Source organism: Serratia silvae, from assembly GCF_023282985.1.
Taxonomy (GTDB): domain Bacteria; phylum Pseudomonadota; class Gammaproteobacteria; order Enterobacterales; family Enterobacteriaceae; genus Chania; species Chania silvae.
Map to the genome: position 1 here is coordinate 1 of NZ_JAGQDC010000011.1, position 57,129 is coordinate 57,129.

Sequence of the window (57,129 nt, forward strand, 5' to 3'; positions counted from 1 at the left end):
GAAGTGAAACGCCGTAGCGCCGATGGTAGTGTGGGGTCTCCCCATGCGAGAGTAGGACACTGCCAGGCATCAATTAAGTAGAAAGCCTCATGCGAAAGCATGGGGCTTTTTGCTATGGGTCGGAAATGGAAATCCCCCTTATCCCCACCCTCTCCCAGAGTACCAACCGAGAACATCCTAAACACCCGTGCGGGGGAGAGGGAGCAGCCCGGCGTTGTGGGTGAGCCTGTGCTGCTTCGGGAAATGACGAGTAAGAAGAGAGATGAAGTATTACGCAGAGAAATCAGCGGACTCGATCGGTTCCCTCTCCTGGATGAGAGGGTTAGGATGAGGGGGCATTACTCGATCTGGCTTAAATTAACTGACCCTCAACGCGCTAGATGATAAATACTGTACCCTGTCGCAGCCCCTGCCACATCCCAGGCAAAATCCTTCCAGCTCCAGCCTGTACCGCCTTCCCGGCTGTCATACAGCTCTTTCGCAGCGCCCAAGCCAATCGAAAATAGCAGGCCAAAACTGCGGCTACGTGCCTCATTCCAGTTCTGGTGATCGCCATAGGCCGCGCCAGCGGCCGCAAATGCAGCGGAAGCGACAAAGTGTTGAGCCTTGTCTTTGCCGGTCCAGCTATCATTGGCCATGTGGGTACAGCCACTGGAGAATAACAGTACCGGAAGGAGGATAAGCGGGCGGAGTGGGCGCATAGTGAAAACATCCTGTCTCAATATGTACAAAAAAGCCCGGCATTGCCGGGCTGTGGTGCAGTTAATTATAGCGAGTTTACAATATACGGCTAATCAAGCGATCGATACGGATCCGACGCAGACGGCGGATCAGTTTGCGCACCTTGACCGGATATTGCTGGATACTTTGCAACTCGAGATAGTGGCCCACCACCGTGGTATGTGTGCGAATGGTATCCAGCTCTTTATAGCGCTGTTCCTGCATTTCGTGCTTGGGATCGTGGATCAGGATGGCGTTCTCCAGATCCAACCGCCAGGCGCGCGGGTTGAGGTTGTTGCCGGTGATCAGTTGCCACTCATCATCGACCCACATCCCTTTCAGGTGATAGCTGTTATCGCCGTCTTTCCATAAGCGCACAATCAGCTGGCCGGTATCGACATAGCGTTGCAGGCGGCTCAGGAAGCGGCGCAGGTTGATTTCGTAGAGATAAGGCAGCGCGCCGATAATCTTGAACGGCTGATCTTCAGGAATGTAAAAGTCATTGGCCGTCTTGTCACCCACGATGATTTCCACCTGTTTCCCTTGGCGCAGCAGATAAATGATATTGCGCACCAGCAAGGCTGGCAGGTTGAAGTAAGGCGTGCACAGCGTCAGTTTCTGATCGGTGCTGGACATCAGGTGGTGGATCGTTTTATTCAGAATGCTCTGTTTGCCCAGGCCGACTAACGGGGTAACGGCCAGCTCATCATTACTGGCGCTCCCCTGAAATTGATAGGCGGCACGGCGTAGGGCAAAGCGAAACAGCCGGGTTTCGTTCTTGATCTCCAGGCTTTTGGGTCTGTCGTCACGATCAAGACGCTGCACGGCACCGGCGGTTAACAGATGCTGTTTGATGTAATCGCACAGGGTCAGCGCCAACAGATTATTGGTGATCAGCTGATAGCGATCATAACGATATTTCTCATGTTGGTGCAGATAGACATCATTAATACTGGCACCACTGTAGATCACCGTATCGTCAACGATAAAGCCCTTCAAATGCAGCACGCCGAGTGCTTCGCGAGTATTGACCGGAACGCCGTAAATCGGCACCGAAACCTGCGGGTGCTGTGCAGCCATTGCGCAGTACCAGTCGGCATTGGTATTAGCCGCTGCTGCACCGATACGCCCACGTTGAGCACGATGCCAGTCAACCAACACGTAGATCTCCAGCTCAGGGCGCTGCTGCTTGGCTTGATAGAGCGCATTGAGGATGTCACGGCCCGCATCGTCATGCTCCAGATAGAGCGCTACCAGATAAATGCGAGTTGTTGCGTTAGCGATCGATTCCAGCAACGTTGCACGGAAATCAGCTGGCGTATAAAGGGTACGGACATCAGCAACCGTCTGGGGGAGTTTGGGCAGTTGTGCAAGGTGTTGTTGATGTTTGCTACGTTTAAATTTTGACAACATCACAGTGCGCTTCTTCTCTCATATTTGGATGGCCGGAACGCCACTTCCATGAATAAAATGCTTCGAACAATCGGGCGATAATACCACTAGTTGTCTCGATTGTGCGTATGTTTTGGCGTTAACTAGTGGATTCGTATTACATTGCGACAGCGGTCACGGCGTCGCCCCATCCTGTAGCGGCAGGGTTAAATTGACAATCCCCTCGTCAATTTGCACATCGACCGTGAACCCCAGCTTTTGTGCCAGCGTGACCATTCCGCGGTTATTCGGCATGGTAATGCCCGTCAGGCGCGTCAGACCTTGCGCTCGCGCATAACCAATCATTTTCATCAAGAGCTGTCGGCCCAGACCCAGGCCTTTCAGATCGGAACGTACCAGTACGGCGAACTCGGCATCGGTGTTGTCCGGATCTGACAGGGCACGCGTCACGCCGATGATCTCTTCGCCATTGCGTACCGCTACGAAAGCCATTTCTCGATCGTAGTCAATTTGGGTCATGTTAGCCAAATCGTCGTGGCTAAACTCGTTGATCTCACTAAAGTAGCGGTAATAGAGATCTTCCTTGGTGACACGGTCGATAAAGTGCTTCAGCGCCGGTTCATCCTCCGGCAGGATTGGGCGGAACAGGCAGTGTGAACCGTCTTTTAATTCAATGGTTTCTTCCAGTTCATGGGGATAAGGGCGGATCGCCAACCGCGCCTGAGGATCGCCACTGAAAGGCGTTAACTGCATGGAAACGTCCAGCAGGGTAAATTCGCTGCCGGAGGCTAATACCGGATGAATATCAAGGCGTGAGATCTCCGGGCAGTCGAGGATCAGGTTGGAAACCTGCACCAACAGGCGGCTTAAACCGGGGATATCAAGCGGCCGCAATGCGCTGCGCCCACGGATCTTGCCTCCTTTCACCGCCTGCAACACCAGATAACGCGCCAGCGCCATATTCAGCGGCGGCAGGGCAACGGCGACCTGGTTTTCATTACGCCATTCGATGCCGCCTTCGCCCAGCATTATCAGCGGGCCGAAGGTCGCGTCCTGTTCAACGGCAATCCGCAATTCCTGTGCTCCGGCACGGTTGGCCATGCTTTGCACTAACAGACCGTGGATGCGCGCCTGCGGATAAGTACGCTTCACCCGATCGAGGATCGCTTCCGCCGCACGTTGCACCTCGGTGGCGGTACGTAAATAAAGCATGACCCCCTGAACTTCGGATTTATGCGAGATATCTGGAGAACGCAATTTCAGTGCTACCGGGTAGCCAATCTGTTCGGCAATGTGCACCGCTTCGGCGCTGTCACTGGCAATCCAGGTTGGCAGGGTGCTGAGGCCGTAAGCCTGCAAAATCGGCTGGACTTCATGGGTATCCAACTGGCTAGCCCCTTCGGCCAATGCCTGATGGATTAACTGGTGCGCGGCAGCGGTATTGGCTGTAAGCCCAATTGGTAGCGCCGGCGTTTCCTTCAGCTGCTTCTGGTTACGGCGGTATTCCACCATATGCATAAACGCGGTGACCGCGCCTTCTGGCGTGCGATAGGTTGGGATCCCGGCCTCGGTAAACAGGCGGCGGGCCTCCTGAGAGGAGTATTCGCCACACCAGTTGGTTAACAGCGTGATGCGTTTTCCTCGGGGGTGCTGGCGGATGGCCTCGATCAGCCGTTCGGCGGTCTCAGTGCCCGGAGAGGCAGCGCTAGGGGCATGGATCAGCAGCAGGGCGTCATAGTCGTGGCTGTCGAGCAGCGGTTGCAGCGCTGCCAGATAGCGCTTGGGGGTTGCATCATCACGCAGATCGATAGGATTGCCTGGCCGGATAAACTCCGGCAGGGCTGCGCTCAGCTTCTCCTGTGTATCATCCGTCAACGTTGCCAGCTTACCGTTGCGGGAAAGTAGTTCGTCCAGCGCCATGGCTGCGGGGGCCGCGCCGTTGCTGATAATCATTAGTCGCTCACCGCGCAGCGGGTGCATATGGCTCAAGGTTTCCACGGCGGAAAACAGCTCGTGAGTATCCTGTACACGCAGCAAACCGGCGCGTTGGATAGCGGCATCGTAGGCGGCGTCCAATCCCTGCTGGCTATTGAGCAGTCGCTGTGCCTGTTGGCTACGGCCACTTTTGATCACCAGGATTGGCTTATTGCGCGAGGCACTGCGGGAGGCGGAAAGGAAACGCCGCGCGTCGTTGATGTTCTCCAGATACAGCAGAATGGCGCTGGTTTTGCTGTCACGGGCCAGGAAGTCGAGCAGATCGTCGACGTCGATATCCAGGCTATCCCCTAACGCGATGAAGTAAGAGAAGCCAACCTCCCGTTGTTGCGCCCAGTCCAGAATGGTATTCGCCACGGCGGCAGACTGAGAGATAAACGCCAGCTTGCCTTTCTGAATGGGGACCGGTGAGAAACTGGCGTTGATACCTTGCCAAGGTGCCAGCAAACCCAGGCTATTTGGCCCCAGCAGGCGCATTGAGTAACGTTGTGCGGTGGCCTTCAGCTCGGCAAATTGTTCCACGGGGGAGGAGAGTACGATGGCGGTTTTGCAGCCGCGTTCACCCAGGGCTTCGATCAGTGCCAGGTTACGCTGGGCATTGGTACACAGCACGGCCAGATCGGGGGTTAGTGGCAGGCTGGCCACGTCGGGGTAGGCCATCACGCCACAGACTGCCTTGTAGCGCGGTGTGACCGGCAGGATCGGGCCGGTAAATCCGCCAGCCAGCAAATTGCGCATCATCAGGTAGCCAGCCCGGCCGGGCTGTTGCGAAGCGCCGAGCACGGCAATTGATTTGGGGCGTAATAGCGCTTCTAACCCTCTCTGGCTCATGTACGACTCCTGCTCCTGATCGGTTTGCCTGAAAGAGGCAAATTATCGTCTGATTCTAGGTGCTTTGTGGCAGATTTGCTGTGACCGGTGCCTCTGGGCGGTGAGGTTTCCCGGCCAGATACTGTTCACGGAAGTAATTGAAATGTTGGTTCAGCCCGGTCGCGGCCTGTTCATCCCCCGCCTGTTGCAGCAGGGCGGCAGCGACTTCTGCCGTACAGTGTTGTTCGGGGCGGCTGGCAACACGTAACAAATAGTCCGATGAGGCCAACACGTTCAGTGAAAAGACCGGGAACTGATTCAGATAGGGGCTTTTACGGAACATTTTGCGCGCTTCCGACCAGGTACCGTCGAGCATGATAAATAAAGGCGGCTTGCCACCTGCGGGCAGGGTGCTAACCACCGGGCGATCTGCATCGGCATAAGAGGCCGGGAATACCACGTAGGGCTGACGAGTGGGATCGTTGATGGCTGCCAGCAGGCCCGGATCGATTTCGGTGCGTGACCAGGTAAACGCCTGGGTATCAGGCAGGATATCGGCGATCAGGCGGCCGGTATTGCTGGGCTTTAACGGCTCTGCGCCGAACATGATCAGGCAAAAGCGGCTGTTGGCCTGCTGCGGTTTGATGGTGGCACACAGGCAGTTTTGCTGCGGCAGCAAACAACCCTGACAGCGTACGGCGCGGCTACCTCTGGCCAGAAACGGGCGTGTGGCGCGGTCTAAACGGTCTTGGCGCAGACGAAGTACGGCGTTGTCAGTCATAACTATCCTGAAAAACCGCCATTGTAGCGCAGAAAAAAGCCCGGCGGGAGAGGCGCACGGGCTATCGAGGCGATGTTATGCCGACAACAACTGGCGGCATAGTAAGCGCTTTTGCGTTAAACTAGCTCGTTAAGCCAGTTATCGAACGGCGCTTTCGGCATCGCGCCGTTAAGCATATCGACCATCTTGCCTTCACGGAACACCATGATGGTAGGGATGCTGCGAATGCGGAAGCGGGCGCTCAACTCGGGTTCGGCTTCGGTGTTGACCTTCACGAAACGCACCTTGCCAGCACGTTCCTGTGCCACGTCTTCAAAGATTGGCGTGAAGCTGCGGCACGGGCCACACCATGGGGCCCAGAAATCGACCACGATCGGCAAGTCGTCTTGCAGGAGTTGGTCCAGCGTGGCGGCGGTGGCGTTAATCACTTCACCGTCGAACAATTCATGGCCGCAGCGGCCACATTTAGCGCCGTCCGCCAGACGTTCTTCCGGCACGCGGTTGGTGGCATTACAAGCTGCACAAACTGTATTCATGATGACCTCTGGGGCTAACGCAGCACATCGAGCTGCGAATATGTCTCTTTAATGTTGCTTATTATCGGTAAAAGCGCGGCATTCGACCAAGTGATTTGTTCGATGAATTTGATAGATGCTAGCTTTTAGCGCAAGTTGGTGGCTTAGCGCACCAACATCAGGTAATCTTCGCGCCCTGCGCGTTGGTGGAGAAGACAATGAACGATTCATTTAGTGGCAAGAACGGTAAAGTTAAAGTGATGTTCGTCCGTAGTGACGACGATAGCGGCGACAACCGTAACAAGAATAAACGACCTGACGGCAAAGGCCGCCCGGCTGACAATGCACGCTCTGGCCGTGCCGGTCAGGATAAGGCGCGCGGTGGTGACCGTCGGGGTGCCGATCCCCGTCGCAGCAGCAGTGAAAGCGATCGTCCTCGCCGTCCGGCGCGCACCGAAGACAGCGGTGGTTATGAATCACCGTGGAAAACCGTGTCCCGTGCTCCGCAAGAAGAACCGGCGTTCGATCATGGTGGCATCAGTGGCAAAAGCTTTATCGATCCCGAGCAGCTGCGCCGCCAACGTGCGGAAGAAACCCGTGTTTACGGCGAGAACGCCTGTAAAGCCCTGTTCGCCAGCCGTCCAGATGCCATCGTCCGTGCCTGGTTTGTGCAATCCGTAACCCCACGTTTCCGTGAGGCACTGCGTTGGATGGCGGCTAACCGCAAGGCTTACCATGTGGTGGATGAAGAGGAACTGGCCAAAGCGTCCGGTACCGAACATCACGGCGGCGTGTGCTTCCTGATTAAAAAGCGTCAAGGTCTGGATGCGCAGGCTTACCTGCAGAATGCACCGGCCAAAGATTGCGTGCTGGCACTGGAAGAAGTGGGCAACCCACACAACCTGGGTGCGATCGTTCGTTCTTGTGCTCACTTTGGCGTGAACGGCGTATTGCTTCAGGATCCAGCGGTGCTGGAGTCTGGTGCCGCGGTGCGTACGGCTGAAGGCGGGGCGGAACACATCAAGGCAATCAATGCCGATGATTTCCTCTCCGTGCTGGATACGTTCCGTAAAGCGGGTTACACCATCGTCACCACGTCCAGCCATAAAGGCACGCCGTTGGCGCAGGCTAAACTGCCAACCAAGATGGTGTTGGTGTTGGGCCAGGAACGTGATGGCCTGAGTGACAGCGCTTGGCAACAAGGTGATATGAGCGTGTCTATCGGCGGGACTGGCAAAGTAGAAAGCCTGAACGTCTCGGTAGCTACCGGTATTCTGTTGGCCGATTGGTGGCGTCAGAATCAGGCGTAATGCTTTACGCTATATAAAATCCGATTAGTGATAAAGCCCTGGCCGCAAAGCCAGGGCTTTGGTCTATCAGGGTCAGTAGAAAAAACAGACTGACTACTATGCTCAAAAAGATCCCCCTCATTCTTATTCATCTATACATATGCTAGGCATATCCTTATACTGTACAACATACGTACAGAAATCCTCCGTGCTAGCGGCTTCTCTGTATAGAGTTTACATGTACAAGTAACTTCGGGAAGGATCACTATGAGAATTGTATCGGTATTTAAAAACGGCAATAACCGTGCTATCCGTTTGCCCCGAGATATGGATTTTGAAGGTGTGAGTGAGCTGGAAATTACCCGTGAAGGCGACAGCATCATTCTACGCCCGGTTCGCCCCACCTGGGGTTCTTTCATGCATGAAGAAAAGGCTGATGCTGACTTTATGACGGATCGCGAGGAGATTGTCAGCGACGAAGGACGTTTTGAGCTATGAATAAAACCTACATGCTGGATACCAATATTTGCTCCTTTATCATGCGTGAGCAACCAGAGGCCGTGATCAGACGCCTAGAACAGGCAGTGATGCGCAATCACCGTATCGTGGTGTCAGCTATTACTTACGCTGAGATGCGTTTCGGGGCGATTGGTAAAAAGGCCTCACCGCGCCATGTCCGGTTGGTTGAAGCGTTCTGTAGCCGTCTTGATGCGGTGCTGGCTTGGGATCGGGCTGCGGTTGATGCGACAACAAACATTAAGGCAGCGCTTGCTGCGGCTGGTACACCTATCGGCCCCAACGACACAGCCATTGCTGGCCATGCCATTGCAACAGGTGCGATTCTGGTGACCAATAACACGCGGGAATTTGAGCGGGTAACCGATCTGATACTGGAAGATTGGGCAAAATAACAACGAGAGGGGATCGTACTAAAAAGAGCGCACTGAAGATCGATACCTAATATGTCAGTCAACTTTGTGCCAGGAGTGGACGTTGATATGTCAGGACCTTATTAATTATTAGGGAACAGGTCAACTGTGCATTGCTGACTGTGTATCAGCAGCAGGTCGAGATTCGATGGACAGAATCACCTGTGTGTCCAAAGTGAGTTAGGATAAAGAGCAACATGGTAGAATTCGAGCATTCACTTATGTATCCAGATAAAGATAACTACGGAAGGCACTATGATGCAGAAGACCTTAGCAGAACGATTTGACTCACTTGAAGATGATTATCAGGACGTTTTATCAACCAAATCTCTACAATACGGTTCTATACTGAACGCAAACAAAACGTATGTGGATGCGGCAAAATATAAGATATGGATTGGAAGGGTTAAAAAGTTACTTGAAGACAGCTATGGAAAAGATTCTGATTTTTACAATGACTTTATAAAGGCCCAGAGAGGGTATTACGCTTCAAACCATGAGATTCTGACTAGACAATTAAAACCGGCCTTCGACGCGGCTAAAGCTGACCTACCTTATGCCCTTCCTTTGAATTCAAATCCAGCGGTTAAGGAAACTGACCAGTTAAAGGTGATAATTGACGTTCTTGAAAGGTTTCCTGTGTTCTGCCGTCAGCTGAAAAAGCGATATAACGACAGGGATACCATTGAAGTTAACGACGAGTATGACGTGCAGGATCTGGTGCATGCGCTTCTGACGCTGCATTTCGATGATGTCAGACCCGAAGAGGCTTCGCCGAGTTATGCAGGTTCATCCTCCAGACAGGACTTTCTGCTGAAGAAGGAAAAGATAGTCATTGAGGTAAAGAAAACCCGCAGGTCTCTGGGGGCGGGTAAAATTGGAGAGGAACTGATCATCGATATGGCCCGTTACCGCGCACACCCGGACTGTGACACGCTGGTCTGTTTTGTGTATGACCCAGATTGTTGGGTAAATAACCCGAAAGGAGTGATCGCCGATCTTGAAGGGGGGGATACAGAAGGAAAGACCAGAGTCGTGATAGCCCAATTTTGATACTCACTGTATCACCCGGACAAAATTACCTGAGTGTCCAGGTGATACAGGGGCTCTACCCTGGCAGTAATGGTTCTGAATGTCTCCTGTGTGCCAACAGCGGACGTTGCTACGACTCAACCTAAAGTAAAGCAATTGTACTCATTAAATAGTGGTAATTGGGGTCTGATGCTCAGTCGAACGAAATCTCACGTTAGGCTAAAAAATCCGTCTGAAAAATCGATTAACACACACGCATGTGTACTATGTTCCGTTTTTCGATTTAAAAGACGCCATTTCCGATATGATTTTCACTGCCCATAATATTTTGATTTATCAGACAAAATAGCCTTGGCGTGTGAAACCGTTCCGTTGAGCGTCGAACCCCACTAACAAATCCGCGCGCATTTGCAGAATATATTATGTTCACGCCATATAACCATGCCAAGTAAGATATTGCACATCGAGCATGGTTATGATAATAGTCTTCCAAAAATGAAGCATCTTAGTTAAAGGATTAGTAAGTGGTTACATATAATTCAATGTGGTTAGCTCCCCCTAAATCATGGGACGAATTTGAGGATATGTGCAAAAGTTCATTCCAGCTGCGATGGTCCAATCCTAATCTGAGCAGACATGGGCGGTCAGGGCAGAAGCAGGACGGAGTTGATGTGTATGGTGCTGATTCCCTTGGGCACTTCGTTGGAATACAGTGTAAAAATACAGTATCAAGAATCAGCAAGGCGACAATCGATGATGAATTACTTAAGGCTGAAAAATTTAGCCCAAAAATCACGGCTCTTTACATCGCTACGACGGCACCCAGGGATGTTAGCATTCAGAGTTATGTAAGAACACTCAACGAGGCCAGAAAATTAAAAGGCCTGTTTCCTGTCGATGTGGCTTTCTGGGACGATGTTAGCTTTGATTTAACGAAAGACCCAGCTGTACTTAGAATGTATTACCCACAAATGTTCGAACAACCCCAACCGACGAGGGGGGAACTTTTGCGCAAGAGAGATATCTCAAATTTGTTGACATTGTTGAATTTTATTGATTTCTATTCAACAATAGACCACTTGCAGTGGGGCGCAAAATACATTCATTCATTAATTATTTCTGAATACGATAATATTCATAGCACTTTCAATTCACCAGTTTTTCAACTGAGTGATGCAGATTTAGAGAATGTTACATATGATCTCGCAACGGCCTGGCGTGATCTAATTGTCTTATTCAGAAGAGCTCCATATAATTTCTTAGCACCACAGGATACTTATAGTTTTATAACCCCCGGTGACTTCTGTCGAAATCAGGAGGAGAACGATTTATTCGACGAAATCACGCATAGCATAAGAAATCTTCGAGTTAAAATTAGTGATTTTTGTGACTTTATAAATAATCACTACCATGAAATAAACTTAACCGAAACGAGCGCGCGAGCCAGGAAGTATTATTAAACCTTTCCTCTTAAGGGCTGCACGCACAGCCCTTAACACAGTCATATCTTCATATTTTGTAATCGGTACGCGGTTGGTTACTTTTCTTGTACACGCTCGTAAGCGTCCCTACGGGCCACTAACGCGGAGATACGCTCCGACCGCGCACATTACGTTCTACTTTGCTGAAAGCGGGTTTGGGCTTAGCAGCTACCGTGTTAAGTTCCCTGGTGTCGCTGGAATAACTGAAGACCCCCCTAAGCGTCAGCAGCAAGCTGCCGCCGCCAATCACGCCCTTTACGTCGCAAGCGCCGTAAAGCCCGCTCACCGGGGTTAAAAGGGATTACCTTAACTTCTTCAGCGCTGTACGCGTGTTAAAGCTAATCAGGGCGGGGGGAGGACAGGCAGAATTTATAGCCCGGTAACCGGCTATGCCAGGCTTACGGCGCCATTTAGCTATACAGACACAGCAGCATCATCTGGCGCCTCCATGCCGCTGAAGCGGCATTAAGAAGCTTCTCGATGTCGTTAGACTGGGAATTTTATATCAGAATTTAACGACTGCTTTGTGCCAAAAGCGGACCTTGCCAGTATCACGGTATATTATCAATGGAATAGCTCAGGAGATATGATGGTAACAAGAGAAAGCATGAAACAATGGATCATTGAGTGTCTTCAAGAGCGGAATGGCAGTGCCTGGCCTCGTGAAGTCTCAAAGTACGTCTGGGATAACTATGAAGCAGACCTCAAAAATTCAGGTGATATGTTATACACGTGGCAATATGATATTCGTTGGGCTGCTCAACAATTGAGATACGAGGGTACTCTTAGACCAGTAAATAGGCGTAGAGATTTGCCATGGGAATTAGCTTAATCATAGTAATAACGTCAGCTTTTCGCTCTTAGCTGACATATATACGGTAACCGGGGCTCTGATGAACTCTGCAAACCTAGTAACAGTCGTCCAATTTTAAGGGGCGGTTCATCTTTGAACCGCCCCCATATCATAGAAGATCTGAAAGGGCCTTCGCCACTCCCAAGAGTGACTGCGGGAGTAGTTCGATCAGTGGGCTCCGCCCCCGCCGCCCCCGGAACTGAACGGGGGTTTGGCGAACCAGACCAGCGCCAGCAATATCAGGAACACCCCTGCCGATAACCAGAATATCTCGTTGGCCGAGATGATCAGCCCCTGCGCGGTGATCTCGTTGGCGATATACGCCGAAGCCTGCTGCTTGCTCATGCCTAGCTGCTCCAGCTTGCTGTACATCTCCTGCGACTGCGGGTTGAACGGATTCACAAACTCGGTCAGGTGCGAGTGGTGCATCGCCTCCCTGCTGGTCCACAGGGTGGTGGTGATCGAGGTGCCGATAGAACCTGCCAAGGTACGGGTAAAGTTCGACAGGCTCGATGCTGCCGCTATGCGCTCCGGCGGCAATCCGGACAGGGTAATGGTCGTCAGCGGCATAAAGAAGCAGGCGATGGCAAAGCCCTGGAAGAACTGCGGCCAGGCGGAAGCGCCAAAATCCATCCCCGGTTCAAACGTGTAGGCACGCCAGTAGAAGCACACGGCATACATGATGAAGCTGAAGGTGACCAAACGGCGCATATCCAGCCGGTTACCGAAGCGGCCGATAATCGGTGACAAGATCACCGGCAGCAACCCGATCGGCGCAGACGCCAAGCCGGCCCAGGTGGCGGTGTAGCCGTAGACCTCCTGTAGCAACTGAGGCAACAGCACGATCGCCCCGAAATACAGCATGTAGGCCAGGCTGATACACAGACAGCCGATGGTAAAGTTACGCGATTTGAACAGCGACAAATCTACCACCGGGTGATCGTCCGTCAGCTCCCACACCACCAGGAACACCAACGCCACCACGGCCACCACGGTCAGGACAATAATTTCGGTCGAGTTGAACCAGTCCAGCTCCTTGCCCTGATCGAGCATGATCTGTAGCGCACCGATGCCAACCACCAGCAGCACCAGCCCGACGGTATCGATAGGTTTGATCTCGGTTTTGGTCTCCCGGCCTTTCAGCGTCGACATTGCAATCAGGATCACGAACAGCCCAATCGGGATGTTGATGAAGAAGATCCAGCCCCAGTGATAGTTATCGCTGATATAACCGCCCAGGATCGGCCCGAAAATCGGCGCGACGATCACGGTCATCGACCATAGCGCCAGGGCCATCGATCGTTTGGCGGGGGGGTAGTTATTCAGCAACAAACTCTGCGATAACGGGATCAGCGGCCCGGCGACGATGCCCTGGATCACGCGGAAGAAGATCAGCATGCCCAGACTGTTGGAGATACCGCACAGCCAGGAGGCCAGGGCGAACAGCGCCGTGGACCACAGGAACAGGCGAACTTCACCTACGCGTTTAGCCAACCAGCCGGTGATCGGAATGGAGATGGCGTTGGCCACCCCAAACGAGGTGATCACCCAGGTGCCCTGCGAGTTGGAAGACCCGAGGTTACCCGAAATGGTCGGTATCGCCACGTTGGCAATGGTGGAGTCCAGCACCTGCATAAAGGTCGCCATGGCGAGCGCGACCGTCATCCAGGCGAGCTGGGCACCTTCAAGCGGTTTTTGTGCCAAGGTAGCCTCCCGCTCGCTTAACCGGCGTTTGCATGGATCACATCGGCGATCATCTGATTCACCGGCGCCAGATCCAGCGTCAGCGCGCTGGTTTCAAACAGCGGTTTTTGACGTACCGTATCGGAGAGCACCAGGCCGTCCAGATTGGTGGTGTCGACTGTGACCAGCGTAGAAAGACCGATACGCAGAGGATGCTCAGCAACCTGTTGCGCATCCAGTTCGATACGCACGGGTAAACGCTGCACCACTTTGATCCAGTTGCCAGTCGCGTTCTGTGCAGGCAGCAGCGAGAACGCGCTGCCGGTACCCATATCGATACCCACGACCTTGCCTTTGAACACCACGTCGCTACCGTACAGGTCACTGACCACGGTGGCCGATTGCCCTATACGCATATTGGCGATCTGCGTTTCTTTAAAGTTGGCATCCACCCAGACATGGTCCGGTGCCACTACGGCTAGCAGAGGCGTTCCAGGGGAGATCTGCGCCCCAACTTGCACGCTGCGGCGTGAAACGAAGCCGGTGATCGGGCTGACGATGCGGGTACGTTGCAGTGCCATCCAGGCGTCGCGCATCTGTGCAGCGGCTTGCAGCACGGCGGGCTGTTTATCCAACGGGGTATTCAGCACCATCGCCTGATTGGCATTGTATTGCTGCACCGCGACTTCCAGTGCCGCTTTGGCATTGTCTACCGCGTCACGCGCATGTTGCAGCTCTTCGCGGCCAATGGCATCGGCGTTGCCCAGCACGATACGACGCTTGAGATCGTTTTCTACCTTGCTCAGCTCGGATTTGCGCAGCGCAATGTTAGCCTGATACTGCTTACCGTTGATCACCAACTGATGCGTTTGGCGCACGCTGTTGGCCAGCGCAGTTTTGGCCCGCTCAAACGCCTGTTCGGCGTCGGTAGGATCCAGCGTTAACAGCACATCGCCTTTACGGACAAAGTCGGTGTTATCGAAGGTAACGCTGTTCACGCTACCGGAAACCTGGGCCATGATCTGCACCTGATTACCGGCCACGTAAGCATCATCGGTTTCTTGGTGATGACGCAGCACCAGGAACCAATAGACTAAATAGGCCACCCCAATAATCACAAAAATAAACGTCAACAGCAGCAGCCAGAATTTACGCTGCCGCTTTTTGCCAGCCGGTTGCTGCGGGGCTTGAGTTTCCGCGCTTGCACTCATGGTATTCTCCACGCTCTAAAATTATGCTTTAGGTTCCGCTGCCGTCGGGGCCTGGTAGCCACCCCCCAACGCGCGAACCAATGCTATCTTCGCCTGCATCAAGTTGCTGCTGGCATTCAGTTGTGCCTGTTGCTGCTGTAATAGCTGCGTCTGGCTGGTCAACAGTTCATCACGCCCAATAATCCCTGCCTGGTATTTGGCGTTGGCGACCCGGTACACATCCTGCATGGATTGGGAGGCAGAGGTTGCCTGCAGCAGCTGCTTGCTACTGCTCTGTTGAATGGTGATGGCGTCGGCCGTTTCCTGTAACGCATTGACGAGCGTTTGGTTATAGGAACCTACCGCCTGATCGTAGAGTGCGGACTCTTCACCCAGCTTGCTGCGTAGCGCACCGGCATGGAAGATAGGCAGGGAAATGGCGGGAACCACGCCCCACGCCTGGCTGGCGGCTTCAAACAGATTCGGGTTGGTACCGCCGACGTTGGTGGTGGTCAAGCCAGCAAAGGCCGAGATCGACAGGCTAGGGTAGAACTCTTTGCGTGCCGCACTGACCCGTTGGTTATAGGACTCCACCAGTTGGCGCTGTGCCACGATATCCGGGCGTTTACCCAGCAAATCCGCGGTGAGTTCGCCTTTGGGGGCTAACTGTTCTTCGCTTGGCATGGCCACTGGATGCAGAGACTGCATCGCATTCGGGCCAAGACCGGCCAGGGCGGCCAACTGGTGTTTCAGTTGTTCAATCTGTGACTGCAGCTGGGTGATCTGCTGCTTGGCACTGTCTGCTTGTGCCTGGGTTTGTTGCGGGATTTCCACGCCGTAGATCCCGGCTTTATATTGCTTTTGGCGCAGGTCGGCCAAGCGTTGATTATTATCCACTTCTTGTTGCAGCACATTCTCAAGCGCGTAATTCGCCTGCAACTGATAATAGGCTGAGGCTACCGAACTGGTTAGTGTCAGAGCGGCCTGTGCCTGCTCGGCACGAGCGGCATCGATCTGCGCTTTTGCCGCATTGACCTGATTGCGATATTTGCCCCACCAGTCAAACTCATAGGCCAGATTCAGGCCCAGCGAGTTGGAGGATTCATACACCGGGTTGGGCAGGTAGCCAAAGCCCAGGTTGGTGTTTTGCGCCACACGCTGACGGTTGATGCTGGCATTCAGATCCAGGTTAGGGCCGTTGGCGGCACTGGCTTCCCCTGCCACACTTTGGGCTTCACGCACGCGAGCGCCCGCCTGTTGCAGCGAAGGCGAGTTTTGCAGCGTCTGGGTCATCAGGCTATCAAGCTGGGGATCGTTAAGCGTGCGCCACCATTGCGGGCTGATGGCAAGCGAGCTGACTTTCGGCTGGGCAAGCTGCAGTTGTTGCGGCTCCATCATCTTGGATTGTGGGGCAATATTATCGGTAGATGCGCACCCCGCCAGCAACAGAACGGCGAACAGCGGGGTGAATCTCCAGTTTAACGGGGATCGCATAAAATGATTACCTGAACAGGAATTATTGGGATAACTGCTCTGAAACTTCCATCTGATCCAAACGGGTCAACAATTTGCGCGTCAGCATTTCAAGCTGCTGCTGCTCCTCGTCGTTCAGCGTAGACCACAGAAAGTGCAGACATTTATGCTGCGGTGGCAGCAATTGTTCGAGAAACGCTTCCCCAGCCTGGGTCATATGCAGATGCAGGCAGCGGCGATCGTGATCGCTCTCCCGGCGCTCAATCCACCCGCGTTTCTCTAGTTCATCGGCAATGCGGGTAGCATTGGTGCGTGACGAACCCAGGGCTGAGCTTAACTCAGAAGGCTGGATACTGTGGTTTTCCTGCGCATCCAGCGTAATGAGAGCCATAAACAAGGTTTCGTTGATTCCCTGTGCTTTCAGCATTTTATTGCGATTTTCCAACAGCTTGCCTTGCATATGCATGCACAGGCGGGTCAGCAGGATTTCCTGGTATGGGAAGTCTTTCTGACGTTTGGCGCGGAAATTCAGCATTTGCTCTATGGGGGTAAACGAGCTTTCCATAATTTAGTGCCTCATTAATTTCGTTCGGTATAGTAACGATAGTGATTAATAATGTAAATCTTCAGCAAGGGGAATAATTTAGCAATTTGTGTCATTTGTAAGTTGTTTGTAAATGCTTAACGCCACAGACCCTAAGGTCTTGTGATTGAAGGCACAAACTCTGCCGTTCCGCAGGCTGAGATAGGTAAGATTTGTTTATGTAACTGGGCGGGGAACTACGGCATCCTGCGGAGGGGATAGAAGGAAAACTTACGTGAGTAAGGTCGTTCATGGTTGTCCGGGGCGCAGGGTGTATAGGTCGCCAATAATTTACCGCGACAATATTACCAGAGTGTAAGTAATTTTTACACCCTGCGGTCTAATAAATTTCTATGGTTATTATTTTCTTGCTAACTAGCTAATGACTGGCCCCTGTGGGTCATAGCGCTTACCACGCCACCAGGTCAGCAGATTCATCACGCACAATACGCCACCAATCGCCGCTACGCCGTTCCAACCAGCATGTTGATAAGCGGCGGCGGAAAGCACTGAACCCACGGCACCCCCGATAAAATAGCTGGTCATGTAACCGGCAGTCAGGCGATTACGCGCCTCCGGCATGATGCGGTAAATCACGCTTTGGTTGGTGACATGCACCCCCTGCACTGCCAGATCCAGCACCAGAATACCGATAATCAGTGCCCAGAGAGAGTACGGTGCCAACGCAATCGGGATCCAGGACAGCAACAGCAGTACCAGCCCGACGCTGGTGGTTAGCCCCGCTTTGCCCTTATCGGCCAGATGACCGGCGCGTGAGGCAGCCAAGGCACCAGCAGCACCCACTAGACCAAATAGCCCAATTACGCCTTCGGAGTATCCGAACGGTGGGGAGGCCAGCAGGAAAGCCATTGAGGTCCACAACACGCTGAAGTTGGCGAACGACAAAGCGCCGATGATCGCACGGGTACGCAGCAACGGGGTGAAGCAGAACAGGGAAAAGATGGATTTAAGCAGCTGCGGGTAATTCAGGCCAGAATGCAGCTTATAGCGCGGCAAGGCACGCCACAGCAGAAGGGCCATCAGGATCATCAACACGCTGGCCACCCAGTAGATAGTACGCCAGCCGCCGAGGGCCGCCAAAGCACCGGCGACGGTACGTGCCAGCAAAATCCCCAGCAGCAGGCCGCTCATGATCACACCGACGGTTTTACCGCGTTTTGCTGGGTGCGCCAAAGTGGCGGCGAGTGGCACTAAAAGCTGGGCCACCACCGAGAATAGGCCGGTGAGAGCCGTACCGAGGATCATCATTGATAAGGTGCTGGAGGAAGCGGTGATCAGCATTCCCCCGGCGGCTAACAGCGTCATAAAGACAATCAGCCCACGTCGCTCAAACATATCGCCCAACGGCACCAGAAACAGCAGGCCAACTGCATAGCCTAGCTGGGCCGCGGTGACGATAAATCCGGCCTGGTTAACCGATAGATTAAAGTTTTGTGCGATGGTTTCCAGCAGCGGCTGGGCGTAGTAGTTGCTGGCAACCGCCAGGCCGGTGGCCATCGCGATTAACAGCGTCAGTGCAGGGCTAAGGCCCGGGTGTTCGGTTGGTTGGTTCATAATTGTTCAATAATGGAAATTTGTGATCGAAGTATCAGGCAGAACAGAATGTTAAACCAATGTATAATTTTCATCTGATCCATCTCATTTCGCGATAGATAGTATGAATCTGAAACAGATCCGTTATGCCCTGGCGGTGGCCGAGGAGCAGAGCTTTACCCGTGCTGCCCAGCGCTGCCATACGGTTCAGTCAGCCCTGAGTCATCAGGTCGCCAAACTGGAAGAAGAACTCGGTTGTACGCTGTTTGAGCGAACTTCGCGTCGCGTTGAGCTGACCACCGCTGGCCGGGCTTTCATTCAACCGGCGCAGCGGTTGTTGGCCGCCAAGCAGACGTTGGTGGAGGAAGTGGTGGCGGCCGCTGGTACGGTATCCGGTACGTTAACGATTGGTACCATTTCAACCATCAACGCGATTGACCTCACCGAAAAGCTGGGGGAGTTCCACCGTCATCATCCGGCGGTGAATATCCGGCTGTACGTTGGCATTAGCGAGGTGTTGTTGGAAGATATTCGCCAGCAGAAGACCGATGTGGCATTCGTTGGCATCTGGCCGGGCGATAAAGACATGCTGCCAGAGTCGCATCGCCAGTTGACCGATGAGCCGCTGGTTGCGTTGGTGGCCGCAGAACATGCGCTGGCGGGGCATCAACGCATCAATCTGCAAACGCTGTCAGAAGTGCCGCTGGTGGATTTCTATAGCGGAACCGGGGCGCGGCGGCAGACCGACCGGGCCTTCCAGGCGGCAGGGATCAAACGCCATGTGAGCTTTGAGATCGACCATATCGAATGGCTGGAGAATCTGGTACGGCGAGGCCTGGCTGCGGGGATCGTGCCGATTTCCACGGCCCAGCGTTTGAGTTCGCTGGTGGCTATTCCGATCGTCGATGGTCCACGTCGTCAGGTGTATTGCGTATGGAACCCACCTCTGTCGAAGACGGCAGAACGATTTTTACAGTTTACCGAGATGATGTTGCCGGAATGAGGGCGCAGCGTATAAGCCGCGCCCATGGGGATATTATGATTTGGCGGCTTCGGCGGCGGTTTTCACCCAACCGTCAAACGTGGCCTGGTGAGCCTTGATCCAGCCATTAACATGGTTTTGGATGTCGGCTTCGGAAGCCTGGCCTGCATGCATCCGCAGGTTCTGCGCGTTGACGTCGGCAATCGGCAGTTTCATGATGGCAAACAGCTTGGCGGCGGCGGGGTTGGCCTGCGCCCACTGCTTATTGGCGGCAATATGCATGGTGTTGACCGGGAAGCCATAGTTGGCCCCGTTCGGCAGCTTGGTATCGACATCTTTCATTTTGCCCGGCAGGGAAGAGAACGGCACCTGCAGCCAGACAACGTCACGCCCAGGCACCATCACGTCGCTGACCCAGTACGGCGTCCAGGTGTAATACAGCACCGGTTTGCCTTCTTTGAAGCGGGTGATGGTATCGGAGATCATGGCGGCGTAGTTGCCCTGATTGTGTTCCACGGTTTTGCCCAAGCCATAGGCTTCGATATGGTGATTAATCACCGTTTCACAGCCCCAGCCCGGGGTACAGCCGGTCAAGTCGGCCTTGCCGTCACCGTTGGTATCAAACAGCTTGGCAATTTTCGGATCTTTTAGCTGCTCAACGTTGGTGATGTGATACTGCTCGGCGGTTTTTTTGTCGATCAGATAGCCCTGAGCAGCACCGCTGACGTAAGCCCCTTCGCGGTAGAATTTGTTATCACCCCCGGCGGCCTGATACTGATCGGCGTGCAACTGATCCCAGTTCACCGCCAGAAAAGTGGCATCCCCTGCGGCGATGGAAGTGTAGGCCACGTTGTAGTCCACCTCACGCGGTTCTTTCACGTCATAACCGAGCTTTTCCAGTGCTTTGCTGACCAGCAGCGTCTGGAAGGTCTCCTCGGAGATGGTGCTCTGTATCGGTTGTACCGAAATACCTTTTCCTGGCAAATCAGCAGCGGAAGCAACCTGTGAACCAAGCAGTGTGGTAAGGGCAATCGCCCAGATCCCTGTAGTGCGCATAGTTTTTCCTCTGTTATTGATGTTGTTTGGAGATAGCCCGCCAGGGCAAGAAAGCCGCCGGCGGGAAGTACGATCAGGCTTTTTTGATAAACGGGCGAGCGATCAACCCGATTGGGCCGTGGGTATACCAGCGGCCTAGCCCTTTACTGCGGCGATCGCGCCCCAGCGACTGGGTGAGGCGATCGAGAATAATGGCCAGAATAACGATACCGACGCCACCTACGGCGGCCAGCCCCATATCCAGGCGGCCGATGCCGCGCAGCACCATTTGGCCCAGGCCACCTACGGCGATCATCGAGGCGATAACCACCATCGACAGTGCCAGCATCAGCGTCTGGTTAACCCCGGCCATGATGGTTGGCATGGCCAGCGGCAGCTGCACTTTAAACAGCATCTGTCGTGGGCTGGAACCGAAGGATTCGGCGGCTTCGATCAGATCTTCTGGCACCTGCTTGATGCCCAGAATGGTCAGGCGCACGATGGGGGGCAGGGCGAAGATGATCGTGACTACCACCCCCGGCACGTTACCGATACCGAACAGCATGACGATCGGCACCAGATAGACGAACGCCGGTGTGGTCTGCATGGCATCAAGCAGTGGCCGGATCACCTTGGCGGCATGTTTGCTGCGTGCCAACCATATGCCCAACGGCAGGCCGATAAGGATGCAGAAGAACAGGGCGGTGAGCACCAGCGCCAGCGTGACCATCGCCTGTGACCAGGCCCCGATAGCGCCAATGGCGACTAACGACAGCAGCGTGGCGGCCCCCATGCCGAGACTGGATATCTGCCAGGCGATCAGCGAGAACAGCACAATGGCGAGTGGAGCAGGCATACCTAGCAAAAACTGCTGGAAACCGCTGAGGATGAAATCCACCGGCACGCGAATGCCCTGGAATAACGGACGGAAGTGCAGTACCAACCAATCGATGCCGTGGGTGACCCAGCTGTCAAACGGCACCCAAGCCTTGTGGAACGGATCCAGCAGGCTAAAGTGCTCGGGTTCCACCGGGGCGCTGTTGAGCCAGTCAGCGCTTGATGCGGCCTGATTAGCGGCATCATGCGGCACACTGTCTGCCGGTGTGCTGGTTGCCCAGGGATCGCTGCTGGTGGCAGCTTGGGTTACCGGGGCGTCGTTAGGGGATGTGGCAGCAGTTGCCCATGGATCCTGATTATCACTCATTCGTAGGGCCCTCTTTATCTAAAGCCTGCAACAGCATGCCTTTGGAAATGATACCGATATAGTTGTTGTCTTCCCCGACTACCGGCACGGCGCAAGGGGCCTGTGCTACCAGTGAGATCAGCTCGCTCAGCGGCATATCGGCCGGAACGGGCAGTGGGGCATCCAGCAAGGCGTCGTCCAGCGTTTGATTGGCCGCTAGCGCCTGCTTGAGAGAGTCTATCGATACCACGCCGATAAATTTCTGGCCGCGTTCAAGCACGTAGCCATAGTCACGGTCTTCATCACGCAGGATCTGCAACGCAGAGCGCGGACCAAAACCGGGGGTCTTACGGATCAGCGTCACCGGGCGACGTTTGGCGATATCTTTGGCACTGAAAACGTGGCTGATATCGACGCCGCGGAAGAAGGTGCGCACATAATCGTTGGCCGGATTATTTAATATTTCATCCGGGGTACCCACCTGGATCACTTCGCCGCCCTGCATAATGGCAATGCGATCGCCAATACGCATTGCTTCATCCAGATCGTGGGAAATAAAGACGATGGTGCGCTGATGTTTCGCCTGTAATTTGACGAGCTCATCCTGCATTTCGGCACGAATTAATGGGTCCAGCGCAGAGAAGGCTTCATCCATTAACAATATATCCGGATCGTTAGCCATAGCGCGGGCTAAGCCGACACGCTGACGCATGCCACCGGACAGTTCATCGGGATAGGCATTGGCATAATTTTCCAGCCCAACCTGACGCAAAGCGTCCAGCGCTTTTTCCTGGCGTTCCTGTAAAGGAATACCCGCTAATTCCATGCCGAAAGCGGTGTTATTTAATACGTTCATATGCGGCATTAAGGCGAATGATTGGAACACCATGCTGATCTTATTACGCCGTACGGTGCGCAGCGCAGCATCGGATATTTTGGATATATCCTCGCCGTCAATCAGCACCTCACCGCGGGTGGGTTCTATCAGACGATTGAGAAGGCGTACCAAGGTGGATTTACCGGAACCGGAAAGCCCCATGATGACAAATATCTCGCCTTCTTCAATGGCCAGAGAGGCGTTCTTGACGCCAAGTGATAACCCCGTTTTTTCCAGCAACTGGTCTTTCGTCAAACCTTTGTCTATCAGCTTAAATGCGCGTTCCGGGTGTTCACCAAATATCTTATATAAATTTTTAACTTCTAGTTTAATTGCCATGCAATTCGCTGTTTCCTTTGTTTATTATCAAACGATAAAAATATCCTAATAGAAAATAAGAGTGCCCTATACCCTAACACACTGACATTCTGAGACAACCCTCAATGTTCATGTTGTCGGATTTTTCTTGTTATTTCACGATGGGTGACTGGACATAATTACCCGATTTTTACGGGGTTATTTAACCGTAATGAGCAACAGAAAACGGTGGGGTATATTGGCCGATATCACGGCCATTTCAGGTAATATAGGTTTTGTCAATTTCCCTAATTACCTTATGTATTTCAAGCGCTACAGTCTGAAATGAATTTCCCCTACGCCTTGCGATACAAACGGCGCGGATGACCGATATTGCCGTAGAGCATTTCGACGCATATAAACTGGGTCGTCACGCAGTATTCCAGATAGCGACGTGCGGTGGTTTTGCTAATGCCAGCATGTGCAACCACGTCTTCCACCGCATGGGCCACCTCCGGCCGATTGATGAATAACGCCTGCACTAACTCCAGGGTGATGGTTTCAATCCCTTTGGCGCTGGGTTCGTTGGAAAACTGTTTGGACTGCAGGTTATACAGCGCATCGACACTGTTTTGGTCGATGACCTTGAAGGTGCGCTGGGTCTGCACAAACTGCATAAAGCGTTCCAGCGAATTACGCAGCCGCTTATAGGAGACGGGTTTAATGATGTAGTCGAAGGCCCCGTTGCGGATCGCCTGGCTACAGGTATTCATGTCGCTGGCCGCAGTGATAAAAATCACCGAGCAACCGGGTTTTTTAACCGCAGCCTCTTCCATTAGCGCAATGCCCTGGCCGTCCGGTAGAAAGTTATCAAGCAGGATCAGCCGGGGTTGGTGAGCATTAACTTTTGCTCTAGCTTCCGCCAGGGTAGCGGCATAGGCCACCACCCGCAGGTTGAAATTTTTCTCAAGAAATTCGGCGTGCAGCGTGGCCAGTTGCGGCTCGTCTTCCACGATCAGAACGTCTAGGGTCTCAGGTTGCATAGATCGGATCCGGGTGCTTAAGCTTTGGGGATAAACAGCGAGAAAATGGCGCCGTGTGGATCGTTGTCCGACACTTCGATGCTGCCATGTGCCTGAGCGACGTGGCTGGCCACCAGGTGCAGGCCAATACCGTGGTCGCCCTTATCTTTGGTTGTCACGCCTTGTTCAAATAGCGTATCACGAACCTGTGGTGCGATCCCGGTGCCGCGATCGGCCACTTCGATCACCAGCTCGTTACTGCTGTCATTGATATAGAGTTCTACCGCTTCATGCGGTGCCGCGCAACGCAGCGTAGCATCGAATGCGTTATCCAGCAGGTTGCCAATGATCGACATCAGCTCGGTTTCATTCAGCACGGCGGGGATTTGGCGCAGCTGGCAGGCGGGATCGAAGCGGAGTTCGATGCCTTTTTCCCGTGCGCTGGAGTATTTGCCCAACAGCAGGCCACACAGCGCGGCGGAGCTGAAACGCTGGGAAATAAAATCGAGGATCTCCTGTGCACCTTCCGACTGGGCTTCCACATAGCGGATGGCTTCGTCATAACGTTGCATATGCAGCAAACCGGCGAGCGTGGCCGTCCAGTTCAGCTGTTCGTGGCGCATGATGCGCAGGTTATCGGCATAGCGTTTTACCTGGCTAAGCTGGCTGCTGAGGGTATTGATGTCGTTCTTGTCGCGGAAGCTGATCACCCAACCCTGTAGCTCATCTTCCTGCATGATCCGCACCCGGCTGGCAATCACTCGCACATGGTTGAAACGGCACACCTCATCGTGGGTGTCGTGCCCCAGTTGCGCAGTGGCAAAGAAATCGGGCTGTGACTGGATAATCTCACCGATATGCTGGCCCATCAGATTATTGGCCGGTTGGCGCAGATCCAGCAGCTCACGTGCGGCGTGGTTAATCGTGATGATGCGTAGTTGCGGATCTATGGCGATCACCCCTTCATAGATGGCTTCCAGCAGGGCTTTCTGCTGGCGTACCAGTAGCGCGATCTCTTTGGGCTCTAATGAAAACATCTGGCGTTTCAGGTTTTTCGATAATAGCCAGGAAAACACAAACAGCGCCATCAACAGCAAGACGACCGAGGCCACGATCTGGGTCAGCGTGCGGGCATTTAAACTGTCGATATGGGATTTAAGATAGCCGACGGAAACAATACCGACCACCTGGTTATTACCATCGACAATCGGCGCTTTACTGCGCAATGAAATACCGATGCCGCCTTTACGGATCGAGATAATACTTTTACCTTGCAGCACCTCTTTATTATCGCCGCCGACCATGGGTTTACCCAATTGCTCAGGGTGTTCGGAGTGGTAAAGGTGCATGGTATGGCTGTCGCCGATCACAATATAGCTGGCATCGCTGCTGGCACGGATTTTTTTCATCAGTGTGGCAATGTATTGCGTGTCGTTATTTTCAACGGCAGTGACCAGGGATGGGATCAGCGCAATCTCACGTGCCTGCACTTGGGCACGGGCACCCAGATCTCGGTGTAGTTGGGCATCCAGTTGGTAGTAAGTGTAAACCCCGATCAACGTCAGCAACACGCAGGAAAAGGCGACCAGGCACAGGAACAGCTTGATATGAAAGGAGAGCTTGATGCGCATGGTTTGCCGTGGGTCCTGGTGTCTGCTTGGATGTCTACCCTATCATGAGAAGGCATCGGAGTAATATTGTTCGGGATCAAGTTGTGAGCATCGGCACGGCTTTATTGTCGGGGGGGAATATTCCACAGTGGCATGGCTAACACCGAACGTGCGATAAAATCAGTAAAACTTAAAATAAGCCTATTATTAACGCCATTAACTCCATGGGTTATTTTACATAACCGTCATTAACACCATAGAAACCATAACTCCCATTAAAAACCCTTTTTTATTTTGAACAAAATCACAGCGGTGACTCCAAGCGTTTCTCTATGATGGCCGAACAAACAATAAGAGGCCAGATTATGAGCACAACCGATGATTCCTACCTCGTTGCCAAAGATAAAACCGCCGATATTCCGCTGCGTGAAAGGTGGTGGCACATTCTGGATAATTACAAAATAGGGATTATACCGCTGCCATTCTTTGTGTTGGCCGGAGTGCTGATCCTGCTCGATTGCCTGGCAGGTAAATTGCCCAGCGATATCGTGGTGATGGTGGCAACGCTGGCGTTCTTCGGCTTTGCCTGCGGTGAGTTTGGCAAGCGCCTGCCGCTGGTAGGCAAAATGGGAGCTGCCGCTATTTGTGCCACATTTATTCCCTCGGCACTGGTCCACTATGGTTTGCTGCCGGACGTGGTGGTTGAATCCACCACCAAATTCTACAAGTCGACCAATATTCTTTATCTCTACATCTGTTGCATCATCGTCGGCAGCATTATGAGTATGAACCGCCAGGTGCTGATCCAGGGCTTCCTGCGTATCTTTGTCCCTATGTTGTGCGGTGAAGTGGCCGGTATGCTGGTCGGGATGGCGGTGGGTATGGCGTTAGGTCTTGATCCGTTCCAGATCTTCTTCTTCCTGATCCTGCCGATCATGGCGGGTGGCGTAGGGGAAGGGGCGATCCCATTGTCGATGGGCTATGCTGCCATTTTGCATATGGAGCAGGGGGTGGCCTTGGGGCGTATCCTGCCGATCGTGATGTTGGGCAGCCTGACGGCGATCGTGATTGCCGGCCTGTTGAACCAATTGGGGAAACGCTATCCACACCTTACCGGCGAAGGCAGCCTGATGCCGAGCAAACAGGGCGATCGCGAGATCGCGGCAACGGAGAAACTGAGCGGTAACGTGGATGTCGCCACTATCGCCTGTGGCGCGCTGCTGGCCATCCTGCTGTATATGGTGGGCATGTTGTTACACCGGCTGATCGGTTTACCTGCCCCGGTGGGGATGTTGTTTGCCGCAGTTGCGGTGAAGTTGGCACACGGCGTTTCGCCACGCATTCAGCAAGGATCGCAGGTGGTGTATAAATTCTTCCGTACCGCCGTCACCTACCCGATCCTGTTTGCCGTAGGCGTTGCTATTACGCCGTGGCAAGAATTGGTGGATGCTTTCACCGTGCAGAACCTGATTGTGATCGTGGCGACGGTAAGCACGCTGGTGGCAACGGGTTTTCTTGTCGGCAAGAAGATCGGCATGCATCCGATCGATGTGGCTATTGTTTCCTGCTGCCAGAGCGGGCAAGGCGGAACCGGTGACGTGGCGATCCTGACGGCGGGCAACCGGATGTCGCTGATGCCCTTCGCCCAGATTGCAACGCGCATCGGCGGTGCGATTAACGTTTCGCTGTCACTACTGGTGTTATCGCATTTCTATTGAGCAGTGTGTTGCCGATTTGCCCCGCGAGGATGCGGGGCTTTTTTACGCTTGATGGCGTCAGGCATTTAGAACGCCCAGTCTTCATCCTCGGTATTCACTGCCTTGCCCATCACGTAGGAAGAGCCGGAGCCGGAGAAGAAATCGTGGTTCTCATCGGCGTTGGGTGACAGCGCCGAGAGGATTGCCGGATCGACCTGTGCCATTGCGGGTGGGAACAGCGCCTCGTAGCCCAGATTCATCAGCGCCTTGTTGGCGTTATAGTGCAGGAAGATTTTGACCTCTTCCGTCCAGCCGACCCCGTCATAAAGCTCTTCGGTATAACGCACCTCGTTGTCATACAGATCCTGCAACAAATCGAAGGCAAAGTTCTTCACCTGCTGGCGGCGAGCCGGGCTGGCTTGCTCCAGGCCTTTCTGGAACTTGTAGCCGATATAGTAGCCATGTACCGCCTCATCGCGAATGATCAGGCGGATCAGATCGGCGGTGTTGGTCAGCTTGGCCCGGCTTGACCAGTACATGGGCAGGTAAAAGCCGGAATAGAACAGGAACGACTCCAGAAACACGCTGGCGACCTTCTTCAACAGCGGATCGTCGCTGCGATAGTGCGCCAGAATGATGCTGGCTTTTTTCTGCAGCGTGACGTTTTCCTCGCTCCAACGGTAAGCCTCGTCAACATCCCGGGTCTGGCACAGGGTGGAGAATATCGAACTGTAGGAACGGGCGTGTACCGCCTCCATAAAGCTGATATTGGAATACACCGCTTCTTCGTGCGGGGTGATGGAATCGGCGATCAGCGCCGGAGCGCCAACGGTATTCTGGATGGTATCCAGCAGCGTCAGCCCGGTAAACACACGGATGGTGAGCTGCTGCTCCTTGGCGGTCAGCGTGGCCCAGGACGGAATATCATTCGACAGCGGCACCTTTTCCGGCAGCCAGAAGTTGCTGGTCAGCCGGTTCCACACCTCCAGATCCTTGTCATCATCAATCTTGTTCCAGTTGATGGCCTGCACTCGTTGCATTGTCATAATCTTCCTCACAGTGCGCAGGACACGCAGCCCTGCACCTCGGTCCCTTCCAACGCCATCTGGCGCAGGCGGATGTAATAAATGGTCTTGATGCCTTTACGCCAGGCGTAGATTTGCGCACGGTTAATATCGCGGGTGGTGGCGGTATCGCGGAAGAACAACGTCAGCGACAAGCCTTGATCTACATGCTGCGTGGCGGCGGCGTAGGTATCGATAATCTTTTCCGGGCCAATTTCGTAAGCGTCCTGGTAATACTCCAGGTTGTCATTGGTCATGTACGGAGCGGGGTAGTAAACCCGACCAATCTTGCCCTCCTTGCGGATCTCGATGCGTGAGACGATTGGGTGAATGCTGGAGGTCGAGTTATTGATGTAGGAGATGGAGCCGGTAGGCGGCACCGCCTGCAGGTTCTGGTTATATAGCCCGTGCATCATCACCGCAGCGCGCAGTGCCAACCATTCCTCACGCCCAGGTATGGCGATCTTGGCGTTGGCGAACAGCTCACACACCCGCGCAGTTTTTGGCTGCCACGCCTGCTCGATGTATTTGCTGAAAAACTCCCCGCTGGCGTAGGTGGAGTTCTCGAAACCGGCAAAACTGCTGCCGCGTGCTATTGCCAACCGGTTGGAGGCGAGCAGGGCGTGGTAGGTTACGGTGTAAAAATAGATATTGGTGAAATCGATTCCTTCATCCGAGCCGTAGAAGATGCGTTCACGCGCCAGATAGCCGTGCAGGTTCATCTGGCCGAGGCCGATGGCATGTGAAGCCTGATTCCCGGCGGCGATAGACGGCACCGAGCCGATATCGCTCATATCCGCTACCGCCGTCAGCCCGTAGATCGCGGTTTCCACCGCCTTACCGAAATCGGGGGCATCCATGACTTTGGCTATGTTCAGCGAACCGAGATTGCAGGAGATATCTTTGCCGATCTCTGCATAGCTCAGATCCTGATGGTAACGGCTGGCACTGTTGACCTGTAGGATCTCCGAACACAGGTTGCTCATATTGATGCGCCCGGCGATCGGATTGCTGCGGTTGACCGTATCTTCAAACATCATGTACGGATAACCGGATTCGAACTGGATCTCCGCCAGCAGTTGGAAAAATTCGCGGGCGTTGATGCGGGATTTGCGAATGCGCTTGTCATCCACCATCTCACGGTATTTTTCGCTGACGCTAATCTCTGACAGCGGCACGCCGTACACCTGTTGCACGTCGTACGGAGAGAACAGGTACATCTCTTCGTTATTTTTTGCCAGTTCGAAGGTGATATCCGGGATCACCACCCCCAGCGACAGGGTTTTGATGCGGATTTTTTCGTCGGCGTTTTCCCGTTTGGTATCCAGGAAGCGCAGAATATCGGGGTGATGGGCGTGCAGATACACCGCCCCGGCGCCTTGACGTGCCCCCAGCTGATTGGCGTAAGAAAAGGCATCTTCCAGCATTTTCATTATTGGGATCACCCCGGAAGACTGGTTCTCAATGCGTTTGATTGGTGCGCCAATCTCGCGGATATTGCTCAGCAGAAAGGCCACACCGCCGCCGCGTTTGGAGAGTTGCAGCGCCGAATTCACCGCGCGACCAATCGACTCCATATTGTCTTCAATACGCAGCAGGAAGCAGGAAACCAGCTCGCCACGCTGCTGTTTGCCACCGTTGAGGAAGGTGGGCGTCGCGGGTTGGAAGCGCCCGGAAATGATCTCTTCCACCAGATCCTGCGCCAGCGCGGTATCACCCGCCGCCAGCCGTAACGCTACCATGCATACCCGGTCTTCATAGCGCTCCAGATAGCGCTGGCCATCGAAGGTTTTCAGCGTATAGCTGGTGTAATACTTGAAGGCGCCGAGGAAGGTCTCGAAGCGGAATTTCTTGGCATAAGCCTGTTGGAACAGCTGCTTGATAAAGGCGAACTCATACTGCTCCAGCACCGTCGCTTCGTAATAGCCCTCATCCACCAGATAGCGCAATTTTTCCGCCAGGTTGTGGAAGAACACGGTGTTTTGGTTCACGTGCTGCAAAAAGTATTGCCTGGCGGCCAGCCGATCCTTATCGAACTGGATGCGCCCTTCGGCGTCGTAAAGGTTGAGCATCGCGTTGAGCGAATGGTAATCCAGCGTGGCGCTGGCGGGCCTGGTCAGTTCTGTCGTTGCCAAAATGCGGTGACTCCCTGTTGAACGATAGCGACGTCTTGTGTAGTGCCGAGTAGCTCAAAACGATAAAGCACCGGTACCTGGCATTTTTTTGCGATGATGTCACCGGCGATGCCATACGCTGCGCCGAAATTGGTGTTACCTGCGGCAATCACACCACGCAGGTAAGCGCGATTCTGCGGATCATTGAGAAAACGGATCACCTGGATCGGTACGGCACCGATGCTGCTGCCGCCGCCGTAACTGGGCACGATCAGGATATAAGGGTGCTCCATCAGCACTTTTTTACTGCCAGCGATCGGAATACGTATCGCTGGCAGAGCCAGTTTCTCAACGAATCTGTGGGTGTTCTCCGAACTGCTGGAGAAGTAGACCAGCGGATCCATGGCACACCTCAGGAGGTTAGGGCGTTGGCTAACGCGCCGATCTTGTCCGGGCGGAAACCAGACCAGTGATCGTCACCGGCGATAATCACCGGAACCTGCTGATAACCCAATGATTTAACGTGGTTCAGCGCCTGCTGATCCTGAGCCAAATCGACCACGCTATAGTCGATCCCTTGTCTATCCAGAGCACGGTAGGTGGCATTGCACTGGACACAATCCGGTTTGGTGTAAATAATAATACTCATGATTCGCATTTACCTTTTATGTTGAAGGAAAGGCGGATAAGTCAGAAAATTGAGCATGATAGGGCGTTTCTGACGGCGTCACCCACTCAAGGCGTTTTCCCTTGCGGTGATGAATCAATGCTATATGTTGATATTTATTTTATCAACACCGCTATATGTGGTGTTTTTCGGTTTTGGATGCGCGGGCCGCGCCGAGGCTGGAAAAGCGGTAGGTAAATATTTTTTGCGGTGAGGTTATCCAGCGGGCCTTTTCCAATCCGCCCAATGCGCTCAACATTCCGGCGTTACGCATGGCCTATCTGGTGGTGCCTGCGCAACAGACGGCGGCTTTTGAGCGCTGTAGCCAGCTGCGAGGCTGTGGTTGCCCAGCGTTACTGCAAGCCGGGGTGGCCGATTTTATCAACGGCGGGCATTTTTACCGTCATCTGAAGCGGATGCGGTTGCTGTATCGCCAGCGGCGTGTATGGCTGGCACAAGCCCTGACACAGCGTCTTTCAGACTATTTGACGGTGGCACCCCAGGCGGGGGGCATCCAGATGCAGGCTCACCTGAAAACAGGGTTCAACGATAATGAGTTGGCGAAGAGAGCCTGGCAACAGGGGTTGTCGATACAGGCACTGTCGGATTGGCAGATGTCTTCGCTTGCTGATAATGGCTTATTGATGGGCTTTGCCAACTTCACCAGCTATAGCGAAGCAGAGCGCGCGGTAGCCCGGCTGGCGGCGATTATCGGGAGCGGAAAATAAAGCGGCCCACGGAAAACCGTGGGCCAGACGCACATCTGTTTTTATGGTAAAAACCAGCTACATGGGTTAACGCCGAGCAAGCAAGACGCCGAGCACGATACCAACAGCAGCACCGATGCCTACGCCCTGCCAAGGTTTGTCTCGTACATAGCTATCGGCATTGCCAGCTACGTCGCGAGCATGTTGTGTCAGGCTGCTGGAACCGCTGAAGCGTGCACGGGCATCGCGTAATATCCCTTTTGCCTTGCTGTGCAGTTCATGCAGTTCTTCTTTGGTCTTGCTGCTGGAGTCGCGTAATACTTCATCCAGCGTATCGGCCAGCAGGTTCACGTCCTGATCGATGTCTCGTTCTACTTTATCTGTCTTGTTAAACATTCGACTCTCCGTTACGACACATGTCCTTTAAGTGTAGACCATTTTGGGAAGTGTGCTGGCGATCACGAAAATTAATGGCTATCCACGCGAATAACGAGGCTTTTTTCGGGCATCACCCCAGCCTGAGGGCCTGGCTACAAGCTCTGTACATTTGGTTACTCAGCGAAACCAATCACTCACGGAAGCGGCGAATTGATTCCTCTATTATCTCTTCAACGGCCCAACCGGGCTTACCGAAAAACACAATCTGAGGATTTAAAGATGAAAAAAGTATTAGCGCTGATCGTTGCTGCCACCATGGGCCTGTCTTCTGTTGCTTTCGCTGCTGAAACTGCGGCTGCACCGGCACCAACTGTGACTGAGAAAGCTCCAGCTAAAGCGACTCACCACAAGAAAGCCACTAAAAAAGCACCAGAGCAGAAAGCTCAGGCCGCTAAAAAGCACAGCAAAAAAGCGCCAGTAGCTCAGAAAGCTCAGGCTGCTAAAAAACACCACCAATCAAGCAAGAAAGCCGCTGCTCCTGCTGCTAAATAAGTGAAGATAGCGGAGCCGTCTAAGGTTCCGCATCCTCTGCTGAATACTCTGACACCCGGTTTACCGGGTGTCTTCTTTTGAGGTGAGGTCATCATGATGAACCGCTACCTTTTTGAAGTGATCTTCAGTGCCGTCACGCTATGTGGTCTGGTGGTTGCCTGGGAATTGTTCCTGGCCAGCAGCTTCCTGTGATTATTGCCCGATAGGGGTTTCGTGCAGGTGGAGCCAGCGTAGCCCGTCGGCGGTCTGGGTAAAGACCACGGTAGAATAACGCAGGGTCGCAGGTTGGCCTGGCAGCGTTTGCTTCTCGCGATAGTTGACTACGGCCCCCGTTGCCCATTCTGCGACCATCTTCATTTCTTCGATCACAATCTCCAGCCCCGGCTTTGCAGCTCGATGCGCCTGGAAAAATGCCCCTAGCTCGTTAGATCCCAGCTTGCTGCCGTTTAGGGCAATCATGCAAAAATCTGCGTGAAACCGCGCCAAGAGCGGTTGCAGTTCCCTAGCCCCTTTTCCCAGCCATTCGGCGATAGCCACATGGGCGTCAATCACTTCGGTAAAATAACGATTCATCACGATTCCTGTTGAGCGTTGAGATGGCGCACGATGGCGCGGTTGGTAATACGCAGGCACAGCAGCATCGGGAACAACGTACTGACTGCGGCGAGATAAAAACAGTAACGATAGGCCACGAGCGGTTCCATATGGCCGAGCAACAGATTGAGCAACAGGCTGAGCAGGGTAACGCCAAAGCAAAAGCTCAGCTGGCGGTTGATATTCCATAGGGCGCTGGCATCGGCCAACTGGGTATCGGCAATGGTGAGAAAGGCACAGCTTTGTGCTGTGCTGCTACACAGGCTGCCACCCAAGCCCATCAAGGCAAACGCGAAGATTTGCCAGCTATGCTGCCCGGCATCGCCGATCTGCGATAGGGCCAGCATCCCGAAGCCTTGCAACGCACAACCGGCAACAAACAGCGGGCGTGGGCCGCAACGGTTGAAAACCTTGCCGGTCAGGGTGATGGCGGCGAAAGAGGCCAGTGACCAGGGAACCATCAGCCCGCCAACCTGAGTGGCCGACATACCCAGCTGGTTTTGCAGATACAGCATAGCCACCAGGCTGACGCCGATGAACAGACCAGGGATGCACTGGTAGACGATCATGGCGATACGCAACTGCGGATCCCGCACCAGCCGCAGGTTCAGCAGCGGGTATGGATGGCGCAGGCTGTGCCGCAGGTAGTAAGCAAACACCAACAGCCCAGCGAACAGCAAGATTGCGCCTTGCAACAGCAAATGGGGTTCGCTCAGACGGGTCAGGCCAAGCAGGATCAAGGTGAGTGCCAGACAGGCGCTAATCAGCCCGGTGACGTCCAGCCGCTTAACCTCGCTGGCCGTAGGCTCGTTACGCAGCCACAGAATAGCCAACAGCAGAGCCAGCGCCGCCAGCGGCAGGTTGCTGAAAAACACCCAGCGCCAGTCAAGATGATCGACAATCAGGCCACCCAATGCCGGGGAGAGCGCCGGAGCCAGCAGCCCCACCAGCATGATGGCGGCAGAAAGCCCGGCGCGTTCATGGCTACGAAACAGCTGATAGGTGAGCGTTTGGCCAATCGGGATTAGCAACCCTCCGCCCATACCTTGTATCACCCGCCAGCCGATCAGTTCTTCGATCGATCCAGCGCGGCCTGCCGCCGTGGTTGCCAGCATAAACAGCACCAACGACAGTAAAAAAACCTGCCGCCCGCCAATACGTTGCGCTAGCCAGGCGCTGAGCGGGATCACCAGCGTCAGGCCAAGCAGGTAACCATTGCTGATCCAGGCCAGTTGGCTGATGCTGGCCTGCAAGGTGTGTCCGATCGCTGGGTAGGCGACGTTGGCGATAAACATGTTGATCAGATCGACAAAGAATCCGAGCAGATAGACGATTGCCACTTTAGTGCGATAAGCCATGAAGCCTCCGGTTGAAGGCGTGCAGTGTAGCGGGCGGGAAAGGGCTGATAAATCGGCGCTGGGCGATTACACTGTCAAAAATATTTTGACAGTTGGTGGGTGAAAGATGCTCAATTTAGCCAGGTTAGCGATGTTTGTTGCGGTGGTCGACACCGGCAGTTTTACCGCTGCGGCGGAGGCACTAGGGCAAACCAAGGCGGTGGTCAGTTTTAACATCAAGCAGTTGGAAAGCGAGCTAGGCGTTTCATTGCTGGTGCGAAGTACGCGGCGGCTGTCACTCACCGACGCTGGCGAGCGTTTTTATCCACGTTGCCAACGGCTATTACAGGATGCGGAATACCTGCTCGACGATGTGCGCCGCGATCATCATGGCTTGAGTGGCATTCTGCGCATCACCAGCACGCCAGAATATGGTGCGCAGGTGGTGGTTCCGGCCTTGGCCGCCTTCGCGCAGTTGCACCCGCGCTTACGCATTCAGCACGTTTCTTCTTCTTACCATGCGGATTTGATTTCCGAGCGGTTTGACGTGGCTATCCGCCTGGGCCAACTGGCGGACTCCAACCATCATGCAGCGCTGATCGATAATTTCGCCATCTTACCGGTGGCGGCACCGGCCTATCTGGCACAGCGGCCGATCGCGTCACTGCCTCAACTGGCTCAGGCTGCCTGGCTGGCCCACAGCCGTCTCCCTTCGCCGCTGAGTTGGCAAGTGCTTACCCCTGAACGTCAGGCGGTATTGTTCAGGGTGGAAGATGACGCCAGGCTGATGGCCGATAGCGCCACTGCGTTGCTGACTTTCGCGTTACAGGGGGCGGGTGTGGCCCTGCTGCCAGAATGGCTGGTTCGGCCCGTTATTGCTAACGGGCAGTTATGCCACCTGCTGCCAGATCACCAGTTCCCGGTACAGAGCATTTATGCGCTCTATCCCAACACACGCCATGTGCCGGAGAAGGTGAGAGGGTTTATTGATTTCCTGCGGGGGCGGGTAGCCACGGCTGAATAAAAGCCAGCACGGCAGCGATGGTTTGCTGGTGGGCACGTTCACGCTCGGCGGGGGAAGATCCACAGATAAAGGCTTCCCCTTCCTCCGCTAATATCTCCAGAGCGGCTGGGGTACAAAGCTGTAGGAAATCGAAGTGATTGCTGCCCGGCAAGACGACGGCCTTGATTGGCTGCTGCCCGCTGTGCGTTGCTAGCGACTCAGCTCCCAGACTTTCCGGATCGTTACCCGGCATAAAATGTTGTGCGGCGATGACCAGCAGCGGCGCGCTGATTTGGCGCAGGCTGGCCGGTTGCAGATAGGGCACCATGCCTGGGTCCAAGGCGATGGCGAAGCGGATGCGGGCATCGGTGTAATTAGCGCCAAACTGGGTGGCAGAGATACTGTTCTTGTTAACACCGGCATAAAACAGGCAGTTAGGCGAGCGTGGTTGGTGTTGGCAGCCGGCGATAAAATCCTTTAACGCGACTCGGCCACCAATCGCAGAGATAGCGCTGTAACCTCCTTTGGAATGCCCCGCCACGCCAATGGCCTGTGTGTTGATCCGCGGCTGCCATGTACCATCCTTGAGCATGGCGTCGATCAGCGCCGAGATATCGCGTGTTTGTTGCCACAGTTCGAGCGATTTTGCCGGGATGGAATCACCGCTGGTACTACCCGGATGATTGGCTGCAACCACGATCATTCCTTGTTCCACCAGCGCCTTCGCCAGCCAGGCTTGGCTGCTATTATTGCCACCGCTGCCGTGGCTGATGATCATCAGTGGAAAATGCCCGGTTGCTGGCGGGGCGTCCGGCATGGCCGAGATGCCTGCAAATACCGGCCTGCCACCAACCTGCTGTGGCTGGCCTTGGGCGTGAGTGGGGTAATAGATACGGGTCACCAATGGGCGATCGCCGTTATAAAACGTTTGCAGGCGGCTGGCAACCTGCCAGGGCGCGGCGGTGGCTATACTGCTAAACAGCAGACACAGGATCCATAACTTTTTCATAATTGCTCCTTCAAGGGGAAAACCAAACCATCGCATCCGTGTTCTCCTGGCGCGACCTCGATCGCGATCCAGGTCGTTAAGCGATTGTTTTAGCTGATTATGGTCTCTACACTGGGGTGTTCCCGAATAATCACAGAGGTAACATGCCGCTTATCCCGCTGTCTTTTCTCTTCAGCCTGTTGTGCCTGGTGTTGATCGTGCGCCTTGGTTGGCCACGGCCACGCAGTTGGTTGCTACAGCTGTTGCTGTTGATCTGCGCCTGGCAAAGCCTGCTGGTGGGGATCCGTTTTGGCTATCAGCAACCTTGGGTCGCTATTTTGCAACCGCTGGGGGCCGCCCTGATCCCGCCATTGTGTTATCTGGTGCTGATGTTACAAGCCCGTGGGCTGATGGGGTGGCGCGTCGTTGGGCATCTGACGTTCCCGCTACTGGTGTTATTGGTGCAGTGGCGAGCCTTGGCTGCGCTGGATGGGCTGATCGTTATTGGCTATCTCGGTTACGGCGCGGCTATTTTGCTGTACCTGCGGCGCGGTGAGAATGCCTTGCAACAGGTGGCGCTGGCGGACAGTTGGCTGAGCTATCGCTTATGGTGCGGATTAGGCGGCCTGCTGATCGTCTGCGGCCTGGCCGAGTTGGCGATTACCCTGGATTATTCGCTGTTAGCCGGGAGACATGCTGGCGCACTGGCGGCCTTTGGCAATGTGATGATGGTCTTGGGGGTAGGGTTGGTGCTTGGCCGCGAGCGCCGACAGCCGGAACCCGAAGATCAGCCCTTGCCGCCAGCGCAAGCCGAGGCGCTAACAGAGGATGACCAGCACTGCTTTGAGCTGATCAACCAACGGCTACGCCAGGACGATCTCTATCTGGAACCGACGCTGAACCTGGCCCGGTTAGCGCGCAAGGTAGGCATACCGGCACGTAAAGTCTCCCAGGCGATTAACCAGCAGGCGGGGATGAACGTATCCCAATACGTGAATCAATTACGCATTCAGCAAGCGGCCCAGTGGCTGAGCAGCAGCGATCGCCCGGTGACTGAGATTATGTTGGAGGCCGGTTTCAGCACTAAATCCAACTTTAACCGTGAGTTTCTGCGTGTTCAGGGGATGAGCCCCAGCGAATGGCGTAGACAGCAGGCAGGGGTTCCATAGCTGCAGATTATTCCTAAACCAGAAATCATACGGATAAATTAATTGTTTCATCTTCTGATTACGGTAAGGTCGCACAGCTACCCAGAACTGAGAGGAGAAATCGATGTATTTACGGCCGGATGAAGTGGCTAAGGTGTTAGAGAGTACCGGTTTTGAGCGTGATTATGTCACCGATCAGACCTACGGTTTTCGCAAGGGCGAGCACTACGTGTATGTGAATCGGGAAGCGCGAATGGGCAGAATGGCGTTGGTGATCCACCCGGCGTTAAAAGAGAAGAGCCTCCATTTTGCCACGCCGACCTCATTGATGCGCAACAGCGAGCAGTATCTTGAGTTTCCCCTGGATTTAAGCGGTGATACGCCAAACACGCGTTACGGCATTCCCCACGGTTTCAGCTCTCGTGATGCGCTCTCGCGCTATCTCTACAGCATGTTCCTTTAAACTCTCCCCCGTTGCCGGGGGAAAGCTTCACCAGTTGGTCAGCGCTTCCCGGTTATAACGTTCGTTGTAGGCCCGGCGGAACTGTGCCAGTTCAAACGCATCCAGATCCAGTTCGGCAAAGTAAAACAGCGCCGCTTCGGTGTGCTCGGCGTGCAGTTCCGGCGACAGCCCGGCGCGCAGCAGCGTTTCCCGCCACAGGCCAATCTGCTCATCGTCCGCCTGCTTGATAAACGTCAGGTAGATAAACAGCAGATAGGCGGCCTGATGCATCTCTTCGGTATAGCCGTTGTTCAACATGCGGATAAAGCTTTGGCTGTGGCGGCTGCCCATCTCCTGCAGCATGGACTCCACCAGCATCGGTTTTATTTTCAACAAGTGCGCCAGTGAATCTATCGCCTTGCGGGTGTCGGAAGTCAGGACACGATAGCCAATAATGAAAACTACGATCAGGGCGGCGATGATGATCCACGTCATGTATGATTTTTACCGTCTTGGTGCGCAACATACGCGCCTGAAATTGTCAGTGTTGCTCGCCGCTGAAATTGTCTGCGGCCCGTTGTTTATTATGCACATGGCGATTAAAGGTCGCGGCATCTTGCGCCAGCGCATCCAAATGGGCACCCAGCATCTTGATCTGCTTGACCAAGGCATGCTGTTCCGGCACCGAACTGGCGGTGCTCAGTTTGTTGACCAGCTGTTCATTCTGCATACGCAGCGCGATTTCACGCCGTTGCGCTTCGGCCAGCTGCTGTTGCAGAGCCTGGTAGCCTTGTTGCCATTCACGGTGCTGCTGTTCGAAGCTGGTTTGTAACTCATTCATTGCATTCTGAAACTGGATTTCCAGCTCGCGCATATTCATGGGTTGGATCCTTTGCGGCACTCAATAATGGCCTGCAGTATAACGAAAAGCGCTCCTAACCTCACCCGTTGCCGTTAATTCCTCACTTGCAACCCTGGCGAGGCGTCTTACAATCAAGCCATTCAACAGTCCGCCGGTGGGTGAAATCTCCCGAGAGTGATGTGAAATGAGCGACGAAGAGAACGATTTTTTTGCCCAGGCGATGACTGATGTGAAGCCGTTATCCGCGGGGCAACCCACGCTGTACCTCAAAGCGCAGGATCCTGTCGATAAACGTGCTCGCCGGGAAGCTCAGGCGTTGCAGTTGGAGAACTTTCTCAGCACCGGCTTCCTGGACATCATTCCCTGCGATACTCCGTTGGAATATAAGGGCGAAGGTATTCAGCAAGGGGTGCTAGATAAGCTGCGTCACGGCTACTATCCGCCACAAGTCAGCCTCAATTTGCTGCGCCAGCCGGTCGAGATCTGCCGCCAGGCGCTGTTCCGTTTTATCATCCAGGCGGAGAAAGACAGCTTGCGCTCGTTGCTGATTGTGCATGGCCGTGGGCGCACGGATCAAAGCCATCCGAATATCATCCGCAGCTACCTGGCCAAATGGTTGGGGCAGTTTGAACAGGTGCAGGCGTTTTGCCGGGCACTGCCACGTGACGGTGGTGAAGGGGCTTGCTACGTCACCTTACGTAAGTCTGCCGCTGCCAAAGCGGATAACTTCGAACGTCATGCCAAACATAGCCGTTAAGGTGTAATCATGGCGGCGCAAGGGAGCGCCGCCACAGGAGAGAGCTAGCGTTTAAACCACTTATAATCCAGAGAGTAACGACCAGCACCGGTAACGGCAAGCAGCAGCAGGCCGGCGATAATACTGATGTTTTTAAAGAAGTTGATCTCGTTGCCGATCATTTCTGCCCCGCTAAAACGCCAGAACGGGTGGCCGATAAAGGCGGTGCCCAGCACATAGAGCGCATAAATGATGGCTATCGGCCGGGTGAAGGCCCCCAGCACGATGAAGATACCGAAAATGAACTCCACCACCACGGCGACAACCGCGGCCAGGTAGGGCATCGGCGTGCCGTAGCCCTCCATTGCCGTGACCGTGGCACCAAAGTTGGTCAGCTTCATCCAACCGAAAATCAGAAACAGGATCATCAGCAAAATTCTGGCCAACAGAATGGTGCCGTCTTTTACACTTTCGCTCATTGTGAACCCCTTAACCACTACCCAAAAAAGGTTGCTGTACCTGGTAAATACTAGATCAACTTCACATTTTATCTAGCGAGAAGGCATGAGGAGAGTTCACGGAATATCAGCAGACGCCGAAGTCGTCGTCTTCGTGATAGGGGTTCACTTCATTGGCCTATACCTCGGTCGCGACATTACGTAAGGAGCGCTGCGCCCATTCAGATACCCGGTAAATTGCTGTTTATGACTGAATGGGTAACAGGTAAATCATTCTACTTAGGGATCATTATGACAATTGAAATCCGCTCAGTGGTAAAAGCCTCGTTGCGCCATATCGCCCAGCTTGCCATGTCTTGATCTGCGCCCGCCACCTCATCAGAAGGTTGATATTTAATGTTTTTCTTCAGCGCTGGCGTTCTTCTCCAGCAATATTACTGCATCTGTCCCCCCCTATTTATTCTCGGTTTTTTTCCGCTTTGTCCTGCCACACTTCCTACAACACCCATCGATGGGCGGCTTTGCCTCGTCTGGTTACACTAGAGCCAATAAAAAATAAGGAGGTCTTATGCGGGACATTCAACAGGTTTTGGGGCGTTGGGGTGTGTGGGCAAGAGAAAGCTCTTCTCTGGGATATTCGCATATCGCCGCCGGTTTTAAAGGGTTGCTGCCGGGCAGTACCAAACCGCAGACCTCTTGCTGTGACGAGGACGGCTTGGTGGTGGATCGCGCCGTTGCTCACTTGCAGGCCCTACGTCAGCCGGAAGAGCTGGAACTGATCTTGCGTTACTACGTTTACGGACAATCGAAGTCCGCCATTGCTCGCGGCTGGAAATGTTCGGAAGGCCGGGTAAGGCAACAGATGCAGGTGGCGGAAAGTTTTATCGAAGGTTGCTTGGTCAGTCAGAATATTCGTTTGGAAATGGATAGATAAACTATTATCGATAATAAAAAATAAAGGCTTTATAAATTGAAGTAATTACTACCCCGCAATGCGGGGTGGTTTTGTTATTTTAAATTAATGGTGAAAAATAATTTAATAAAAATCTATTCGCTACGAGTTTTATCTAGTAAATTGATAGCGTGGTTATTTGATGTTTTGGTTTTTAATAATGCTTATGCCCTATGGATTTCGAGTTGCAGCTAGGCGACAAGCTTGCCCATCCCCAGGAGCTTACTATTGTAAGTGACTGGGGTGGGCAAGTGCAGGTAACAACGCTGCAGCTCGAAATACGACGGGTATATCAAAATAAACTTCTCGCTACGAAATATATCAGCTAGAGTGCTATTACTGGTTTAACCCAAGGTGATGCACTCTTATCAATATGGTTAAACCTGGAGGCGCTATGAGCACCTTGCGTATCAATGATTTATTTGAGTCCAAGTTAACTGTCTGGGCTGAAGAGAACAATATTAAATACACCTTGGCTAACGTGACGTTTACGGCGGATGATGATCTTCATCTGGAACCGTTTATTGCTCCGGAGCCTGCGGTGGCGTTAGGTATTTCCCAGGAGGTGCAGACCTACAGCGGAAATTATCAGGTTAATATTGTGATGAAGAAAGGAACGGGCGCGAAAACTGGCTACCAACTGGCGGAGGAGATTATCTCATTATTCCCCAGGGGATTGGTGCTGGCGGACGATGCTTTTAACTGTTATGTCAATGCTGGCGGTAATATCCTGCCAGCGATTACCAAAGATGAGTTATATACACTGCCGGTCACCATCGGTTATTGGGCCGGGTATTAATGTCACAATAGTGTAGTAAACATCGCTGGAGATATTCTCCAGCAAATAAACCAACCCTACCGCCATCCGGCGGTTTTTTTATATCTGAAATTGGAGAATTACCATGGGTTTTGCATTACCAAATGGCGCCACCGTATTTGCTGGCGCAGCAACAGCACCAGGCGTAGTAACCACCGCAGTCAGCAATGCTAATGGCGCCGTATTTACCGTGGCCACCGGCCACACTCTGAAAGTGGGTGACATCGTGATGGTACGCTCCGGTTGGGGCCTGATTGACAGCCTGGTGGCCAAGATCACTGCCCAAGTGGATACCAGCATCACCATCGGTGCCATCAATACCACCGACGTGAGCTTCTTCCCGGCCGGTGGCGGCAAAGGCTCCTTGCAGAAGATCTCAAGCTGGACGCAAATTCCTCAGATCACCGAGGTAGCACAGTCTGGCGGCGATCAGCAATACGTGCAGGTGCAGTTCCTGGAAGACGATCGTCAGCGTAACCTGGCCACCTTCAAAGCGGCCAAAACGCAGACCTTTACCTTTGCACACGATGCTTCCCAGCCGATCTACAGCCTGCTGCAGGATGCCGATCGCAATGGCGTCACGCTGGCGTTCTACATGCACGTGCCAAAAGCCAAGGAGCTGCGCTACTGGTCTGCGGTACCGGCTTTTGATCCGCAACCCACCACTGCGGTCAACCAGGTTGAAACCGTACAGGTGGCGCTGGCGGTGCAGTCTTGCGATATGACGTTCTATAAAGTGACTGCTTAAACACGTCTATTTCCCCCTCAGGCTTGGTTGCCCGAGGGGCTGATAGCGATGAGTTAAACCTGGAAAATGAGGAAATCATGGTTGAATTTAAATTGAATCCCAAGCCGACCTTTAAGGCGGATGTCACCGTTCCGCGCCCTGGAGATGAAGATGGCGTGCTGACTTTTACCTTCAAGCATAAAAAGCGTACCCAGCTAGAGCTGTTGGAAAAGTCTTTGCGTGAAACTCTGGAACAGCAGAGTGAAACGGGTGTTTACAGCAATGAGCCGATGGCAGATTTTTTGATGGAAATCTGTGCTGGCTGGGCTTTGCCTGACGAGTTTAATCGCGAAAACATGCTGGTGTTGTTGGATAACTACCCGCGGGCGTTTGATTCCATTGCCACTCTGTTTACCCGCGAACTGATGGCCGCACGCGGAAAAAACTGATAGCGCTTGCCGAAGCGTTTTATACGCCAGAGCCTGCCATTGAAGATCTCGGTGCTTTTGGCCTGAGTGCCGCCGATTATGATCCGGTGATCGTTGAAGCCTGGCCCGATATCTGGCCAGCGTTTCAGGTTTTTCAGGCCATGGGAACCCAGTGGCGCATGGGTATGCGGGGTGTCAGCGGGTTGGATTATAACTGCCTGCCCTGGCTGATGACGCTTTATGGCGTGGACGATGAGGCAAGCGCGTTCAGTGATATTCGCGTAATGGAAAGCGCAGCACTTAGGATCATTCATAGTAAATAAATACTTATACCAGCATTAAGTTGGTTGGAGGGCAGTATGGCCAATTCAGACTCTATGTTGCTGCGTGAGAACATCAATAAGATGCAGCAGCTATATAATAAAGATTTACCTCAAGCAACTCTTGGCTTTGTGAGGGCTACTACTCGGATAACCGAGGCGGCTAAGTCATATTCTTTTGGGCTGCGAACCATTAATGAGAACTCCGGGGCCAAGGCGATACTGCTCATTGCCCAGTTGGGTGAGCTGGAGAAAACTATCAAAGGGGATAGGATACGGCAAGAGAACCTCCGTAAATCATTGCGTCCATTGCCAGCTTATGAACTTAAAGTAGATCCGAAAAAAGAACCAGGTTTGCTGAGTGACTATATTTCAGATAAACAGGCAGAGGCCGGTAGAAAAAGCTGGCAGAGCTACCTGGATACCGCAACCGATATTTCTGCTGCGGTAGTTCAGGTGGCCAAGGCCAGCCACGAGGGGCTGACGGAGATCCTTACCCGATTACTTACTACTGGCCGCTTTAGTTTTCATACTTTTTCCTCTTCTATTTTGCAGATGTCCGCCGGGTTATTCAGCAAAATCATTAGCGGGTTTGCGGTTGATAAAGCGGTGAAATGGATAGACTCAACCTTTTTCCCTGCGGCGGATCCCAATAAAACGGCTACGGATAACGCCGCCAAAACCGCGGCAGGCGGCGCTGATGCTGCCGCATTGGCAGAAGGTGGTGGCGGAGAGGAAAAAGGGGACTTTACCAAAGAGAAGCTGGATGAGGATAAGAAAACCTGGCAGGAATATTTCGAAAGCGTCACCGATGGTTATAAAGGGCTCAATGAAATTGGCCAGGCGACCCACAAAGGGTTATCTGACAATCTGACCGAATTGGTGACGACCGGTAAAGCTAACTTCAAGGAATTTAGCACGTCGATTATCACCATGATTGTCCAGATAATAAACCAAATGCTGGTGGCTTATGCCATACAAGCAGCAATGGGATGGCTCAAAAGTGCGTTCGCCCCTGCAGCTGATGCAGGATCGGCAAATAACGCTTTCTCTTTGGGCGCATACGACAACTTATCGTTTGATTCAGGTGGCTATACCGGCGACGGTGGTAAATACGATCAGGCGGGCGTGGTGCACCGTGGCGAGTTCGTGATGACCAAAGAGGCTACCCAGCGGATCGGTGTGGGTAATCTCTACGCCATGATGCGCGGCTATGCGGATGGTGGCCTGGTGGGTGGCAACAAAGCCCCGATGTACGGCTTGGCGGCAGAGCAGGGGGGCGGCATTACGGTCAACAGCACCGTAGTCATGAACAATGACGGCTCAGCGAATGCGGCCAATAGCTCCTCTGCCGGTGACGGCATGGGCAAGCTGGTGCAGGGCATTGTTAATCAGGCGATCACCGAACGTTTGGGCAAAGAACTCAAACCGGGCGGCCTGATCTGGAATGCCTCAGCGGCTCGCTGAATCTCCTTATCAATTATCAATAGTAACAACCGCAGTCTGGCATCAGGCCTCATTAATTGCTCCTCAATCGTTGTTTCCCCTCACCCCAACCCTCTCCCACAGGGAGAGGGAGCTGGTATGGCGCCGTGTTCAGGTACAGAAGTAACCTGTAACAAGGGTGATAGGAAAGACGAATGCATGATCCAATATGTGGCACGTACAGTCCCCTCTCACTAAAGGAGAGGGTGAGGGGTAATGTCTGGCCCTGCTGGCTGACGGTTATTACTGTTCGGAGTCTTTATGCTTATCGATACTTTCCAATGGCAAACCCAGGCCTCGCCTAGCGGTAACTTTGTCCATAACGTCAGAAGTGCGCAGTTCGGCGACGGCTATAAACAGGTCAGCAGCAACGGGCTGAACCAGGCGGTGCAGCAGTGGCAGTTGGCCTATACCGGCCATCCGGCCGTGACCCAGTCGATGCTGGCCTTTTTAAATCAACACGTGCTCGTAGCCTTTTTCTGGACGCCGCCCAACGGCAAGAAAGCGCTATTTCGCGTCAAGTCGGATTCAATTTCCGTCACGCCGCTAGCGCGCAATGTGGAGGCATTGAGTTTTGCCTTTGAACAAGCTTTCGGCGTATAGGTGCAATCATGTCATTTAACAGTCAAGTGCAAAAGCTGGCGCCAGGGGAACTGATCCAGCTGATTGAAATTGATGGCACCGCCTTTGGCGCGGCCATCATGCGCTTTCATGCGCACAATATTCCCCACACTCAGGCCGAGATCGCGGCGGCGGGCAACGATGCCCAGCGGCTGAAACCAAAATCGATCTGGTGGCAGGGAAACGAGTATGAAGCCTATCCCTACGAGATCACCGGCCTGGCAGCAACCAGCGATGGTTCGCAACCAACGCCCAGGCTCAGCGTCGCCAACCTTAGCAATCTGGTGTCTTCGTTGTGTCTGACCTTCAACGATATGGTGCAGGCGAAAGTGCGGGTACATGACACCTTTGCCAAATATCTGGATGCGGTCAACTTCCCCGAGGGAAACGCTCTGGCCGATGCTTCGCAGGAGCGGGTGCAGGTTTTCTATATCGACAGCAAAAGCACCGAAACCAACAGCGTGGTGGAGTTCCAGCTCTGTACACCGTTTGATCTGCAAGGCCAGCAATTGCCCTCGCGGCAAATTCACGGGCTTTGCACCTGGTGCATCCGGGGTTGGTACCGCAGCGGCAGAGGTTGCGATTACAGCGGCGGAGCCTGTTTTGATAAAGACGATAAACCGATCGACGATCCGGCGTTGGACGTCTGTGGTGGCCGGGTGTCCTCCTGTAAAAAACGCTTTGGTGACGCGCAACCTCTGGCCTTTGGCGGGTTCCCAGGTTCCAACCTGTTGGGGAGGTAATGATGCAGGCTGAAATCATGCAGGCGATCTGTGAGCATGCCGCAGCGGAATATCCCAATGAGTCCTGCGGTTTTGTGGTGCAGAACGGGCGTAAGGCGCGTTATCTGCCGTGCCGCAATGTGGCGGAGAACGCGTTGGATAACTTTGTCATTTCCCCTCAGGAATATGCGCAGGCGGAGGACCAAGGCGAGATCATCCGCATCATCCATAGCCATCCTGATGTACCCGTATTGATCCCTTCGGAGATGGATCGCCTGCAGTGCGATCACTCGGGCATTGTCTGGGGCATCGTTTCGTGGCCGGAAGGAGATTACACCGAGGTTGTGCCACGCGGCGAGCGTCCGTTAGTAGGCCGTAGCTGGTTGCTGGGCCATGCTGACTGCTGGTCATTGATCCGGGATTACTATCGCCAGGAACACGGCATCGTGCTGAATGATTACTCGGTGGAGCATGAATGGTGGATCGACGGCAAAACCCGCCTGTATGACGATCACTGGTACGCCGAAGGGTTCCGAGAATTTCAGGGGCCGATGCGCGCGGGCGATATGATCATGATGCAGGTTTCAGCCCCGGTTACCAACCACGCGGGCATCTATCTGGGGGACGGGATGATGCTGCACCATCTGTTCGGCCAGCTCAGCCAGCGTTATCCCTACAGCGGATATTTTCAGGAGCGGACGGTACGCGTAGTCCGCCGAAAGGAGCTTCTATGATGCAAACAACAAGACTGATCCGGTTGGGTGGCCAACTGGGTAAAAAGTTCGGTAAAACCCATCGGCTGGTGGTGGCGGATACTCGCGAAGCGCTGCGGGCGCTGTGTATCACCTTGCCCGGATTTGAGAGCTTTATGATGAATGCCCATAAAGACGGCGTGCAGTTTGCCTTCTTCAATGGCCCGCAGAATATCAGCCTAGCCGAGTTTGCCACCTCTAAAGGCAGTGCCGATATTCGCATTATGCCGGTGATCGCCGGGAGTAAAAATGCCGGGATGTTCCAGATTGTGATTGGGGTGGCGGCGCTGGTAGGGGCATTCTTCACCGCAGGCGGAACGATGGCGTATTGGGGGGCGGCATTAGCGGCTCAAAGTGCAGCGGTAACCGGTTTAACCATGATGGGAGCTTCGATGGTGCTGGGTGGCGTAATGCAACTGATGACGCCACAACCGGATTTCGGCATGTCCTCTTCCCAGTCGGTAGAAAACAAACCGTCCTATGCCTTTGGCTCACCGGTCAACACCACGGCGCAGGGTTACCCGGTGCCGGTGCTGTACGGCGAACGAGAAATCGGTGGCGCGGTGATTTCCGCCGGTATTTACGCCGAAAATCAGCAATAATCCTTCTCTATTGGTCGTTTTATACCCTAAGAATTTCAAGCTGCAGCTAGGCGACGGGTATAACGGCCTTTTTTTATGGGCGCAATATGACAAAGAAACTTATTCATGGGCGCAAGGGCGGTGGTGGATCGGCGCATACGCCGGTTGAAGCTCCCGATGATTTGCAGTCCAACGCTAAAATCAAAATCCTGCTGGCGCTGTCTGAAGGGGAGATTGCCGGTGGGTTAGACGGCACCCGCATCCTGCTCGACGGCACCCCGGTGCATAATCCCGATGGCAGTGAAAACTTTACCGGCCTGAAGTGGGAGGTGCGTAATGGCACTCAGACTCAGGATTATATCCAGGGCATGCCGGATGTAGAGTCTGAAACACCGGTCAACGTCAAGTTGACCACCACCAACGTCTGGACCAAAACCTTCACCCGAACTGATATCGACGCGCTGCGCATTCGCATGGGCTTCCCGGCGCTGTTCCAGCAGGAAGATAACGGCGATATGAACGGTTCGCTGGTGGAATACCTGATTGAGCTTTCCACCGATGGCGGAGCCTATAAAACCGTGGTCACCGGAACGCTAAAGGGCAAAACCACCAGCCTGTACGAGCGCGATCACCGGATTAATTTGCCAAAAGCGACCACCAGCTGGACGCTGCGTATCAAGCGCATCACCCCAGACTCAACCAGCAGCAAGCTGGTAAACACTACCCAGATCCAGACCTACACCGAGATCGTGGACGCCAAGTTCCGCTATCCCAACACCGCCTTGCTGTTTATCGAGTTTGATGCCCAGCAGTTCAGCTCGGTACCGAAAATTACGCTCAAGCCAAAGGGCAAAATCATTCGCGTCCCGGCCAACTACGATCCGCTGGCGCGGACGTATAGCGGCAATTGGGATGGGAATTTTAAATGGGCTTGGAGCAACAACCCGGCCTGGGTGTTTTACGATATCGCGTTGGACAAGAATTACGGCTTAGGCAACCGGGTTACCGCCGCTGAGATCGACAAATGGGGGCTATACAGCATCGCGCAGTATTGCGATGAGCTGATTGATGACGGTTTGGGGGGCGGCGGTAAAGAGCCGCGTTTCCTGTGCGATGTGTATATCCAGTCACAGCAGGATGCTTACACCGTATTACGTGATATCGCCGCCATCTTCCGCGGTATCACCTACTGGGGCAACGACCAGCTATTTGCCTACGCGGATATGCCGCGCGATGTGGATTTCGTTTATTCGCGGGCCAACGTCATCGGTGGCGAATTTGCCTATGCGTCGGGTTCTTACAAGAACCGCTATACCTCGGCGCTGGTGAAATGGGGCGATCCGGCCAACCATTATGCCGACGCAGTGGAAGCGGCTTACGATAACGAACTGGTGAAGCGCTACGGCGTTAACCAGACAGAAATCACCGCTATCGGTTGTACGCGGCGCACTGAGGCTCACCGCCGTGGGCGCTGGGCGATCCTGAGTAACGCCAAAGATCGTACCGTCAGTTTTACCGTCGGGTTGGACGGCAATATCCCGCTACCAGCTAGGATCATCGGCATTGCAGATGCCATGCTGGCAGGCAAGACCAACGGCGGGCGCATCCATTCCGCGCAGGATCGTGTAGTGGTGCTGGATCGTGAAGTGGCGTTTGGTAAAGGCGATCGCCTGATCGTCAATCTGCCAGACGGCACGGCGCAGACTCGCACCATCGCCAGTATCGCGGCAGACAAGCTTACGGTGACGCTGACTGCCCCGTTCCGCCAGCAACCGGAGGCTGAAGCAGCCTGGAGTATCGACTCCGACAGCCTGGCGATCCAGCAGTTCCGCGTGGTGTCGGTCCAGTCCAACGATGATGGCACCTTCGCCATTAACGCCGTTGAGCACGATCCGGATAAATACGCCTTTATCGATAACGGCATCCGCCTGGATGCTCCACCAATTACCGTTACGCCACCAGGAGCGATGCCTGCTCCGGTGAATATCGCTATCTCGCGCTACGACTATGTCAGCCAGGGGATTAACGTTGCCTCAATGCGTGTGCAGTGGCGTGCCGTTGCTGGCGCGGTGGCCTATGAGGCCCAGTGGCGTAAAGATAACGGCAACTGGGTAAATGTGGGCTCGACGCCTTCGCTCGGGTTTGATGTTAACGGCATTTATGCCGGTAACTACGACGTGCGGGTACGAGCGGTGAATGCGGTGGGCGTTTCCTCGCAGTGGGGCCATGCCGAGCCGAGCTATCTGGCAGGAAAAGCAGGTTCGCCGCCCAATATTGTCTCGTTGGCGGCAACCAAGGACGTCGTGTTTGGTATCCAGCTTTCCTGGAGATTTGGCCAGAACTCTGCCGATGGCCTGAAAACCACCCTGATGGTAGCCAGCCGGGCGGATTTCGCCGACGAACGTTTACTGGCCGATGTGCCTTATCCACAGCATCGCTATGACATGCAGGGCCTGCGTGCCGGTCAGGTGCTGTATTTCCGTGCGGCCTTTACCGACAAAACCGGCAACCAGTCCGACTGGAGCGAGTTTGTACGCGGGATGGCTTCGGACAGCGCGGACGTGGTGCTGGCGCAAATTGCGCAAAGCATTACCGAGACCGAACTGGGCAAAGAGCTGTTGGAGAAGATCAACAGCCTGCCTTCGGATCAGAACGTCCAGGATCTGGCCGAGAAGATCGCCCAGGCACAGGCCGATATCGAGGCGAACAGGGATGCGCTGCAAGGGGATGTCGATACCCTGCAAGCAGCGCTGAACAAGGTTAACGCCGAGCTGGCGGGTAGCAATGCCGATCTGAGCAATGCTGTCGATGTGCTGCAACAGGATTTGACGCAGCTGGGCAAAGCCGCCATCGAAAACAGCCTGGCCATCGAGCATAACCACCAAAAACTCTCCCAGGTCCAGGAGGCGCTGAATAACGATATCAAGGACGTGCGCGGGGAAATTGACAGCACCCGGGCCAGCTTGGCGCGTGCAGATGTCGAACTGCAAGCCAAGGTCGATGTCCTTACCGGTGGCACCAACGCAGCAATGGCCGAGGTTGCTTCGCAGATCACCCAATTGCAGGACGGCGACCAGCAGCTGGCCAGCAAGCTTGACGTAGTGATTGCCAAAGCAGAGGGGAACACCGCGCAAATCGCGCAGGAGAAAGCGGCGCGTGTTGATGCTGATGGGGCGTTAGCCAAGGATATTAGCTCGGTGAAAGCCACGGCGGATAATCAGCAGGGTTTGATTATCAAATTGGAGCAGGCGCAGGCCGATGCCGATTCGGCACTGGCTAAAGTGGAGTCCAACGTATCCGCTAATACCAAGACGATCGGCAGCAATAAGCTTGAGCAGGATAAGGTTAACTCGCAGGTCACGCAGAAAACCGAAGCGCTGGTCGATCAGCAGAAAACGCAGGGCCAGCAGCTCAGCGGGCTGACATCTGAGTTTAGCGAAAACCGAGCGGAGGTGACCCAACAGCTGAAAACGCTGGCGGCGACAGACTTGGCTCAGGCCTTGCAGATCTCCGGTTTGCAGGCCAGCACGGGCAGTAACACTGCGGCTATCCAGGCAGAGGCGAAATCCCGTGCCGATGCCGACGGTGCGCTGAGCCAACGGGTTGACGTGATCCAGGCGAGCAGCCAGGAAAACACGGCGGCTATCACCCGCCTTGGCATCGCGCAAACCGAAGCCGAAAGCAGTACGGCCAGCCTGCAACAGGCTTTGGAGGCCACGGCCAAGGCGAATATCGAACAGGCGCTTAAGCAGGATAACGATGTTCAACGTCTGGACGAGAGCAGCGCCCGGTTAACCACGGCACAAACCGTTTTCGCCGATCGGCAGCAGGCGCAGGTCCAGCAGATCACGCAACTGGATGCGAACTTTGGTGATGTGTCTGCGCAGTTGCAGCAAGAGATCACCACCAGGGCCAGCGAGACCGGTGCACTGTCGCAACGGTTTGACCATTTGAGCGCAGATGTCGGCAGTAATCAGGCCGAGGTAAATCAGCGTTTGCAGGCCCTGGTGGATAGCGGCAGTGCTCAAGCGTCGTTAATTACCGGCCTGGGGGCAGCCACTGGCGAAAATAAAGCGGCGATCGCCGCTGAATCGCAAGCGCGGACCACGGCGGATGACGCGTTATCTCGGCAATTGAGTTCGCTGGATTCCACCGTTGGGCAAAACACGGCTGCTATCAACGATCGGCTGCAGACGTTGACCAATCAGGACTCGGCCATGGCGGAGCAGATTGGTTCATTAACGGCGACCTCTGGCGAAAACAGCGCGGCGATCGGCGAGCTGAAGCAGGCACAAAGCGACTTGGCCGGTTCGCAGGCCTCGCTCAGCAGCTCGCTTGAAGCCATTGCCAAGGCGGATATTGAGCAGTCGTTAAAGCAGGCGGAAGACGTTATCAGCAATGATGTGGTCACTGCATCGATCAAGACCCAGCAGAACGTAATGGCGGACGATCAGCGCGCCCAGGCGCAGCAGATCACCGAATTACGCGCGAGCTTTGGTGATGTTGATGCGCGCTTGATGACGGAACAGACGGTGCGTGCGGAAGCTGACAAAGCGTTATCCCAGCAGGTGACAGCGCTGGCAGGCACCGTGGGGGACAACAATGCCCAACTCAATCAGCAACTGCAGGTGCTGGTGGATACGGACAGCGCCCAGGCCAAGCTGATTAACGACCTGACTAGCAGAGCAGGGGCGAATGAGACCTCGGTTACCGCTCTGAGTCAAACGCTAACCGATAGCAATAGCGCGACGGCTCAGCAAATTGGTGCTCTGCAATCCGCTACCGGTGACAATACGTCGGCGATTACCTCGCTGTCGAAAACCGTGACCGATAACCAAAAATCAACTTCACAGCAAATAACCAACTTATCTACCACCGTAGGGGGAAATACTGCAGAGATTGAAAAGCGAGGACAAACTGTTTTTGATATGGCAGGGGTTGGTAAGGCCACATTTTCAATCAAAACCGGCGTTAATTTTAAAGGCCAGTATCACAGTGCAGGAATGGCCATTGGAGTCGAAACGCGCGCGGATGGAACCGTTGATAGGCAAGTTTTATTTGATGCCAATAGATTTGCTTTCCTTGATAGTTCTACATCCAAGGTTTCGGTACCATTCGCCATCCAAAATGGACAGGCGTTTATTAACTCTGCATTTATTGCTGACGGAACGATTACTAATGCAAAAATTGGTGGTTATATATCTTCAGATAATTACAATTGGGATAATAAAACCGGGTGGGTAATAAGTAAAACAGGTGATGCGGCATTTAATAGTGTGACTGTTCGTGGGCATATCGAGGCATGGAGTGGCTATTTTAATGGCGCGATATATGCTGATAGTGGTGTTTTGAATGATGTTACCATTAATGAATCCTGCACCATAAAGGGGACCTTAGATGCGAGTAATATAACTGGTGATATATACAATACTCAGTCTGGAGGCATTTATGTAACGCCAGTAACTCCTTTTTCATCTGGTTTTAGTTGGTCTGGTCAGTCTGGAGATCATATTTTATGGAGTATTATCGGTGAAAACTTCGATAGAGTAATGGACACTAATGTGACGGTACATGCTAGCAGTTCTAGGCGTCAATATTTCTCACTTGTCCTTGTTAGTCCTGGATATGCAGATACGCTCCTCGCTTTTAAAGACACGGGGAATGATGGTAATAATGGGCCAATGACTTATTTGATTGCTGACGTAAGGCTGCCAAGGATTGGCAGGGAACAACAGCATAAGTTAATAATGAGAATTGGTGAGTCTAGAAGTGGCACGGTAACAATAAGTACGCCGATCCTTAGTGGGAGCGGTAATTCAGCTGTTTACGCTTCGCCAAAGCTTCAAGTTTATAAAGCTGGACGAATAATCGCTACAAGTGGACCGATTTAAATGAACATCCCTCCGCACTGCGGAATTTTTTATTTGGAGTAAATATCTATGTGGTACAAAACAGGCACGATCAATTTAATCGCTAATAACGCCACCGTAACGGGTACCGGTACCGCGTGGGCCGATGCCAAGTTTGGCGTGATGCCAGGGATGATTTTGCTGGCACCGGACAATAAGCTGTATGAAGTTAAACAGGTGAATAGCAATACCTCGCTGACCCTTAACAGCAATTATACAGGTTCAACGGCCAGCGGGCAGAGCTATGCGATTATCACCACTTATGAAGGTGATATCAGCCAATTCTCCGCTCGCTTTGCGGCAATGCTGACCTTCTTCCAAGGCAGCCGCAATGATACGGTGAGCTGGTTTACTGGCTCCGGGGACATGACCTTCACCAAGGATGATGGTACAAAGCTGACCGTTCCGACGCTGGCTAAAATTCAGTCAGACTATTTGTCCAGGTCATCAACGGCAAATCAACATGTAGCCGGATCTGTCTCGTTTAGCCAGCCTACGGGGCTTTCTCTCAGCACTTCGCCTGGTTTTTTACCTCGAGCACAAGGTGCTTGGGTTGGTTGGAATCGAATGCAAGCAACCCCAGGCTATGCAGATGGCGCAACTGAATTTATGAACCATAAAGGGTCTCGGCCTGGTGGCTTTAACTTTTGGAACTCCGATGGTAAAACAGCAGATATTTTAACCATTATTGGCGCAACAGGGAATATAACCACAAAAGGCCGTTTGTCGTCAATTGGCGATCAACACATGCAAACTGATCCTGCTACGGCAAATTTGTTGCTACGTTTCAAAGATATTGATGGTGTAGAGAAAAGCTCTATTTATTCGCAAACGGACACTGGGCAACTTAATATTAGATGGAATGGTACAGCCTATACGATGGCTTACCGCACAGATGGTTTAATTTCGGTGCCAAAGGGCTATGTTATATCAACAGCAATGGCAACTCCTCAAGAGGTTGCTGATATTGTCGGGAATAATAGTGCGCCAATGGCATTTCGTGGAGCGGACACGGCAAGCTTTAATGCTCCAAATAATTATAGTATAGGGACTTGGTACGGTTTTTCTGTTGTTCCTACAATTGGTTCATATTTAGGGGAAGGGGTAGAGCAAGGCAAGCCAGTGTTCTATGTTAATGCACGCCAAGGAACAGCATATGTATTAAATAATATGTATATTGGTTCAACACCTGTCGTGAAGGTTGGAGATTTCGGATTAGGTGTTACAAATAGCACTGAGGTTTTTGATTTTACTAAAAATTCATCTCCTGCGGGTATACATCGTGCTATTGAAAGCCAAAATGGTGCACCGGCAGGTGGCTCTGCAATGGTTGGGATGACGGCCTCTATTTCCGGGGCTTACTCGGGGCATATCTATACATCTCATGGAGCTACACCAGGGGCAATAAAACTATACGCCGGTTGGACACGTTCCAATGGAACATTAGACTTTGTTTCAGCGTGGCATAATGGCAATACTACAGTTGATTCAAATGGTTTCATTAAGAAAGCATCACCAATCGCCCGTCTCTCCAGCAACCCAGAGAAAATGTCCGATGAATACCTGGATGGCTTTACCCTGTCCGGGCTGGCGGCGGTAAATGACGAGGCTGCGGGCGTTACCGCTGAGCGAGTCTCTGTCGGCATATATAAAGTGACGGGGTCGTTAGGTTTCGCGCTGGAAGGCTGGAACATCGAAGTCCCACAAGACGTCAACGGTAACCGCCTATGCTTCGTCGCCACCGAAGCGGCCGAAGACGGTACGATCACGGTTAAAGTCAGCAAACGCCGCTTTGATATTGATACCGCAGCAATCGTTGCCGGGGAGCCGATGGATATTCCAGAAGGGCGCTGGATCGATCTGCGCTTGGAGATGCCGCCGGTTGAAGAAGCTCAGAGCGAGCCAGAACCGGAAGGCCACGAAGGTGAAATGGCGAGCGAGTAAGTTGTACCGACAGTGAAACGGTGTTGTCCTGAAGTTGCCCAGAACCGATCTCTGTGAATAAGCTTGAAAAGTATTGGGGGGAGGCAGCCTCCCCAATATTGGATGTTTTAACGATATTTAATAAAGCGAATAGCCATTACGCAGCGGGTTTTTGTACCGCCAGGATAAAGATCATCGGGCGTTCTTTCTCTTCATCCAGTGCCGGGTTGTCGGCGATCTGCTGAGCCGAAGGGCCCCACTCGTTCAGATAGCGGATGGTGAATCCCTGCTTGACCAGCAAATTGATATAGGTGCCCAACATACGGTGCTGCTTGATCACTCCTTCTGCCAGCCAGTTGGAAATACGTTGCCCTTCTTGCTGATAGCCATTGATTGGCCAGGATTTTTGCCCTGTCTCATCCACCAACCAGCCCTGATGTTTTGGCGCAGTATAAATCGGGTGCTCGGCGGTAAAAATAAACTCCCCACCATTCACCAATGCCTGATAAACCGTAGCGAACAGCTTGCCGAGGTCTTCAATATAGTGCAGCGTCAGCGAGCTATACACCAAATCAAAGCTGGCTGCCGGGAGCTGTAGAGCTTCCAGATCCTGCTGGCGGTATTCAATCGCCGGATCTTTGGTCATCTCTTTCGCCTTGCCCAGCATCTTCTCTGACAGATCCATTCCCAGAACCTGAGCTGCGCCTTGTTCACGAGCGCTGCGGCAGAACCAACCGTAGCCACAGCCAAGATCGACCACTTTTTTGCCCTGCAAATCGGGCAGAATGCTGCGGATGGTTGACCATTCCGGTGCGCCATCCAAACCCTGCACCGAACGGCTGAGCTGTGCATAGCCGTCGAAGAAGGTTTGATTGTCATAGATATTTTGCGACATAACGTCTCCTGTGTTAAATAAGCCGCATAACAGCACGGCGCATTAATGGTATTCGTTCAGCAAACAGGCTGCCAACAAAAATAGGGCATAATGTAGCGACCACAGAATAAATCAGGAGCTTAGGTGAACATTGTTTCGGTGCGTCAGGAGCCAGCCTATCGCGATGTGGCTATCGATTATTTCCAGCGTCAGTGGGCATCGCCAGAAACCCTGATGCTGTATCAAGACTCGATAACCCGTTGTATCGACGCGGTAAACCCGCTGCCGCAGTGGTATTTGTTGCTGGATGGAGAAACCGTTGTGGGTTGCGCGGGTCTGATTACCAATGACTTTATCAGCCGCATGGAACTGTATCCGTGGTTATGTGCTCTGTATGTCGATGAGCATTATCGTGGGCAGGGTTGCGGCGCATTGTTGGTGAACCACGTAGCCAAGGCCGCAGGCGAGCTAGGATTTCTCCGTTTGCATCTGTGTACCGATCATGTGGGTTATTACGAGAAATTGGGTTTCAGCTTTGATGGGCTTGGTTATCACCCGTGGGGCGAGTCGTCGCGGGTTTATTCGCTGGATCTTGCCTAGGGGGCTTAGGGGGAAAGCGGGCGCAGCATGCAGCGCCCCTACAAAAGAGTGAGTGGGTTATTTGGGCTGATTCCAAGGCATTTTGACCAACAGCGTCGCCATCCCGCAAAATCCGCTGATGCCGGCAAATAGCAACCCAGCACCTACAAAGCCGGACAGCAGGAAGAACAGGGGAGATATGACATACCCCAAGATTGTCCCAGCCAGAATAAGTGAGCCAGCAGCAATCTGCACCTGTCGCATGATAGGGAGTGGCTGGTTGTTACCCTTTACGACAGCCAATTCCTGTTGTTTCCAACTATTGATACCGCCTTCAAGTAGATAAACCTTGGCAGGCGTTGCGGCACTAGCCAACAATGTTGCATTTTCTGCCGTACGACGGCCA

The 57,129-nt window shown here is 53.6% G+C and carries 54 protein-coding genes (1 of these 54 only partly in view); 26 read left to right on the forward strand and 28 right to left on the reverse strand.

Annotated elements, in window-relative coordinates:
• Nucleotides 1-368: 368 nt before the first annotated feature.
• From KAJ71_RS14100 to trxC, 5 genes are all read right to left on the reverse strand, one after another.
• The gene (locus KAJ71_RS14100) at nt 369-701 is read right to left on the reverse strand and encodes a YfiM family lipoprotein (RefSeq protein ID WP_248946317.1); all 333 of its coding nucleotides are present in this window, start codon (nt 699-701) and stop codon (nt 369-371) included.
• Nucleotides 702-777: 76 nt separating this feature from the next.
• A complete protein-coding gene (gene pssA, locus KAJ71_RS14105) occupies nt 778-2,133 on the reverse strand; it encodes a CDP-diacylglycerol--serine O-phosphatidyltransferase (protein WP_248946318.1) in 1,356 nt (451 codons plus the stop codon).
• Between the two features lie 153 nt (nt 2,134-2,286).
• A complete protein-coding gene (locus KAJ71_RS14110; protein ID WP_248946319.1) occupies nt 2,287-4,938 on the reverse strand; it encodes a bifunctional acetate--CoA ligase family protein/GNAT family N-acetyltransferase in 2,652 nt (883 codons plus the stop codon).
• A gap of 55 nt (nt 4,939-4,993) precedes the next feature.
• Entirely contained in the window at nt 4,994-5,698 is a 705-nt protein-coding gene (locus KAJ71_RS14115) for a tRNA-uridine aminocarboxypropyltransferase (RefSeq protein WP_248946320.1), read from the reverse strand.
• Between the two features lie 116 nt (nt 5,699-5,814).
• Nucleotides 5,815-6,234 carry a thioredoxin TrxC gene (gene trxC, locus KAJ71_RS14120; protein ID WP_248946321.1) on the reverse strand — a complete coding sequence of 140 codons (420 nt, stop codon included), beginning with the start codon at nt 6,232-6,234 and terminating at the stop codon, nt 5,815-5,817.
• Nucleotides 6,235-6,431: 197 nt separating this feature from the next.
• Here trxC and KAJ71_RS14125 point away from each other — a divergent pair, with 197 nt between their 5' ends.
• The 5 genes from KAJ71_RS14125 (at nt 6,432) to KAJ71_RS14145 (ending at nt 10,923) form a co-directional block, all read left to right on the forward strand.
• Nucleotides 6,432-7,523: a tRNA/rRNA methyltransferase gene (locus KAJ71_RS14125; RefSeq protein ID WP_021178989.1), complete on the forward strand. Its 1,092-nt coding sequence runs from the start codon at nt 6,432-6,434 to the stop codon at nt 7,521-7,523.
• A gap of 246 nt (nt 7,524-7,769) precedes the next feature.
• Complete coding sequence (gene vapB, locus KAJ71_RS14130; protein ID WP_248946322.1) at nt 7,770-8,000, forward strand: type II toxin-antitoxin system VapB family antitoxin; 231 nt, start codon at nt 7,770-7,772, stop codon at nt 7,998-8,000.
• Nucleotides 7,997-8,413: a type II toxin-antitoxin system VapC family toxin gene (locus KAJ71_RS14135; protein WP_248946323.1), complete on the forward strand. Its 417-nt coding sequence runs from the start codon at nt 7,997-7,999 to the stop codon at nt 8,411-8,413. Before vapB ends, KAJ71_RS14135 begins: the two co-directional genes overlap by 4 nt.
• Nucleotides 8,414-8,686: 273 nt before the next feature.
• Entirely contained in the window at nt 8,687-9,484 is a 798-nt protein-coding gene (locus KAJ71_RS14140; RefSeq protein ID WP_248946324.1) for a PD-(D/E)XK nuclease domain-containing protein, read from the forward strand.
• A 503-nt stretch (nt 9,485-9,987) separates the two neighbouring features.
• A complete protein-coding gene (locus tag KAJ71_RS14145; RefSeq protein ID WP_248946325.1) occupies nt 9,988-10,923 on the forward strand; it encodes a hypothetical protein in 936 nt (311 codons plus the stop codon).
• Between the two features lie 1,042 nt (nt 10,924-11,965).
• Here KAJ71_RS14145 and emrB read toward each other — a convergent pair.
• The 5 genes from emrB to KAJ71_RS14170 all read right to left on the reverse strand — a co-directional run bounded on the left by emrB (nt 11,966) and on the right by KAJ71_RS14170 (nt 18,301).
• Nucleotides 11,966-13,501 carry a multidrug efflux MFS transporter permease subunit EmrB gene (emrB, locus tag KAJ71_RS14150; protein WP_024484848.1) on the reverse strand — a complete coding sequence of 512 codons (1,536 nt, stop codon included), beginning with the start codon at nt 13,499-13,501 and terminating at the stop codon, nt 11,966-11,968.
• A gap of 17 nt (nt 13,502-13,518) precedes the next feature.
• Nucleotides 13,519-14,691 (reverse strand): multidrug efflux MFS transporter periplasmic adaptor subunit EmrA, encoded by a 1,173-nt coding sequence (emrA, locus tag KAJ71_RS14155; protein WP_248946326.1) that lies wholly within the window; start codon nt 14,689-14,691, stop codon nt 13,519-13,521.
• Between the two features lie 21 nt (nt 14,692-14,712).
• On the reverse strand, nt 14,713-16,164 hold the full coding sequence (locus KAJ71_RS14160) for an efflux transporter outer membrane subunit (RefSeq protein ID WP_248946327.1): 1,452 nt from the start codon (nt 16,162-16,164) through the stop codon (nt 14,713-14,715).
• Between the two features lie 22 nt (nt 16,165-16,186).
• Nucleotides 16,187-16,708 (reverse strand): transcriptional repressor MprA, encoded by a 522-nt coding sequence (gene mprA, locus KAJ71_RS14165; RefSeq protein WP_021178983.1) that lies wholly within the window; start codon nt 16,706-16,708, stop codon nt 16,187-16,189.
• Nucleotides 16,709-17,101: 393 nt separating this feature from the next.
• Nucleotides 17,102-18,301: an MFS transporter gene (locus tag KAJ71_RS14170; RefSeq protein WP_248946328.1), complete on the reverse strand. Its 1,200-nt coding sequence runs from the start codon at nt 18,299-18,301 to the stop codon at nt 17,102-17,104.
• A 103-nt stretch (nt 18,302-18,404) separates the two neighbouring features.
• On the opposite strand from KAJ71_RS14170, the gene KAJ71_RS14175 reads away from it, so the two are divergent.
• A complete protein-coding gene (locus KAJ71_RS14175) occupies nt 18,405-19,283 on the forward strand; it encodes a LysR family transcriptional regulator (RefSeq protein WP_024484844.1) in 879 nt (292 codons plus the stop codon).
• Nucleotides 19,284-19,316: 33 nt separating this feature from the next.
• Here KAJ71_RS14175 and proX read toward each other — a convergent pair whose 3' ends face one another.
• The 5 genes from proX to KAJ71_RS14200 form a co-directional block, all read right to left on the reverse strand.
• Complete coding sequence (gene proX / locus KAJ71_RS14180; protein WP_248946329.1) at nt 19,317-20,318, reverse strand: glycine betaine/L-proline ABC transporter substrate-binding protein ProX; 1,002 nt, start codon at nt 20,316-20,318, stop codon at nt 19,317-19,319.
• A 73-nt stretch (nt 20,319-20,391) separates the two neighbouring features.
• A complete protein-coding gene (proW, locus tag KAJ71_RS14185; RefSeq protein WP_248946330.1) occupies nt 20,392-21,501 on the reverse strand; it encodes a glycine betaine/L-proline ABC transporter permease ProW in 1,110 nt (369 codons plus the stop codon).
• Complete coding sequence (gene proV / locus KAJ71_RS14190) at nt 21,494-22,696, reverse strand: glycine betaine/L-proline ABC transporter ATP-binding protein ProV (protein ID WP_021807606.1); 1,203 nt, start codon at nt 22,694-22,696, stop codon at nt 21,494-21,496. Before proV ends, proW begins: the two co-directional genes overlap by 8 nt.
• Nucleotides 22,697-23,010: 314 nt before the next feature.
• A complete protein-coding gene (locus KAJ71_RS14195; protein WP_248946331.1) occupies nt 23,011-23,697 on the reverse strand; it encodes a response regulator in 687 nt (228 codons plus the stop codon).
• Between the two features lie 17 nt (nt 23,698-23,714).
• Nucleotides 23,715-25,307, reverse strand: a complete 1,593-nt coding sequence (locus KAJ71_RS14200) for an ATP-binding protein (RefSeq protein WP_248946332.1) — start codon at nt 25,305-25,307, stop codon at nt 23,715-23,717.
• 344 nt (nt 25,308-25,651) lie between these two features.
• On the opposite strand from KAJ71_RS14200, the gene KAJ71_RS14205 reads away from it, so the two are divergent.
• Nucleotides 25,652-27,004, forward strand: coding sequence for a 2-hydroxycarboxylate transporter family protein (locus KAJ71_RS14205; RefSeq protein WP_248946333.1), 1,353 nt, complete (start codon nt 25,652-25,654; stop codon nt 27,002-27,004).
• 65 nt (nt 27,005-27,069) lie between these two features.
• Here the strand turns inward: KAJ71_RS14205 and nrdF are convergent, their stop codons facing one another.
• The 4 genes from nrdF to nrdH are packed head-to-tail and all read right to left on the reverse strand — an operon-like array spanning nt 27,070 to nt 30,810.
• Complete coding sequence (nrdF, locus tag KAJ71_RS14210) at nt 27,070-28,029, reverse strand: class 1b ribonucleoside-diphosphate reductase subunit beta (RefSeq protein WP_248946334.1); 960 nt, start codon at nt 28,027-28,029, stop codon at nt 27,070-27,072.
• An 8-nt stretch (nt 28,030-28,037) separates the two neighbouring features.
• Nucleotides 28,038-30,182 carry a class 1b ribonucleoside-diphosphate reductase subunit alpha gene (gene nrdE, locus KAJ71_RS14215; RefSeq protein WP_248946335.1) on the reverse strand — a complete coding sequence of 715 codons (2,145 nt, stop codon included), beginning with the start codon at nt 30,180-30,182 and terminating at the stop codon, nt 28,038-28,040.
• Nucleotides 30,164-30,565, reverse strand: a complete 402-nt coding sequence (gene nrdI / locus KAJ71_RS14220; RefSeq protein ID WP_248946336.1) for a class Ib ribonucleoside-diphosphate reductase assembly flavoprotein NrdI — start codon at nt 30,563-30,565, stop codon at nt 30,164-30,166. The genes nrdE and nrdI overlap by 19 nt, the downstream gene beginning before the upstream one ends.
• Nucleotides 30,566-30,573: 8 nt before the next feature.
• Nucleotides 30,574-30,810 (reverse strand): glutaredoxin-like protein NrdH, encoded by a 237-nt coding sequence (nrdH, locus tag KAJ71_RS14225; protein WP_248946337.1) that lies wholly within the window; start codon nt 30,808-30,810, stop codon nt 30,574-30,576.
• Nucleotides 30,811-31,100: 290 nt separating this feature from the next.
• Between nrdH and KAJ71_RS14230 the strand changes: the two genes are divergently transcribed.
• Nucleotides 31,101-31,556, forward strand: a complete 456-nt coding sequence (locus tag KAJ71_RS14230) for an aminotransferase-like domain-containing protein (RefSeq protein ID WP_248946338.1) — start codon at nt 31,101-31,103, stop codon at nt 31,554-31,556.
• 66 nt (nt 31,557-31,622) lie between these two features.
• On the opposite strand, the gene KAJ71_RS14235 is transcribed toward KAJ71_RS14230, so the two are convergent.
• Nucleotides 31,623-31,931, reverse strand: coding sequence for an ElaB/YgaM/YqjD family protein (locus tag KAJ71_RS14235; RefSeq protein ID WP_248946339.1), 309 nt, complete (start codon nt 31,929-31,931; stop codon nt 31,623-31,625).
• A 261-nt stretch (nt 31,932-32,192) separates the two neighbouring features.
• On the opposite strand from KAJ71_RS14235, the gene asr reads away from it, so the two are divergent.
• Nucleotides 32,193-32,465, forward strand: a complete 273-nt coding sequence (gene asr, locus KAJ71_RS14240; RefSeq protein WP_248946340.1) for an acid resistance repetitive basic protein Asr — start codon at nt 32,193-32,195, stop codon at nt 32,463-32,465.
• A 192-nt stretch (nt 32,466-32,657) separates the two neighbouring features.
• On the opposite strand, the gene KAJ71_RS14245 is transcribed toward asr, so the two are convergent.
• Complete coding sequence (locus KAJ71_RS14245) at nt 32,658-33,038, reverse strand: DUF4440 domain-containing protein (protein WP_248946341.1); 381 nt, start codon at nt 33,036-33,038, stop codon at nt 32,658-32,660.
• Nucleotides 33,038-34,417 (reverse strand): MFS transporter, encoded by a 1,380-nt coding sequence (locus KAJ71_RS14250; RefSeq protein WP_248946342.1) that lies wholly within the window; start codon nt 34,415-34,417, stop codon nt 33,038-33,040. Before KAJ71_RS14250 ends, KAJ71_RS14245 begins: the two co-directional genes overlap by 1 nt.
• Nucleotides 34,418-34,523: 106 nt before the next feature.
• Here KAJ71_RS14250 and KAJ71_RS14255 point away from each other — a divergent pair, with 106 nt between their 5' ends.
• Nucleotides 34,524-35,420 carry a LysR family transcriptional regulator gene (locus tag KAJ71_RS14255; RefSeq protein ID WP_248946343.1) on the forward strand — a complete coding sequence of 299 codons (897 nt, stop codon included), beginning with the start codon at nt 34,524-34,526 and terminating at the stop codon, nt 35,418-35,420.
• On the opposite strand, the gene KAJ71_RS14260 is transcribed toward KAJ71_RS14255, so the two are convergent.
• Nucleotides 35,380-36,408 (reverse strand): alpha/beta hydrolase family protein, encoded by a 1,029-nt coding sequence (locus tag KAJ71_RS14260; RefSeq protein ID WP_248946344.1) that lies wholly within the window; start codon nt 36,406-36,408, stop codon nt 35,380-35,382. The genes KAJ71_RS14255 and KAJ71_RS14260 overlap by 41 nt on opposite strands.
• A 143-nt stretch (nt 36,409-36,551) precedes the next feature.
• On the opposite strand from KAJ71_RS14260, the gene KAJ71_RS14265 reads away from it, so the two are divergent.
• Nucleotides 36,552-37,556 carry a helix-turn-helix domain-containing protein gene (locus KAJ71_RS14265; RefSeq protein WP_248946345.1) on the forward strand — a complete coding sequence of 335 codons (1,005 nt, stop codon included), beginning with the start codon at nt 36,552-36,554 and terminating at the stop codon, nt 37,554-37,556.
• A gap of 103 nt (nt 37,557-37,659) precedes the next feature.
• The gene (locus KAJ71_RS14270) at nt 37,660-37,998 is read left to right on the forward strand and encodes a DUF2002 family protein (protein ID WP_021178947.1); all 339 of its coding nucleotides are present in this window, start codon (nt 37,660-37,662) and stop codon (nt 37,996-37,998) included.
• Nucleotides 37,999-38,025: 27 nt separating this feature from the next.
• Here KAJ71_RS14270 and KAJ71_RS14275 read toward each other — a convergent pair whose 3' ends face one another.
• Both KAJ71_RS14275 and KAJ71_RS14280 read right to left on the reverse strand, forming a co-directional pair.
• The gene (locus KAJ71_RS14275) at nt 38,026-38,472 is read right to left on the reverse strand and encodes a DUF1198 family protein (RefSeq protein WP_248946346.1); all 447 of its coding nucleotides are present in this window, start codon (nt 38,470-38,472) and stop codon (nt 38,026-38,028) included.
• Nucleotides 38,473-38,518: 46 nt separating this feature from the next.
• Nucleotides 38,519-38,857, reverse strand: a complete 339-nt coding sequence (locus KAJ71_RS14280) for an MbeD/MobD family mobilization/exclusion family protein (RefSeq protein WP_248946347.1) — start codon at nt 38,855-38,857, stop codon at nt 38,519-38,521.
• Between the two features lie 166 nt (nt 38,858-39,023).
• Here KAJ71_RS14280 and smrA point away from each other — a divergent pair, with 166 nt between their 5' ends.
• Nucleotides 39,024-39,596 carry a DNA endonuclease SmrA gene (gene smrA, locus KAJ71_RS14285; RefSeq protein WP_248946348.1) on the forward strand — a complete coding sequence of 191 codons (573 nt, stop codon included), beginning with the start codon at nt 39,024-39,026 and terminating at the stop codon, nt 39,594-39,596.
• Between the two features lie 44 nt (nt 39,597-39,640).
• Here the strand turns inward: smrA and KAJ71_RS14290 are convergent, their stop codons facing one another.
• Nucleotides 39,641-40,054 carry a DoxX family protein gene (locus KAJ71_RS14290; RefSeq protein ID WP_021178944.1) on the reverse strand — a complete coding sequence of 138 codons (414 nt, stop codon included), beginning with the start codon at nt 40,052-40,054 and terminating at the stop codon, nt 39,641-39,643.
• Nucleotides 40,055-40,601: 547 nt separating this feature from the next.
• On the opposite strand from KAJ71_RS14290, the gene KAJ71_RS14295 reads away from it, so the two are divergent.
• The 12 genes from KAJ71_RS14295 (at nt 40,602) to KAJ71_RS14350 (ending at nt 55,291) form a co-directional block, all read left to right on the forward strand.
• On the forward strand, nt 40,602-40,967 hold the full coding sequence (locus tag KAJ71_RS14295) for an antiterminator Q family protein (RefSeq protein ID WP_248946349.1): 366 nt from the start codon (nt 40,602-40,604) through the stop codon (nt 40,965-40,967).
• Between the two features lie 412 nt (nt 40,968-41,379).
• Entirely contained in the window at nt 41,380-41,784 is a 405-nt protein-coding gene (locus KAJ71_RS14300; protein ID WP_248946350.1) for a phage tail terminator-like protein, read from the forward strand.
• 103 nt (nt 41,785-41,887) lie between these two features.
• On the forward strand, nt 41,888-42,550 hold the full coding sequence (locus KAJ71_RS14305) for a phage tail protein (RefSeq protein ID WP_248946351.1): 663 nt from the start codon (nt 41,888-41,890) through the stop codon (nt 42,548-42,550).
• A 77-nt stretch (nt 42,551-42,627) separates the two neighbouring features.
• Complete coding sequence (locus KAJ71_RS14310) at nt 42,628-42,978, forward strand: phage tail assembly chaperone (protein ID WP_283106775.1); 351 nt, start codon at nt 42,628-42,630, stop codon at nt 42,976-42,978.
• A gap of 62 nt (nt 42,979-43,040) precedes the next feature.
• The gene (locus KAJ71_RS14315; protein ID WP_283106782.1) at nt 43,041-43,280 is read left to right on the forward strand and encodes a DUF1799 domain-containing protein; all 240 of its coding nucleotides are present in this window, start codon (nt 43,041-43,043) and stop codon (nt 43,278-43,280) included.
• Nucleotides 43,281-43,316: 36 nt separating this feature from the next.
• Nucleotides 43,317-44,744 carry a phage tail tape measure protein gene (locus tag KAJ71_RS14320; protein WP_248946353.1) on the forward strand — a complete coding sequence of 476 codons (1,428 nt, stop codon included), beginning with the start codon at nt 43,317-43,319 and terminating at the stop codon, nt 44,742-44,744.
• A 279-nt stretch (nt 44,745-45,023) separates the two neighbouring features.
• Nucleotides 45,024-45,365: a phage tail protein gene (locus KAJ71_RS14325; protein ID WP_024486957.1), complete on the forward strand. Its 342-nt coding sequence runs from the start codon at nt 45,024-45,026 to the stop codon at nt 45,363-45,365.
• Nucleotides 45,366-45,373: 8 nt separating this feature from the next.
• Nucleotides 45,374-46,126 carry a phage minor tail protein L gene (locus tag KAJ71_RS14330; RefSeq protein WP_248946354.1) on the forward strand — a complete coding sequence of 251 codons (753 nt, stop codon included), beginning with the start codon at nt 45,374-45,376 and terminating at the stop codon, nt 46,124-46,126.
• Between the two features lie 2 nt (nt 46,127-46,128).
• Nucleotides 46,129-46,839, forward strand: a complete 711-nt coding sequence (locus KAJ71_RS14335) for a C40 family peptidase (RefSeq protein ID WP_248946448.1) — start codon at nt 46,129-46,131, stop codon at nt 46,837-46,839.
• A complete protein-coding gene (locus KAJ71_RS14340; protein ID WP_248946355.1) occupies nt 46,836-47,459 on the forward strand; it encodes a tail assembly protein in 624 nt (207 codons plus the stop codon). The genes KAJ71_RS14335 and KAJ71_RS14340 overlap by 4 nt, the downstream gene beginning before the upstream one ends.
• Before the next feature lie 86 nt (nt 47,460-47,545).
• Nucleotides 47,546-53,329 (forward strand): TipJ family phage tail tip protein, encoded by a 5,784-nt coding sequence (gene gpJ / locus KAJ71_RS14345; RefSeq protein WP_248946356.1) that lies wholly within the window; start codon nt 47,546-47,548, stop codon nt 53,327-53,329.
• 48 nt (nt 53,330-53,377) lie between these two features.
• Nucleotides 53,378-55,291, forward strand: coding sequence for a phage tail fiber protein (locus KAJ71_RS14350; protein ID WP_248946357.1), 1,914 nt, complete (start codon nt 53,378-53,380; stop codon nt 55,289-55,291).
• Between the two features lie 136 nt (nt 55,292-55,427).
• Here the strand turns inward: KAJ71_RS14350 and KAJ71_RS14355 are convergent, their stop codons facing one another.
• Entirely contained in the window at nt 55,428-56,165 is a 738-nt protein-coding gene (locus KAJ71_RS14355; protein WP_248946358.1) for a class I SAM-dependent methyltransferase, read from the reverse strand.
• Between the two features lie 123 nt (nt 56,166-56,288).
• On the opposite strand from KAJ71_RS14355, the gene KAJ71_RS14360 reads away from it, so the two are divergent.
• Nucleotides 56,289-56,744, forward strand: a complete 456-nt coding sequence (locus tag KAJ71_RS14360) for a GNAT family N-acetyltransferase (RefSeq protein WP_248946359.1) — start codon at nt 56,289-56,291, stop codon at nt 56,742-56,744.
• 57 nt (nt 56,745-56,801) lie between these two features.
• On the opposite strand, the gene KAJ71_RS14365 is transcribed toward KAJ71_RS14360, so the two are convergent.
• Nucleotides 56,802-57,129: the 3' portion of a rhodanese family protein gene (locus KAJ71_RS14365; protein WP_248946360.1), read on the reverse strand. It continues 200 nt past the right edge of the window; 328 of the gene's 528 nt are visible here — the last part of the coding sequence; its start codon lies off the right edge, out of view; the stop codon is at nt 56,802-56,804.

Bases quoted from the DNA above. Each gene is read 5' to 3' on its own strand.
- KAJ71_RS14350 (WP_248946357.1), top strand. From the start codon at position 53,378: ATGTGGTACAAAACAGGCACGATCAATTTAATCGCTAATAACGCCACC.
- KAJ71_RS14270 (WP_021178947.1), top strand. From the start codon at position 37,660: ATGTATTTACGGCCGGATGAAGTGGCTAAGGTGTTAGAGAGTACCGGT.
- KAJ71_RS14260 (WP_248946344.1), bottom strand. From the start codon at position 36,408: ATGAAAAAGTTATGGATCCTGTGTCTGCTGTTTAGCAGTATAGCCACC.
- KAJ71_RS14100 (WP_248946317.1), bottom strand. From the start codon at position 701: ATGCGCCCACTCCGCCCGCTTATCCTCCTTCCGGTACTGTTATTCTCC.
- KAJ71_RS14340 (WP_248946355.1), top strand. From the start codon at position 46,836: ATGATGCAAACAACAAGACTGATCCGGTTGGGTGGCCAACTGGGTAAA.
- KAJ71_RS14310 (WP_283106775.1), top strand. From the start codon at position 42,628: ATGGTTGAATTTAAATTGAATCCCAAGCCGACCTTTAAGGCGGATGTC.
- KAJ71_RS14305 (WP_248946351.1), top strand. From the start codon at position 41,888: ATGGGTTTTGCATTACCAAATGGCGCCACCGTATTTGCTGGCGCAGCA.
- KAJ71_RS14235 (WP_248946339.1), bottom strand. From the start codon at position 31,931: ATGTTTAACAAGACAGATAAAGTAGAACGAGACATCGATCAGGACGTG.
- KAJ71_RS14135 (WP_248946323.1), top strand. From the start codon at position 7,997: ATGAATAAAACCTACATGCTGGATACCAATATTTGCTCCTTTATCATG.
- proW (WP_248946330.1), bottom strand. From the start codon at position 21,501: ATGAGTGATAATCAGGATCCATGGGCAACTGCTGCCACATCCCCTAAC.
- KAJ71_RS14325 (WP_024486957.1), top strand. From the start codon at position 45,024: ATGCTTATCGATACTTTCCAATGGCAAACCCAGGCCTCGCCTAGCGGT.
- proV (WP_021807606.1), bottom strand. From the start codon at position 22,696: ATGGCAATTAAACTAGAAGTTAAAAATTTATATAAGATATTTGGTGAA.
- KAJ71_RS14230 (WP_248946338.1), top strand. From the start codon at position 31,101: ATGGCCTATCTGGTGGTGCCTGCGCAACAGACGGCGGCTTTTGAGCGC.
- trxC (WP_248946321.1), bottom strand. From the start codon at position 6,234: ATGAATACAGTTTGTGCAGCTTGTAATGCCACCAACCGCGTGCCGGAA.
- KAJ71_RS14330 (WP_248946354.1), top strand. From the start codon at position 45,374: ATGTCATTTAACAGTCAAGTGCAAAAGCTGGCGCCAGGGGAACTGATC.
- asr (WP_248946340.1), top strand. From the start codon at position 32,193: ATGAAAAAAGTATTAGCGCTGATCGTTGCTGCCACCATGGGCCTGTCT.
- KAJ71_RS14245 (WP_248946341.1), bottom strand. From the start codon at position 33,038: ATGAATCGTTATTTTACCGAAGTGATTGACGCCCATGTGGCTATCGCC.
- KAJ71_RS14320 (WP_248946353.1), top strand. From the start codon at position 43,317: ATGGCCAATTCAGACTCTATGTTGCTGCGTGAGAACATCAATAAGATG.
- KAJ71_RS14115 (WP_248946320.1), bottom strand. From the start codon at position 5,698: ATGACTGACAACGCCGTACTTCGTCTGCGCCAAGACCGTTTAGACCGC.
- mprA (WP_021178983.1), bottom strand. From the start codon at position 16,708: ATGGAAAGCTCGTTTACCCCCATAGAGCAAATGCTGAATTTCCGCGCC.
- KAJ71_RS14250 (WP_248946342.1), bottom strand. From the start codon at position 34,417: ATGGCTTATCGCACTAAAGTGGCAATCGTCTATCTGCTCGGATTCTTT.
- KAJ71_RS14200 (WP_248946332.1), bottom strand. From the start codon at position 25,307: ATGCGCATCAAGCTCTCCTTTCATATCAAGCTGTTCCTGTGCCTGGTC.
- KAJ71_RS14265 (WP_248946345.1), top strand. From the start codon at position 36,552: ATGCCGCTTATCCCGCTGTCTTTTCTCTTCAGCCTGTTGTGCCTGGTG.
- emrA (WP_248946326.1), bottom strand. From the start codon at position 14,691: ATGAGTGCAAGCGCGGAAACTCAAGCCCCGCAGCAACCGGCTGGCAAA.
- KAJ71_RS14110 (WP_248946319.1), bottom strand. From the start codon at position 4,938: ATGAGCCAGAGAGGGTTAGAAGCGCTATTACGCCCCAAATCAATTGCC.
- smrA (WP_248946348.1), top strand. From the start codon at position 39,024: ATGAGCGACGAAGAGAACGATTTTTTTGCCCAGGCGATGACTGATGTG.
- vapB (WP_248946322.1), top strand. From the start codon at position 7,770: ATGAGAATTGTATCGGTATTTAAAAACGGCAATAACCGTGCTATCCGT.
- KAJ71_RS14290 (WP_021178944.1), bottom strand. From the start codon at position 40,054: ATGAGCGAAAGTGTAAAAGACGGCACCATTCTGTTGGCCAGAATTTTG.
- KAJ71_RS14355 (WP_248946358.1), bottom strand. From the start codon at position 56,165: ATGTCGCAAAATATCTATGACAATCAAACCTTCTTCGACGGCTATGCA.
- KAJ71_RS14275 (WP_248946346.1), bottom strand. From the start codon at position 38,472: ATGACGTGGATCATCATCGCCGCCCTGATCGTAGTTTTCATTATTGGC.
- KAJ71_RS14125 (WP_021178989.1), top strand. From the start codon at position 6,432: ATGAACGATTCATTTAGTGGCAAGAACGGTAAAGTTAAAGTGATGTTC.
- proX (WP_248946329.1), bottom strand. From the start codon at position 20,318: ATGCGCACTACAGGGATCTGGGCGATTGCCCTTACCACACTGCTTGGT.
- KAJ71_RS14335 (WP_248946448.1), top strand. From the start codon at position 46,129: ATGCAGGCTGAAATCATGCAGGCGATCTGTGAGCATGCCGCAGCGGAA.
- KAJ71_RS14140 (WP_248946324.1), top strand. From the start codon at position 8,687: ATGATGCAGAAGACCTTAGCAGAACGATTTGACTCACTTGAAGATGAT.
- nrdH (WP_248946337.1), bottom strand. From the start codon at position 30,810: ATGAGTATTATTATTTACACCAAACCGGATTGTGTCCAGTGCAATGCC.
- gpJ (WP_248946356.1), top strand. From the start codon at position 47,546: ATGACAAAGAAACTTATTCATGGGCGCAAGGGCGGTGGTGGATCGGCG.
- KAJ71_RS14295 (WP_248946349.1), top strand. From the start codon at position 40,602: ATGCGGGACATTCAACAGGTTTTGGGGCGTTGGGGTGTGTGGGCAAGA.
- KAJ71_RS14255 (WP_248946343.1), top strand. From the start codon at position 34,524: ATGCTCAATTTAGCCAGGTTAGCGATGTTTGTTGCGGTGGTCGACACC.
- KAJ71_RS14280 (WP_248946347.1), bottom strand. From the start codon at position 38,857: ATGAATATGCGCGAGCTGGAAATCCAGTTTCAGAATGCAATGAATGAG.
- nrdF (WP_248946334.1), bottom strand. From the start codon at position 28,029: ATGACAATGCAACGAGTGCAGGCCATCAACTGGAACAAGATTGATGAT.
- pssA (WP_248946318.1), bottom strand. From the start codon at position 2,133: ATGTTGTCAAAATTTAAACGTAGCAAACATCAACAACACCTTGCACAA.
- KAJ71_RS14195 (WP_248946331.1), bottom strand. From the start codon at position 23,697: ATGCAACCTGAGACCCTAGACGTTCTGATCGTGGAAGACGAGCCGCAA.
- KAJ71_RS14205 (WP_248946333.1), top strand. From the start codon at position 25,652: ATGAGCACAACCGATGATTCCTACCTCGTTGCCAAAGATAAAACCGCC.
- nrdI (WP_248946336.1), bottom strand. From the start codon at position 30,565: ATGGATCCGCTGGTCTACTTCTCCAGCAGTTCGGAGAACACCCACAGA.
- KAJ71_RS14160 (WP_248946327.1), bottom strand. From the start codon at position 16,164: ATGCGATCCCCGTTAAACTGGAGATTCACCCCGCTGTTCGCCGTTCTG.
- KAJ71_RS14300 (WP_248946350.1), top strand. From the start codon at position 41,380: ATGAGCACCTTGCGTATCAATGATTTATTTGAGTCCAAGTTAACTGTC.
- KAJ71_RS14170 (WP_248946328.1), bottom strand. From the start codon at position 18,301: ATGAACCAACCAACCGAACACCCGGGCCTTAGCCCTGCACTGACGCTG.
- KAJ71_RS14175 (WP_024484844.1), top strand. From the start codon at position 18,405: ATGAATCTGAAACAGATCCGTTATGCCCTGGCGGTGGCCGAGGAGCAG.